We start from the raw sequence: 57,671 nt of genomic DNA on the forward strand, positions 1-57,671 counted from the left end.
GGCGTGGCTCACCAGCCGGAGTTCCTCGAGCAGTTCGAGGGTGCGGTAGATCGTCGACATGTTGACGCCGCGCGCCTTCTGGCGGACGGCGTTTAGCACTTCTTCGGGTGTGGCATGCCCGAGGCCCTCGACGGCATCGAGGACCAGCTGACGTTGAGGGGTCAGCCGGTAACCGCGAGCGCGCAGCTCGTCATGCAGCGCGTCGCCGGACGCATCGTCGTTACGCGAATCACCCATCACGCAAAGTCTAGGGCCCGCCGCCCCCGGTACGGCTACTGACGAACGGGGATCCGCGCCGCGAGGCGCCGCGCTCAGCTCGGGAGGTCGGCGCGCTCGAGTTTGGCCCACAGGTGCGACTGCAGGCTGTGGCCCATCGCGGCCATGTCGAAGGTCCACATCAGCGATCCCTCGACCAGGCCGTAGAGGCGCTGACCGCCGGTGTATTCCTTCGCCGTCGTGGTGCGGGCCACCAGGTCCGTCACGATCTCGATCCGGGCGCCCTCGATCTTGCCGTACCACACCTCGGCCACGCCGGTCGGATGCGCGAGGACGACCTCGAGGCCACCGTCGGGCTGGGGACGCCAGAAGCCCGTCTCCATCGCGAGGGGCCGCACCGCGGTGCCTTCCTCGTCGAGCAGCCAGGTGCGACTCGTGTAATAGAGGAAGGCCTTGCCGTCGTGGCTGAAGACCACCTCCTGGCCGAAGGTGAACGGCTCGATGCCCGGGTAGTCACCGTGACCCTTGCCCTCCCAGCGGCCGAGGAGGAACGCCAACTTGACGCAGTCAGGGTGCAGATCGCTCGGGATCTGGTACGGCGCCGGCGCCGGCACGTCGATCAACTCCTGCTCTGAGGTCGGTGGCACCGCGCAGGAGCCGGCGGAGCAGCCTGATACCACCCACACCGACGGCGGTCACGGCGCCGATGAGCACGGCCGCGAACACCCTCTCCCACACGCCGCCGAGTTTATGAGGCCCCTCACCCCACCCGATCGCGGGCCGTCAGCGGGAAGCCGCGGCCGCCGAAGGGCCACACACCGCGTGCTCGGGGCCTGCCCCGAGGTAGGCGTCGGGCAGCCCTGGAACCCCGGATGTACACGCCAGCGGTTAGCGGACAAAATGGACGAGTGCACCAAGCCGTGACGCTCCTCCCGTCTGATCGATCACGGGCGAAGCGCTGCTACGGTCCGCGTACGATATTGCTCGGCAAAGTTAGGTGAGGTTCACCCAGCAAACCGGGTAATGCGCTCCAAAAGACAACCGGCGTGGCCTGTCGCGCGTCATTGGCTACTGAACGACGTCCATGGGACGGGGCTACTCGCCCGCCGCTCACGGGGTACGAGGACACGGGAACGCTATGAGTGATTACCGCACCGACGAGGGGCTGCGCTCCATTCACCTGCGCGACGAGGATGACGAGCCCCCACGCGACCGAACGCCGTCCGGTCATCGCCGAAAGCGGAGGAGTCGGACAAAGACGACTCTGCTGATCCTCTTGTCGCTCGTCCTCATTCTGGGCGGCGGCGTGGTCCTGACCGGATACATGCTGTCGGAGAAGTTCGGCAACCAGGTCTCCCGCGTCCCGGCGTTCTCCCAGCTGCCGGAGGCGGAGCGGCCCAAGAAGCCCGTGGGCAAGGGCGCCGACGCGATCAACATCCTGCTCGCCGGTAGCGACGCTCGTACCGACGACGCCGGGGGCGGCACCACCGGTGCCGGCAAGGGCGACAACTGGGAGGACGGCGGCCAGCGCAGCGACACGATCATGGTCCTGCACATCACCTCCGACCGTAAGTCCGCCTACCTCATCTCCATCCCGCGTGACTCGTGGGTCGCGATTCCCGACCACGGCACCAACAAGATCAACGCGGCCTACTCCTACGGCGGACCGCCGCTCTACATCCAGACCGTGGAGAAGCTCACCGGACTCCGCATCGACCACCTGGCGGTGATCGACTGGACCGGGTTCAAGGCACTCACCGACGCGCTCGGCGGTGTCCAGCTCGACTTCCACCAGTCGACCCGGTTCGCGAGCGGGAAGTACTACGAGGCCGGCCCGCACACGCTGACCGGTGAGGAGGCGCTCGACTACGTGCGCGAGCGCAAGCACCTGCAGAACGGCGACTTCGACCGCATCAACCGTCAGCAGAACTTCCTGCGCGGACTGATGCGCCAGACGCTCTCCGAAGGCACCCTGAGCAACCCGCTGAAGCTCGGGCGGGCACTCGACGCGATCACCCAGAACCTCTCCGTCGACGAGGAGTTCACCACCCGACAGATGCAGACCCTCGCGCTGCAGATGAAGGATCTCCGCGGCAGCAACGTCACCTTCATGACCGCCCCTACCAAGGGAACCGGCATGGAGGGCAGCCAGTCCGTCGTCTACCTCGACAAGGACAAGTGCGACACGCTGTGGGCGGCGATCCGCGGGGACAAGGTGGGCGAGTGGCTCACCGACAACGGCAAGGACAACGTGCTCGGGGAACAGGTTCGCTGAGCGCCTGACTCGACGTACGCGTCCGCCGGTCGACGACCAGGACGCGGAGGAAGGGCCCGGTACCCGTCGTGGGTGCCGGGCCCTTCGTCATAGAGCGGCACCCGGACCCTTCGTCGTGGGTGCCGCGCCACCGTCGTGGGTGCCGCGCCATCGTCGTGGGTGCCGCGCCATCGTCGTGGGTGCCTCCCGTGCTCGCGAGGTGCCGCCGCATCGTCGCGGGGTTCCGCCCCTTGCTCGTGGGGTGCCGCCCCGTCGGCGTGGAGAACCAGGGAAGACGGGGAGACCGCCGGTCGACCGGAGCCGCACACCGCGGGGCCGCGGGGATCCACACCCGCGGCGGACCGGGAATCCGTCCGCCGCGGCGGGGGCCAGAAATGCCACAGCCGGTCCCGCCCCGGTCACGAGGTCCGGGCGGGACCGGCTGGACGGACGTCAGTAGGCGCCGTTGCGTCCGAGGACGGCGCCGACGGTCTTGGCGAGGATCACCAGGTCGGTCGACAGGGACCAGTTCTCCACGTAGTAGAGGTCCAGGCGTACGGAGTCGTCCCAGGAGAGATTGGAGCGACCGGAGACCTGCCAGAGGCCGGTGATGCCGGGCCGGACCAGCAGCCGGCGGCGGACGTCCTCGGCGTAGCGTTCGACCTCGCTCGGCAGCGGCGGCCGCGGGCCGACCAGGCTCATCTCACCGCGTAGGACGTTGAACAGTTGGGGCACCTCGTCCAGGGACAGCTTGCGGATGACCTTGCCCACCCGCGTGATCCGGGGGTCGTTGCGGATCTTGAAGAGAACGCCGTCGTGCTCGTTCGCGGCCTGGAGTTCGGCGAGGCGCTGCTCCGCGTCGACGACCATGGACCTGAACTTGAAGCACGTGAACTCCGTGCCGTGCACCCCGACCCGGGTCTGGCGGAGCAGGACCGGGCCGCCGTCGTCGAGCTTGATGGCCAGCGCGATCACGATCATCAACGGCGTCGCCAGGACGGTGATGACGGCCGCGCCGAGCCGGTCGAAGATGCTCTTGACGATCCGGCGTACGCCCGTGAACTCCGGCTCCTCCACGTGCAGCAGCGGCAGCCCGGCGACCGGACGGTGGTGGATCCGCGGACCGGCCACGTCGGTGAGGCTGGGTACGACGACCAGGTCGACGCCGAGGCCCTCGAGGGACCAGGACAGCCGACGCAGCAGCCGGGACGAGCGTCCGGGCAGCGCGCTCACGACCACGGTGTCGGCACCGGAGCGCTCGACGGCGGAGCGTACGTCGTCGAGGTAGCCGAGGATCGGTAGCTCGTGGTCGGCCACCTCGTCGCCGGGGTCCTTGGACAGGCGGGGCAGGCACGCACCGACCACGGCGAAGCCGTTCTTGGGCTCGCGCCGCATCACCTCGAGGAGTTCGGCGACACCGGCCGGCATGCCGACCAACAGGACACGATGGACCAGGTGCTCGCGCCTGCGCAGCCAGTGCAGCGTCTTGCGGGCACTGAACCTCCCGACCAGCAGGAAGACGGCGCCCACCGGGAACGCGACAGCGAGGAAGCCGCGCGACAACTCGATCTTGCCGAGGTAGCAGAAGATCGAGACGAGGCCGGCGGCCACGACGGTGCTGCTGACGACGAGCTTGAACTCCTCGGCGCCGGAGCCGAACGTGCGGGGCGAGTAGCCACCCCGTACGGCGATGGTGGCGATCCAGACGACGGTCACCACGATGGCGACCGTGGTGTAGGTGACACCGCCGAGGTTGCTCCCGCGCCAGGCGCCGGCGATGTGGGAGCCAACCCCACCGAATCGGTAGATGGCCGCGCCAAGGGTCGCAGCCATGATGAGGAGCGCATCAAGGGCCAGCACCGCGGTGGCGAACAGCGTCATGGCGCGCGCGGGCGCCCCACGGTCCAAGAGCGCCGGTGGCGGCGCTGCCTCCCGCGGCGGTTGCCCGCGACGCGTGTCGTGTTCCTTCAACGTCACCATGTGTGATCTTTTCCGTCGCCCTGAACGCTTTTAGGCGTATTACGTACCACGGGGCCATTGCGTTGCCCCCGATGCCGCACAACTTTGGGAACCACATGGACCAGGGTGGGAGGCTGCCGAAGAGTAGCCATCGCACACCGTAGACCCTATGGTCGTAGCATTCGACGGCAGACCCGGAAAAAAATGCACGAAAGGTGCAAAACGATGAAGCGTAGGGCAGTCGTCACGGGAGGTGCCGGCTTCCTCGGAAGCCACCTCTGCGAGCGCCTACTCGAGGAGGGTTACGAGGTCGTCTGCCTCGACAACTTCCTCACCGGCCGGCCCGAGAACGTCGCGCACCTGATCGAGCACGGCGGCTTCCGGCTGGTCCGGTGCGACGTGAGCGACTACGTGCACGTCGGCGGCCAGGTCGACATGGTTCTGCACTTCGCCTCGCCGGCGTCTCCCATCGACTATCTCCAGCTGCCGATCGACACCCTCAAGGTGGGCTCCATCGGCACGCTGCACGCGCTCGGCCTGGCTCGGGAGAAGTCCGCCCGGTTCGTGCTGGCGTCCACCTCGGAGGTGTACGGCGACCCGCTGGTGCATCCGCAGCCGGAAGAGTATTGGGGCAACGTGAACCCCATCGGTCCGCGCGGCGTCTACGACGAGGCGAAGAGGTTCGCCGAAGCGCTGACCATGGCCTACCGGTCGGCGCACGGACTCGACACCGCGATCGTCCGGATCTTCAACACCTTCGGTCCCCGGCTGCGCCCCAACGACGGACGGGCCATCCCGACCTTCGTCCGCCAGGCGTTGCGGGGCGAGCCGATCACCATCGCCGGCGACGGCAGCCAGACCCGCTCCATCTGTTACGTCGACGACACGGTCGAGGGCATCCTGCGGATGGCGCACGCCGAGCACCCCGGCCCGATGAACCTCGGCAACCCCCACGAGCTGTCCGTCCTCGACCTCGCGCAGTGGATCCGCGATCTGACGGGCTCGACGTCGGAGCTCGTGTTCGTGCCCCGCCCGCAGGACGACCCCCGCGTCCGGCAGCCCGACATCACCCGGGCGCGCGACGTGCTCGGCTGGGAGCCGAAGGTGGCAGTCGAGGAGGGGCTGCGGCGTACGATCGCGTGGTTCCAGGCTCACCCCGAGCTCGTCTGAGCCTCGCCACGTCCTCGCCCGCCACGTCCTCGCTCGTCGGCTCGCGGTGAAGGCGGTCCCTACGACCCCTCGCTGAACTGGTAGTCCGAGGTCAACCCTGCGCCGCGGGCGATGATCCGCTGGACGACGACCAGCTTGTCCTTCGGCTCGGCGCCGACGGTCGGGACGACCGACTCGGGAACCCCGAAGTCGACCCGGCCGCCGACGCCCTCGAAGGCCATGGCGCCGGTCGTACGCCGGAGCGTCTCGAACAACGTGTCGCGGGTGAGCGGCCGCCCGGCCAGTTGGACCCGTTCGACGCCGTCGATGACCAGGCGGAGTGCGTCGTAGGCGAGCATGATGTGGCCGTTCGGTGCGGTACGGAACACCTTCCCGCTCGCCTCGGGGTCGCGCTGGCGCTGTGCGTACTCGGTGAAGAAGGCACGTACGGAGGGGTCGACCGTCCCGCCGCCGATCCGCCGCCAGCCGTCCAACGTCGGCGCGAACGTGGTGAAGAAGACGCGGCCGGCGACGTAACTCTCCCGGCCGGCGAGGTCGGCGAACTCCGCCGTCTCGAGCTGCGACAGGTCGTCGCCACCGAGGATCACCGCCTGGTCCCCACAGTCGCTGCGGCTCAGGGCGTCGAGCAGGGTCGGCATCTCGTTGCTGCGCCCCGCGTAGACGATCAGCGGGCGTTTCGACCGCGCGCACACCTGGCTGACCCGCTGCTGCAGGGCCTGCGCGATCTCGCTGGGCTCGTCGGCCGCGTAGTTCATCAGGACCGGCTTGCCGGACCGGGGGCGCGTCCCGGCCGGGGCGACCTCGAACGCCTTGGCGAACTTGTCGGTCAGGTCCTCGCTGTAGCGGTCGCCGCTCGCGTAGATGATGAACGGATCCCGGTCGCTCAGCCGGGGGTCGCTCGCGGCGAAGTCGACACCGACCTGCGCCTGCCGTTCGTTGGAGGGCGAGACGCGCAGGAAGAAGGGCTTGCCGACGAAGTTGGTGCCGGACGCCACCGAACCCACCATCGGGATCCGCGCCATCCCGAGCTGCTCGGCCGCCGCCACGGTGGTGTCCCGCGTCTGGCCCATGCCGGTGACGGCGACGACCGTCGGGTCCCGGTCCACGAGCTCACGGATCTGGTTGCCGACCTCCTCGGCCCGGGCGGAGTTGCCTCCGAAGTTCGCCAGCACCAGGCGGACCAGGACGCTCGGCATGTGGACGGGCGTGTCGAAGTGGTTCCACTCCCGCTGGGCGAGATAGGCGCCCCGGAGCTCGTTGACACCCGCGGACAGGTCCCGCTTCGGTCCCTCCTCCGCGGAGCTGAGCATGGTGGCCACCACGACCGTGGCGTAGGTCCGTTTGGCGTCGCCGGCCCCGGTCTCCTCGATCACCCGCTCGTTCTGCTGGCTGATCAGCCGGTTGAGTTCCGCGACCTCGGTCTCGTCAGGGGTGAGGTGGTCCTGGCCGTAGCTGAAGCCGCCCCGCCGGTCGGACACGCCGATGCACTCCTCGCGCGGGCGCTTGGTCAGCGACCGGCTCGGATCCATCAGCTCCTGCACGACCGGGCGCACCTGCCAGATCGGGAACGGGTTGCAGCGCAGAGCGGTGTGGCGGGCGTAGATCCCGGCGTACCCGGCCAGCAGGACCAGGACCATGACAGTCGAGAGCCGGCGCAGGGTGTGTCGAGGCGGCCGCACCTTGGGGTAGCGGCGGACGACGTTGGGCCGGCAGTAGTCGGGCAGGTCCGGCGCGCGCGCCGCCGGCCGGGACTCCTCGGCCGCGCGGCGAAGCCGGCGGTAGCGCGCGAGGCGTTCCTCCAGTGCCGCCTCGACGTGCTCGCTGAGCAGGAGATGGGCGTCCAGCGCCTTGCCGAGTTGCTCGGGGGTCCGGCGTACGGTGCTCGTGCAGGAGTGGAGCTGCCAGGTCGCCATCACCAGCGTCTCGAGCCGCAGCCGCAGGTCGGAGCGGAACAGCTTGCCGATCGCGTCGCCGGTAGGCCCGCCGATGAGCTGGATGCGATCCCGCAGCTTCTGTGCCATGCCGACCCGGCTGCTCGCCGACATCGGCGCCTCGGCCACGAGGTCGAGCTCGTCGAGCCAGTGCGGGTCGCCGTGCTTGATCCGCCCGTCCAGTCGGGACGCGACCAGCTGGAAGTCGCCCAGGGCGAGCGCGTGGTAGAGGTAGTCGGCGTGCTGGCCGAGTTCCTTGTAGTGGTCCCGGAGCCGTTCGTGGACCTCGGCGTAGGACGGCCGGCCCTCCGCCTCGACCTGCCCGGTCAGGTCGGCGACCAGCAGGTCACGCAACAGTGGATGCAGCACGAGCGCCTCGCCGCACCTCGTGGTGAAGCTGAGGACGGCGAGGCGATCCCACAGGTCACCCGCCGGCCGTCCCGGCACCAGCTGTTCGATGGTGGCGATGTCGAGTTGCCGTGGCGCGGCCAACCGGGCCAGCAGCCATCTGGTCTGGCTCCGTTCGGGCGCGTCCTCACCGCCGCGGAAGCGCTGCAGGAAGCGCAGCAGGAGGTACTCGCTCACGGTGTCGTTCGGCGCCGCGGTCGGTTCGCCGGTTGGGACGTACTCGTTGAACGTCGCCCGGACGGAGGGAACGACGCGGGTGCGGCGGTAGGACCGGTCCACGACCTGGGTGGCGAGCCGCACCGCGAGCGGGTGCCCGCGCGTCACCTCGTGCAGCTCTTCGACCAGGACCTCCGACTCGACCGTGCTGGACAGCTGGCGGTTCCACAGCGCGAGGAACTGCCGGGTCTGCTCGAGGGTGAACGAGTTCAGCTGGACCGGGAGGTAGGCGGCGTCGAGCGCCCTCCGGTCGCTGCTCTGCGCGCCCTCGAAGGTCCGCCGCCACTGGGCGTACATCGCTCGCGCCGAGCGGGCCGCACGGTCCTCGGGGCGGTCCGCGCCCACCGGGCCGAGCAGGTCGGAGCGGTGCGCGTCGTCCGGGCTCGCCTGCTGCTTGGTCGCCACCACCAGCAGCGGAAGGTCCGGCGTCTCGAACCGCGCCTCGGCGAGCAGCTCCAGCAGGTCGCTCGCCGGCGGGGTCGGCTCGTCGCTGCCGCGCGGGTAGAGCGTGTAGCCGACCTCGCCCATGAGGTCGGCGCCGTCCAGCAGCAGCAGACAGTTGACCTTGCGGTGCCTGCGGCGACGGTAGGCGGCACGCAGGTCGGCGACCAGGGCACGGACGAGCAGCCGGTCCAGCCGCTGCGCCTCGCGCCGGTCGTCCAGAGACGCCGTACGCCAGATCGCGACGACGACGGCGTCCGCACTACTGCCGTGTAACCCGAAGATCGGCTCGGCCGCCTCACGCTCGTACCAGCGGGTCACCGCACCGAACGTCGGGCTGAACAACCACCGGGCGAACCAGGGTGCCATCACCGCGAAGCTGGCGAGCCAGCGCAGCAGCGGCTGGATCAGCCGGCCGAGCCCGCGGGTGGCGGGGGCCGCGTCGGCGGCAGAGGAGACCGCGTCCGCGACCAGGGGAAGGCCGGTGAGCCGGTTGACCAGGAAGTGGCGGGCACGGCGATAGGGATCGTCGTCGTCCCGCGTCGAGCCCGTGTCGGGGCCCGCGGTCGTGTCGTTCGTGGTGCCGGCGTTCGTGGAACCTGTGTGCGCGGCGGAGCCGGCGTTCGCGGTGCTGGTGTGCGCCGCGGCGGTCAGGGCCGCCCGGGCCAGGGAGTAGCGCGGGAGTTTCAGCCGGCCGAACTGCGGATGGCGGTAGGCACGTAGGTCGGTGGCGATGACGTCCAGCACCTCACGGCACGACCTCGATCCGGCGTCGTCGAGGTTGACCCGCGCGACCGGTCCTTCGCCGTGCCGGCGCCGAAGTTGGTCCAGCAGGGCGGTCTTGCCGCTGCCGCCGGGGCCGTAGGCGACCACGATGGGCAGCGGCTGCCGGGGCCGGCGTTCGACCAGCAACTCGATGACGGCGAGCGTGTCCGTACGGCCCACCAGACCAATCTCCGGATCCAAGCCTTCGCCCCCGCCCGCTCGTCCACCGCCGGACCCGCTCGTCCCGGCCGACCCACTCGGCTCAGACGACCCGCCCGGTCACCTGGTCCACTTGATCATCTCCCATCATGACCTGCCCCTGATCACGTCGGTGATCATGATCGGGGTCGTGCGGACGGATGCGCATCCGGCGCCCGGGGAGTCTTCACGATCATGACGGGTGCTCCGCGGCCGTCGTGCCGGGCTTCCGCCATGCGGTCGGCCTGAATGGGTCGGGCGCGCGCCGCCTCCGACCGGCCTGGACGAACCGCCGGAGACATGACGACGGGGCGCCCCTCCCCTGCGGGAGTGGGCGCCCCGTCGGACGAGATGGGTCAGCTGGTGGTCAGCGCCAGCTCGACCTCGGCGATCTTGCCGAGCTCGGCCTCCACCGAACCCTCGGCGGTGGCGCTGCGCGGCGCGAGCGCCCGCACCGTCCACGTGCCGGGCGCGGCGAAGAACCGGAACACGCCGTCCTCCCCCGTCGGCACCTCCGCCGTGAACTCACCCGAGCCGTCCAGCAGACGCACGTAGGCGCCCGCGACCGGGGTGGAGTCCTGGCGGACGACGCCCTGAATCACTGCTTCCTTGGCGAGGTCGACCCCGGCCAGAGCGGCACCGCCCACCGGCGCGCCGCAGCTGTCGTTTGCACTCATGAGGCATCTCCAGGCTTGTCACCGAGCACGACCGGCACGCCCACGAGCGAGCCGTACTCGGTCCAGCTTCCGTCGTAGTTCTTCACGTTGGGCTGACCCAGCAGTTCGTGCAGCACGAACCAGGTGTGCGAGCTGCGCTCGCCGATCCGGCAGTAGGCGATGGTGTCCTTGTCGAAGTCGACCCCGGCACCGCCGTAGATGTCGCGGAGTTCACCATCGGACTTGAAGGTGCCGTCCTCGTTGGCCGCCTTGCTCCAGGGGACGTTCACCGCGGTCGGGACGTGCCCGGCCCGCTGAGCGACCTCCTGCGGGAGGTGCGCCGGCGCGAGGAGCTTGCCGGAGTACTCGTCGGGCGAGCGGACGTCGACCAGGTTGAGCTGACCGATGGCGTCGACCACCTCATCGCGGAAGGCGCGGATGCTCAGGTCCGGGTCCTGCGCGGTGTACTGCGTGGGTGCGTAGGACGGGACGTCCTCGACCAGCCCGCGGCTGTCCAGTTCCCACTTCTTCCGGCCGCCGTCGAGCAGCTTGACGTCCTGGTGGCCGTACAGCTTGAAGTACCAGTAGGCGTAGGCCGCGAACCAGTTGTTGTTGCCGCCGTAGAGCACGACCGTCTGGTCGTTGCTGACACCACGCGCGGACAGCAACTGCTCGAAGGCGTGCTTGCCCACGAAGTCGCGACGGACCTTGTCCTGGAGGTCCTCGCGCCAGTCGAGCTTGATCGCGCCCTTGATGTGGCCCTTGTCGTAGGCGTTGGTGTCTTCGTCGACCTCGACCACGACGATGGTCGGGTCGTCGAGGTGCTGCTCCACCCATTCGGCGGAGACGAGGACGGTGTCACGGCTCATGCGGGACCTCCTTGGTCGCGGATTCCTGAGAAGTTGCCGACAGGGCGCGGCGGGCGAGCAGGTGTGCCTCGCAGCCGAGACAGAGCCTGAGGGCCGCGTTGTGGGACGCGGCACCGAAGGCGGGTCCGGTGACGACGGCGCCCAAGGTCGTCGTACCGGAGGCATGGGCCAACGGGCCGGGTGGCGAGCGCCCGGCCGGTGGATGGCGTGAACGTAGGTGGCTGAACCTGCAAGGACATGGCCGCATGCTCCTGACGAAGAGACGAGCCGATCGGTCCGGACGGAGCCTTCACTGGGCTCCGGTTCGGGACGGCAGACCCCGCGGGCACGAAGCTCGACTTCGCGAGCGGCGGGAGAAAAGGTGCCGTCGATCAGAAGCTAGGACACAAACAGGTCGACGTGCGGCAGTTGTCCACCGCACGGCGTTTGGTCAGCAGGGTCCTACACAGCACGTGGCTCAGGGTACGGACCAGCCTCGGCACCTGTCACGGTCGTCTCGCATACTGAGCTTTTCGGTCAGGCAATGAGACGGCGAGACCGGAACGGACCGCGCCGCTCGCCGCGTGACTGCCGCTCCGCCGAACCCGCCCGGCGGAGCGCCCGCCCATAGATCGCGGCCATCCGCTGGGCGTAGTCGGACGGGGAGTTCTGCTTGGCCCGAGCACGGGCCTCCTCACCCACCTGGGCGCGTTTGACCGGGTTCGTGAGGAGTTCCTCGAGCGCCTCGGCGAAACGCATGGGGTCGGTTCCGGCCAGGACGCCGGTGCCGGCGAGCGGACCGGTGCCGTGGAGCGCCTCGTCGGCCAGCACCGCGGGCAGGCCCGCGAGCGCCGCCTCCTGGATGACCAGGCCCTGGGTGTCGGTCAGGGAGGGGAAGCCGAAGACGTCGCAGCCGGCGTAGGCCTGTGCCACCTGGTCGGGTGGGAGCTGGCCGGTCAGCACGGTCCGGTCGCTGATACCGGCCTGCTCCAGCAGCCGCTGCACCCAGCGGGCGTCGTAGACCGCTCCCACCAGCACCAGGCGGGCGGACGGAACGACGTCACGCAGGCGCCCGAAGGCCTCGGTGAGCAGCGGGATGCCCTTCTCCCGGTTGACCCTGCCGACGAACAGGACGACGGGCTCGTCCGGCTGGATGCCGTGGCGGCGGCGGAAGGCCTTGCCCGCGCCGGGCGGCACACTCGGCAGCGAGACGCCGGTGGGGGCGACGTAGATCCGTTCGTCGTCGATCGGGAGGTGGCGGCGGGCCAGGATGGCCGGGGTCGGGACGAGTACGGCGTCGGCGTCGGCGAGCAGCAGCCCCGTGCCGGCGTCGACCGTGGCGTCCCGGCGTTCGGTGCGGGAGACCCCACGCGGGATCTCCAGCTTGGGGCTCCCGAGCCGTCTGGCGTAGCAGCGTAGGAGGCTCTCGATGACCGGGGACGGCAGCCGGTAAGCGTCGACGTAGGCCCGCAGGTCGGTGTGGTAGGTCTGCACCAGCGGCAACCCCAGCCGGCGGGCCGCGAAGATCCCGAGCAGGCCGACCGGACCGGGCGTGTGGACGTGCACGACGTTGGGGAGCCAGTGCGCCACCCGCTCCACGTGCCGGCTGCGCGGCCAGGCGGCCAGCCGGAACTGCGCGACCCCGCACGGCACGGCCGGCAGGCGCAGCAGCTGCTCGTCCTCGGGCAGGTCGCGGTGGCGCGGCACCACCAGCAGGCTGGAATGACCGAGTTCCGACATCGCCGCGGTGAGGGTCTGGACGGAGGTCACGACACCGTCGCGGCGCGGAAGGTAGGTGTCGGTGAAGTGGGCGATCCGCAGCGTCGGCCGCTTGGTGCGCGCGGCGGAGGCGGGATCGAGCGCGATCACCGAGGCGAGGTCGTCATCGACCGGACGGCGGCGGATGCGGCGCGCCCCGAGAAGTGGGCGGAGGTCCATGGACCGGCTCCTTGTGTCGGCCAGCGGATTCGTACTCAGCGCGCGCCCCTCAGCACGGCCGCCGAGAATAGGGCACTCCCAGCTCGTTCACACACCGGAGCCGGCTCGACTCCGGCGGTAAGCGTGACACGGCGACCCTGCCCATACTGGCCTGGGTACGCCCTGTGCCGGAATCGGGGATCACCCGGATCTCGTCACCTCGCGCGTTCCACAGCTACTGCTTACCCGGCAGGAGTCCTTGTAGGCGGGCCTTTCGACTCCAAACCGGGCCGAACCGGTGCAGACCCTAGCGGACTTTCGGGGGATTCATCCGCTCGAGCATGACTGATTCATCCGCCCGAACACGACTGTTTCATCCGCTTCATCCGCTCCAGTGCGGCGGTGACCTGCGCCCGGCGGGGTTGGCCGGCCGCACGGATGACGATACGGCCGTGCGGGTCCAGGACGAAGACCGTCGGAGTGCTCACCACGTCGAGACGGCGTACGAGATCGAGGTGGGACTCCGCGTCGATGTCGACGTAGGCGACGCCGACCTCCGTGGCCGCGATGCCGCTCAGCACCAGCCTGGTCGCCCGACACGGTGCGCAGAAGGCGGAGGAGAACTGCACCAGGGTCGCCTGGTGTCCGAGCTCCGTCCCGAGGTCTGCGGCGATAAGGCGGTCGGGGCCTGGCTCACGGTCGGGTCCGACGGTCGTCGCGGAGTCCACCCCATGAGAGTACGAGCCAGCCCGGGGCCGGGAGGCCCTCAGTGGCCCGGGAGTGAGGTCATCGCGTCGAGCACCGGGACGAGTTCTCAGCTGTCCATGGTGAGGAGCGGACGCTCACCGGGGGCGAAGATCTGGATCCGCTCGACCTCGCCGGCCGGTACGGCGATCCCGCCGCTCCACCGCACGCCCTGCGCGTAGGCCACCCGCCAGCTTCCGCCGTCCCAGCGGCGCCCGGACCGGTCCCAGACCACGAGCGAGCAGACCTCACCCTTCTTCACCCCGTGCAGCACGATGTCGACCTTCGTGCCCCACGGAACGCCATTCATCGTGGCCGTCGCGTCGACGGTCTCGTCGGCGCTGGTGGCCGACCAGTGCACCGGCGCCGCGGTCAGCCGGGGCGTCGGTGCCGGCGTGGTCGGCGTCGGCGCCGGCGTGGGTGTCGTGGGTGTCGGTGACTGCTGGGCGACCACCGGAGCGGTCTCGCCCTGCCAGTGGGCAACGGCCCACCCGCCACCACCGGCGACGATCACGACGAGAGCGGCCGCGACCAGGGCGGCACGCAGGCGGCGCCGGCGATCTCTGCCCCGTTCCGCCCGAACCCGGCCCAGGAGCCGCTGCAGCCCGAGCTCGTCCGGCTCCACGACGCCCTGCTCGACCTCCTCCAGCCGGAGCAGGCCCAACAGGTCGGGAATGCCGGCGAGTTCGGCCTGCGCGGCCTGGCACTCCGGGCAGCCCGCCAGGTGATCACGAACCGCGGCCGCCTCGGCCGGCTCCAGCGCGCCCAGGGCGTAGGCGCCCAGGGAGTCACGGACCTCCCCACAGGTCACAACGCCACCTCCGGGGTCATTCCGCGCTCCTCCAGCAGCAGTTTGAGCTGTCGGAGGGCGTAGTAGGTACGGCTTTTCACCGTGCCTACGGGTATGCCGAGCCTGTCCGCGGCCTCGGCGACCGAGTGGCCGCGGTAGTAGACCTCCACCAGAACCTGCCGGTGGTGCGGCGCCAACTCCGCCAGCACCTCCATGACCTCCCACGCCAACATCGCCCGGTCGAGGTCGTCCTCGCCGGTAGGCACCACCCCGAGCGCTTCCTCGCCTACCTCGGGTGGCCGCGCACGTCGGGCTCGCTCACCGTCGACCACGATGTTGCGGGCGACGGTCGCGAGCCACACGCGCTGCGGCCCACGGGCGGGGTCGAGTGACTCCGGGTGTCGCCAGGCACGCAGCAGTGTCTCCTGAACGACGTCCTCAGCCCGCTGACGGTCGCCACGTACCAGTCGCAGTACGTAACCGAGCAACGCTCTCGCGTGCTCGGCGTACAGCTGACGTATGAGCTCCTCGTCAGCGGTCGCCCCCTTAGGCGCAGCCGACCCCACACCGCTTACACGGCGGGCGGGGGTGGGGGGTTCAACCGACACGCGACGATATTGGCACGGAAATCTCGCCGGGTCGCCCTCTCATCCACCGGCGTACGGCGGAAGTACCTCAATTCGGGCGCCGTCGCCGAGCCGGATCGTGGCCGGGTCGCGGCTGCCAACCGGGTCGCCGTCGATCAGCAGCGAGCTCAACCCGAGAACGTGGGAGAAGCGGGGCTGGTCGGCGTGCCGGGCACGGGCGTGGGTCAGCGCGTCGGCCAGGGTGGTGGCGCTGACCTGCTCCTCCGCGAGCCCGGCCGCCTCCTTGGCCGCCGCCCAGTAGCGAACCGTCACACTCGTCGCATCGCTCACGTGAGATATCCTGCCTCTTTACCGACGACCTGGGCGACAACGTCGTCATGATTTCCAGGTCCACGACCATGGGAGACGTCCGGTGAGCACACTCGTCCTGCTCACGAACGCCCTTCAGCCGTCGGCGGAGATCGTTCCAGCTCTTGGCCTGCTCGCGCACCACGTGCGCGTGGCTCCGGCCGAGGCGAGCGCCCTTCTCGACGTGGGTCCTGCTGATGCGGTGCTCGTCGACGCCCGTACCGACCTTGTCCAGGCACGCAGCCTCACCAGAGTGATCCGCACCACCGGGATCGACGTCCCCCTTCTGGTGCTCGTCACCGAGGGCGGCCTGGCCGCCGTCAACGCCGACTGGGGATTCGACGACGTGGTGCTCCACACGGCCGGGCCGGCCGAGGTGGACGCCCGACTGCGGGTCGCGATCGGCCGGCTGACGCTGAAGTCGGCCGAGGACGAACGCCCCCACGTCATCCGGCGGGGCGAGCTGCTCATCGACGAGGACACCTACACCTCGCGCCTCGGTGGCCGCACGCTCGACCTGACGTTCAAGGAGTTCGAGCTGCTGAAGTTCCTCGCCCAGCACCCTGGGAGGGTGTTCACCCGCCAACAGCTGCTGCAGGAAGTCTGGGGCTACGACTACTTCGGTGGCACCCGCACCGTCGACGTGCACGTACGTCGACTGCGCGCCAAGCTCGGCCCGGAGTACGAATCCCTGATCGGGACCGTCCGCAACGTCGGCTACCGGTTCGTCGCGCAGCCGGTCACGCCGGTGCCCGAGGACTCCGACGAGAGCACCAGGGTGCCCGACGACGCGCGCTCGCTCACCGGCGAGACACCGGGTCGCTGAGCAGACATCCCACCGTGGGCCGGGCGGAGCTTCCGCCCGGCCCACGGGTCGTTTCTGCGCCTGTCCCCCGTCCTCAGCTGACGGGCGTGATGCGGCCCTCGCCGCCGACCGGATAGTCGACGGCGGTCACCTTCCCCGACAGCGCCTCGGTGAGGTAGTCCTGCAGTGCACCCTGGTAGGTCGTGCCGACGGGTGTGAAGTCCAGCCCCTTCAGCGGATAGGCGTCACCACCGCGGGCGGAGAAGTCGTTCGTGGCGAGCGAGACCGCCGGCCCGTCGACGACCTGCCCGTCCTGGACCAGGACGGTCCCGTCGGACAGGACGACGCTGCGCACCCGGTCGCCGGGGGTGAGGATCTCCCCGGTCGACTCGTCGACGACCTGCCCCTGCCGGCCGACGTCGTAGGTGAAGGACAGCCCGGCGACCTGCATGAACGCACCGGCCGCCTCGGGTGATGCCGCCACACCGCGTTCGAGGAGCTGGCGCAGCGTGTCCCGGGGCACCTCGGGCACGACCGCGACGAAGTTCGCGAACGGTGCCACGTCGTAACTGTCGAGCGCGGTCACCGGACCGGCCGGGATCACGGCGTCGTTGCGGATGCCGCCGCCGTTCTGGATGCCGACCACCGGCGGTGTGACGCCGTACTCCGCCGCACGCTGGGCGCCCGCCCACACCAGTGCGTCCGCGAGCAGGTCGCCCAGGTTGGTCTCGCGGCTGCGGACGTTGTCGCGGACGCCGTCCAGCGCGACCTCGCTCTGGGCGAGGACGGTCTCCTGGAGGGACGCGACGTGGTCGGCGACGGGCTCCTCGACGTGGGTGCGCGTCCAGAGGTCCTTGGCCACCGCGTCCGTGCCGGCACCCGAGACCCGAACCGGCCGGCTCCGATCGTCGTCGGCACCGAGCAGCCGCCCCGCCCGGTCGAAGCGCAGCACCAGCTGGCCGACGTACTTGTAGTTGCCCGTCGTGGTGGCGACGGGGACGCTGCGGCCGTCGGCGTCGCTCGCCCACAGCGGGTATCCCCGCTCGGCGGTGTCTCCCGGGACCAGCGGTACGCCCGGGTTGGCGAGGATCTCGCCGCCACCGGCGCCGAGCACGGCGTCGACACCACGAAGCTGCGGGACGAGCGCGAGCTCGTTGTCGATGTCCTGCAGGTGGCTGACCAGGACGATCTTGTCGACGCCCTGCCTTGTGAGGGCGGCCGCCTCGGCGTTGGCGATCTCGGCCAGCTCGGCGCTCACCTTGACGTCGCGGGGGCTGGAGATCGTGGGCAACTCCGGCGTGGTCAGGCCGATCACGCCGATCTTCTCGCCCCGTTCCCGCACGACCGTGGAGGACCGGATGATGCCGCGGTCGGCGTACGTCGCGAGCGAGGGCTCCGCGCTGACGTCCAGGTTGGCCGAGACGAAGGGCACCGTGCCCGCGGGGCCGGCCATACTGGCGATGAAGTCGGCGTAGACCTCGGGGCCGAAGTCGAACTCGTGGTTGCCGATCCCGGAGGCGTCCAGGCCGAGGCGGCGCAGCGCGAGCGCGTCGTAGAACGGGACGCCGTGCTCGGTGCTGGCCGAGAACTCCGGCCCGGCGAGGTAGTTGTCTCCGCCGGAGATCGCGAGGACGCCGCGCTTGCCGCCGGCCGGTGGACGTCCGCGCTCCGCCTGGTCGCGGAGCTGGTTCCAGAGCGTGGCGTAGCGGGCCGCGCCGCCGTAGGCCCTGGTCTCGTCCGGCTCGATGGTGCCGTCGCCGTCGGTGTCGCCGTCCACGCCGAGCAGTTGGGACTCGTCGTCGTTGGTGTGCAGGATGGTCAGGGTGAAGTCGGTACGGCGGTCCGTGGCCGAGGCGGCGTGGTCGGCGGTGCCGGCGGACGCCGAGCCGAGCCCGACCAGCCCGAACCCGACGGCCGTGGCAGCGCCCAGCGCGAGTCCCCGTCGTATGGGTCCCCGTCGTAAGGATCGCCGCTCTGTCGTTCCCCTCCGCGACATGCATGCTCCTTCGTCTTGTCCGTCTCGCCTCGGCCGACCTCGCGGGGTCGCCCCGGCTCCCCGTCGGCACGAAGAGTTCGCCGGTCGTTTCCCTGTTGGGGTCTGGTGTGAACGCGAGGATCGGTGGTGGTGAAGTGACCCGTACCGTACTGCCGTGAGCATTCCGCCGGGTTCCGTGCAGACCACGACACAGCTGTCCGACTCCGAACGCGCCGATGTCGAGGCGTTGGTGAAGGCGGCCGCGGAGGTCGACGGCGTACGCGCCCTCGACGAACGCGCCACGCTGCTCCTCGCCACACCGGGGGCGACCAGTCACCTGCTGGTGTCCGACGCCGGGACGGTCGTCGGCTACGCCCACCTCGACCCACCCGAGGAGGGTGCGGGGCCGGACGGCGCGCCGGTGGCCTCCGCCGACCTCGTCGTCCACCCCACCCACCGCGGCCAGGGCATCGGCCGGGCCCTGCTGGACCGGGTGCTCGCCGAGGCCGGACCGGTGGCCGTTCACCTGTGGGCGCACGGCCCCCATCCGGCCGCCGCCCGGCTCGCGGCCGCGACCGGCTGCACGGCGATCCGCTCGCTGTGGTGGATGCACCGCCCACTCACCGGCCCGGACGCCGCACCACTGCCCGACGCCGCACCCCCGAGCGGCACCACGATCCGCACGTTCGTACCCGGACGCGACGACGAGCGCTGGCTCGCGGTCAACGCGGCCGCGTTCGCCGCCCATCCCGAGCAGGGCCGCTGGACCCACGCCGACCTCGACGCGCGGCTCGGCGCGGGCTGGTTCGACGCCGACGGGTTCTTCGTCGCCGAGCGGGCGGGTGAGCTGGTGGGGTTCCACTGGACGAAGATCCACACCGGCGACGTCCGCGGCGGCGAGCCCGGCCCGATGGGTGAGATCTACGTCCTGGGCGTCGCTCCGGGTGCCCAGGGCGGGGGCCTGGCCACAGCACTGGCTGTGACCGGGCTGGCCTATCTGCGCGACCGCAGGTTACGTAGCGTGACGTTGTACGTCGAAGGGGACAACCCCGCCGCGGTCGGGTTGTACCGCAAGCTGGGCTTCACACGCGCGGCGGTCGATGTCATGTACGGCCATTACGGCCACTCCTGACTTCCGCGCTACCGCGCGTTCACGCGGGGATGCCACGATGGACGGGTGAGTATCCAGCTGGGACGGCCCGAGATCACCGAGTACGACGTGGAGCCTCCGTACGACGTCACTAAGGGTGATCTACCCAGTGATCGCTTCCTCGACCGGGAACTGTCCTGGCTCAGCTTCAACACCCGCGTTCTGGAACTCGCCGAGGACCCACTGGTCCCCCTGCTCGAACGCGTGCGATTCCTCGCGATCTTCGCCAACAACCTGGACGAGTTCTTCATGGTGCGGGTCGCCGGCCTGAAGCGCCGGATGGCCGCCGGTGTCGCCGTCCGCGCGGCGTCCGGCCTGCTCCCCCGCGAGGTGCTGGAGGCCATCTGGTCCCGCACCCGGCAGCTCATGATCCGGCACGCCGACGCGTTCCACGACCAGGTGCTGCCCCAACTCGCGGACGAGGGCATCGAGATCCTGCGGTGGGACGCCCTCGACGACTCCGCCAAGAAGCAGATGCACGAGCTGTTCAGCACCCGCGTCTTCCCCGTCCTCACCCCGCTCGCGGTCGACCCGGCCCACCCGTTCCCCTACATCTCCGGCCTCTCCCTCAACCTGGCCGTGGTGGTACGAAACCCGCAGACCCGCGGAGAGCACTTCGCCCGGGTGAAGGTGCCACAGATCCTGCCGAGGTTCGTCCCGGTCGCGAAGCAGCGCTACGTCCCGTTGGAGGACGTCATCGCCGCCCACCTGGACCAGCTCTTCCCGGGGATGGACATCCTCCAGCACCACACCTTCCGGGTCACCCGCAACGAGGACCTCGAGGTGGAGGAGGACGACGCCGAGAACCTCCTGCAGGCGCTGGAGCGGGAGCTCATGCGGCGCCGCTTCGGGCCGCCGGTGCGGCTGGAGGTGGAGGCCTCCATCGATCCGCACGTGCTGGACCTCCTGATCTCCGAGCTCGGCGTGAGCGAGGAGGAGGTGTGCCGCCTCACCGGACCGTTGGACCTGTCCGGACTGTCCGCGATCGCCGACCTGGACCGGGCCGAGCTGAAGTACCCCGCGTTCATCCCGGCCATCCACCCCGAACTCGCCGAGGTGGAGAGCGCGCACCCGCCGGACGTGTTCTCCGCCGTCCGCCAGCGTGAGGTGCTGCTCCACCACCCCTACGACGCGTTCTCGACGAGCGTGCAGCGCTTCATCGAGCAGGCCGCCGCCGACCCCCAGGTCCTCGCGATCAAGCAGACCCTCTACCGCACCAACGACGAGTCGCCGATCGTGGACGCGCTCATCGACGCGGCCGAGGCGGGCAAGCAGGTGCTGGTGGTCGTCGAGATCAAGGCGCGGTTCGACGAGGAGGCCAACATCCGCTGGGCGCGGCAGCTGGAGCAGTCCGGATGCCACGTCGTCTACGGCCTGATCGGGCTGAAGACCCACTGCAAGCTGGCGCTCGTGGTCCGCGACGAGCCGGACGGACTGCGCCGCTACGCCCACATCGGCACCGGCAACTACAACCCGAAGACGGCCCGGCTGTATGAGGACCTCGGGGTACTCAGCGCCGACCCCGTACTGTCGGCCGACCTGAGCGCGCTGTTCAACACGCTGTCGGGCTACGCGCGGACGACGGAGTACAACCGGCTGCTGGTGGCACCACGCTCGGTGCGCAGCGGGCTGATCGAGCGCATCGACCGCGAGATCGAGCACCACCGCGCCGGCCGGCCGGCACTGATCAGGTTCAAGGCCAACGCCGTGGTGGACGAGGCCGTGGTCGACGCGCTGTACGAGGCGTCGCGGGCTGGCGTCCCCGTCGACTTGTGGGTACGCGGGATCTGCGCGCTCAAGCCCGGCGTTCCGGGCCTGTCGGAGACCATCCGGGTCCGCAGCATCCTCGGCCGGTTCCTGGAGCACTCGCGGATCTTCTGGTTCGCCAACGACGGCGAGCCCGACGTGTGGATCGGTTCGGCCGACCTGATGCACCGTAACCTCGACCGCCGGGTCGAGGCGCTCGCCCAGCTCACCCAGTCCGATCATGTGGAAGAGCTCACCGGACTGCTGACGCTCGCCTTCGACGACCAGACCGCCGCGTGGTACCTGGACGCCGACGGCGCCTGGACCCGTCACCACCTCGACGCCGACGGCGTACCCCTGCGTGACCTGCAGCAGCACCTGATCGCGACGAAGCTCCGCCGGCGGGAGCGGGCCACCCCGGGCCGCTGATCGGGTGGCCGCGCCTGGCGCGCCACGGGTTGTGCGCCACCCGTGGGTCCACGGCCGCGGCCACGAGTCGGCTGGCCCGGCCACGTGGTCGCCAGAGGCGGGGCGCGGGGGCGACACTGGGGGCATGGTCCACGCGGAACGTGAAAGGGAGCGCAAGTTCTCCGTGGACGAGGCGTACGAACCACCTGATCTGAGTGACCTGGTGCGCGTCCGGGCAGACGGCACCGACGTGCTCGTTACCACCTACTTCGACACCCCGGACCTGCGGTTGTGGCGGCAGGGCGCGGTGCTTCGCCGCCGGACCGGAGGTCCGGACGCGGGGTGGCACCTGAAGCTGGCGGTGCTTCCGGCCGAGGAGGGACCGGCGGGTATGCGGGTACGCGACGAGATCAGGTTCCCGCCCTCGGCCGACGAAACCGCCGACACCCCTCCGGCCGCCCTGCTGGACCTGATCCGCGTGCTGCTGGCCGACCAGGAGGTCGGTCCGCACGGCTGCCTTCGCACCGAGCGGACGCGGAGCACGCTCCTGCGGCCGGACGGAACCGAGCTCGCCGAGCTGGCCGACGACCGGGTCACGGTCGAGCCCCGCCCAGGTCCCGGCACCGGTCCCACAGGTCCCGGCACAGGTCCGGGCACCACCAGCGCCATGGTCACCCACTTCCGTGAGCTCGAGGTCGAGGACCGTGCCGGTGCCCGCGGGGCGGCCGAGGTGCTCGACGCGGTGGCGGAGCGGCTGCACTCGGCGGGCGCCGGCAGCGCGGTGGGCTCGAAGGCGACCCGGCTCCTCGGCGATCCACAGGCGCTCGGGCCGCTCGTCCCACCGGTACCCGAGCTCACCCCCGACTCCCCCGCCCGCTCGGCGGTCCAGGCGTACCTCACCACCTACTTCGGCGCCCTGCGCCGGGAGGACCTGCGGGTCCGGCTCGACGCCGAGGACTCCGTCCACCAGTTCCGCGTCGCGACCCGCCGGCTCCGCGCCGGGCTCCGCGCGTTCCGGCCGCTGATCGAGCCGGGTTGGGGCGACGAGCTGAACGCCGAACTGCGCTGGCTCGCGCACACCTTCGCGCCGCTGCGCGACACCGAGGTGCAGCGCGAACGGCTGCTCGCCCGCGCCGACCGGCTGCCCGACCCCGATCTGGCCGGGCGGGTTCGGGAGTTCCTGGGCCGCCGCCTCGACCGCGAGCTGGCCGATGCGTGGGACGCCGCGAACCGGGTGCTGGCGAGCGAGCGCTACCTCGTCCTGCACGAGCGGCTGCGCGCCGCCGCCTGGGCGCCGCGGACGCGCCCAGGACCGCGGGACCGGTGCGGGGACGTGCTGCCGCCCCTGGCCAACGACGCCTGGCGGCGGCTGGACAAGGCCGCGCGATCCCTGGGCACCAAGCAGCCGGACGCCGTCTGGCATCGCGCCCGGATCCGCGCCAAGCGGGCGCGCTACACCGCCGAGGCGTGCGCGCCCGCCCTCGGCAAACCGGCGGCGCGGCTCGCCAAGCGGCTGTCCCAGCTCACCGACCTGCTCGGCGAACACCAGGACGCCGTGGTCGCGGCCGAGACGCTCACCCGGCTGGCGACCACCGGTAGGGTGCCCGTGCTCACGGCGTACTGGCTCGGTGTGATGCACGAGCAGGAGCGGGCCGAGGCCGGGCGTGCGCGGGCAGCGTTTCCCGCCGTCTGGGCCGACGTCCGCCGCCCGAAGTTTCGGAACTGGCTCACGGAAGGACTCTGACGCGTGGCCCGCGGACAGGCACGGCACACCCGATCCGTCGTCGAAGCCGCCGGGGCCGTCGTGTGGAGACCGTCCGCGCACGACCGGGCAGAGGTCCTGCTCGTGCACCGACCGAAGTACGACGACTGGTCCTTTCCCAAGGGCAAACTGCTGCCCGGCGAGCGGGCCCCGGTGGCGGCGATCCGCGAGGTGGCCGAGGAGACCGGCATTCGGATCAGGCTCGGCCCTCCCCTTCCCACCATCCGGTATCCCCTGACCAGCGGCGCGTCCAAGGTGGTGCGGTACTGGTCGGCGGTCCCGGCGGGCGGCGCCTTGGAGGAGGCGGACTTCGTACCCAACCACGAGGTGGACCAGCGGGCGTGGTTCCGGCTCACCGAGGCGGCCCGGCAGCTCACCCACGCCCGGGACCGGTCGCTGCTCCCGACTCTGGTGCCGACGCCGACCCGGGCGCTGGTCCTGCTCCGGCACGCGGGAGCGATCGCGCGGGCGGAGTGGCCGGGAGACGACCTCGACCGTCCCCTGACCGAGGACGGCACCGCGCAGGCCCGGCGGCTGGTCGAGCTCCTGGCGGCGTACGGCATCGGTCGGGTCGTCTCCTCCCCGGCCCGCCGGTGCGTGGACACCGTGTTGCCGTACGCGACGGCGCACGGCCTGGAGATCGAGCTCGAACCCGCCTTCGCCGAGGGCGTCGACCCCGGCCTGGTGCGCGAGCACGGGCTGCGGCTGCTGGACTCACCGGAGCCGGTACTACTGTGTGGCCACCGCCCGACGTTGCCCGAGGTGTTCGGAGCCGTTGGGGTGACGTCCATGCCGCTGCAACCGGCCGAAGTCGCCGTCCTGCACCTGAGTGACCGAAGGTCAGTGGCGATCGAACGTCACCCATCCGGTACGACTGGCAATGAGTGAGTCGCCGTCACGGTGGGTATTCATAACAGGGGTTCAATCCCTGACTAAATGACACAGAGCGCACGTGTTCACGTGACGTCCGCCACGTCGTCGCACATCCTTAGCAGTCTCGCCTATCGACGTTCACCCCTCGTTCACGCGAGCCCCCGCGCTGCGTCACCTGGCCTACCTACGGTCCGTGGTGACAAGTCATTCATTGGACTCGAAGGGCAAGGAAAACGTGAACCACACACGGTTCGCCGCACTCGCGGCTGCGGCTTTGGGTGGTGCGCTGCTGCTCGCAAACTGTGGCAGCGACCCCGCGCCGGCTACCGAAGACACTGCGGGCGGCAGCGGCGCGCAGCCGACGCCCAGCGAGTCGTGCCCCTCGGGCACGGTCAACGCCGAAGGCTCTTCCGCTCAGAAGAACGCGATCGAAGAGGCCATCGCCGCCTACCAGGCGGAGTGCCCGGACGTGACCATCAACTACAACCCCACCGGTTCCGGCGCTGGCATCAAGCAGTTCAACGCCGCCCAAGTGGACTTCGCCGGATCTGACTCCGCGCTCAAGACCGAGGCGGACAGCGGCAAGAGCGAGGCCGAGGCCGCCAAGGAGCGCTGCGGCGGCAACGAGGCGTGGGACATCCCGATGGTCGTCGGCCCGATCGCCGTCGCCTACAACGTGGCCGGTGTCGACGGACTCGTGCTCGACGGCCCCACCACCGCCAAGATCTTCAACGGCACCATCAAGACCTGGAACGACCAGGCGATCGCCAAGCTCAACCCCGGCGTGACGCTGCCGTCCGACAAGATCGCCGTGTTCTACCGGTCGGACGAGTCCGGTACGACCGAGAACTTCATGAAGTACCTCCAGGCCGCCTCCGCCGGCGCCTGGAAGACCGAGCCTTCCAAGACCTGGGAAGGTGCCGGCTCCGGCAAGACCAAGTCCGACGGTGTGGCCGAGGGTGTCAAGTCGACCCCCAACTCCATCACCTACGTCGAGTGGTCCTACGCGCGTGACAACAAGCTCGCGATGGCCAAGGTCGACACCGGCAGCGGCACCCCGGTCGAGCTGACCGGTGAGTCCGCTGGCCAGGCGGTCGCCGCCGCCAAGCCGGACGGCACGGGCAACGACCTGCGTCTCAGCCTCGACTACGCGACGAAGGCCGACGGGGCCTACCCGATCGTCCTCGTCACCTACGAGGTCGTCTGCTCCAAGGGTCTCGACGCCTCGAAGACCGAACTGGTGAAGGGCTTCCTGACCAGCTTCGCGAGCCAGAAGACGCAGGACTCGCTCCAGGAGATCGGCTACGCGCCCCTGCCTGCCGAGGTGCGCACGAAGGTCGATGCCGCGATCAAGGCGATCAGCTGACCACCTGATGGCCCAAACCAGTTCTCGTCAAGAACTCCTTGACCGTCGACCCCAGGAACTCGACCTGGGGTCGACGGGCAAAGGCGGCGACCGCATCTTCGGCGGGCTCGCCAAGGGCTCAGGCCTGCTCGTCATCGCCCTCGTCGTCTTCGTGGGCGCCTTCCTGCTCTGGCTGGCGGTGCCGGCCCTGCAGAGCAACCAGGCCAACTTCCTCCTGTCCCGGGACTGGCTGCCCGGGCTGAACCCGCCGCGGTTCGGTATCGCCGCCCTGCTGTGGACGACAGTCCTCGCCTCGGCGTTCGCGTTGCTGCTGGCCGTTCCGGTCGCCATCGGGGTCGCGCTCTTCCTCACGCACTACGCCCCGCCCCGGCTGACGCGGCCGATCACCTACATCGTCGACCTGCTGGCCGCCGTTCCCTCGATCATCTTCGGCATCTGGGGCATCAAGGAGCTCGCACCCAAGCTCGGCCCCGTGGGGCGGTGGCTGTCCGAGCACAACCTCGGGATCCCGCTGCTCAAGCCGGGCCTGGTGGACAACGGCACGATCTTCGTCGCCGGCGTCGTCCTCGCGATCATGATCATGCCGATCATCGCGGCGTTCACCCGCGAGGTGTTCGCCCAGACGCCGCGTGAGCACCAGGAAGCCGCGCTCGCCCTCGGCGCCACGAAGTGGGAAGTGATCCGGCTGACGGTGCTGCCGTACGGCCGTTCCGGCATGGTCAGCGCGGCGATGCTCGGCCTCGGTCGGGCGCTCGGCGAGACCATCGCCATCATGATCATCCTGTCCACGCCGACGCCGGGCGCACCCTTCTCGGCCAGCCTGTTCGCGGGCGGTGAGACGTTCGCCAGCAAGATCGCCAACAACGCGGCGGAGTTCGACTCGCCGACCAAGACCGGTGCCTACATCGCCGCCGGAATGGTGCTCTTCGTCCTGACGTTCGCCGTCAACGCGCTGGCCCGGCTCATCCTCCACCAGACCGGAAGGAAGCAACGGTGAGCACGCTCACCCGGCCACAGTCAGGTCCCGGCCTTCCGGTCGACCTCACCGGTGGCCGGTCCACCGGCCGCGGCGCCCGCAACATCCTCGCCACGGTGATCATCGTCTGCTGCTTCCTGCTGGCGCTGGTCCCCCTGGTGTGGATCCTGTGGACCGTCGTCTCCAAGGGCTACTCGCAGTTGATCGACGCGAGTTGGTGGAACGAGTCCCAGCGCGGAATCACCACGCGGAACGCCGGCGGTGGCGCCTACCACGCGATCGTCGGCTCCCTCATCACGGCGCTGTGCTGTGCGGTGATCTCGGTGCCGATCGGCGTGATGGGCGCGGTCTATCTGGTGGAGTACGGCGGTCGCGGCCCGATCGCCCGCGCGGTCAGCTTCATGGTCGACATCCTCACCGGTGTCCCCTCCATCGTCGCCGCGTTGTTCGTCTACGCGCTGTGGGTGACGCTCCTCGGCTTCGAACGCGTCGGCTTCGCGGTGGCGCTGTCGCTGGTGCTGTTGATGGTGCCGACCGTGCTGCGTCTCACCGAGGAGGTCCTCCGGCTGGTCCCGAACGAACTACGCGAGGCGTCGTTCGCGCTCGGCATCCCCCGCTGGAAGACGATCCTTCGCATCGTGGTGCCCACGGCCTTCAGCGGCATCGTGACCGGCGTGATGCTCGGCCTCGCCCGGATCATGGGTGAGACCGCGCCGTTGCTCATCCTCGGCCCCTACACGAAGGGGATCAACCTCAACCCCTTCTCGGGCAACATGGCCGCACTGCCGACCATGATCAACCAGGACCGTACGGAGTCGTTGCAGCCGGCAGTCGACCGCACCTGGGCCGCTGCGCTCACCCTGGTGCTGCTGGTCCTTCTGCTCAACCTCATCGCGCGGGCCATCGCCCGTTTCAGCGCCGTACGCAAGTAGGAACGGAACAGAGGAAGACACCATGGCCAAAAGGATCGAGGTCTCCGATCTCGACATCTACTACGGCGCGTTCAAGGCGGTCGAAGGCGTCAACATGACCGTGGAGCCGCGCAACGTGACGGCGTTCATCGGTCCGTCCGGGTGTGGCAAGTCGACGATGCTCCGCACGCTGAACCGGATGCACGAGGTGATCCCGGGCGCTCGCGTCGACGGCAAGGTGATGCTCGACGACCAGGACCTCTACAGCTCCGACGTCGACCCGGTGGCCGTCCGCCGCGTCGTCGGCATGGTCTTCCAGCGGCCGAACCCGTTCCCCACGATGTCGATCTACGACAACGTGGCGTCCGGACTGAAGCTGAACGGCGTCCGCCAGCGAGGCGTGCTGGACACGGCCGTCGAGCGTTCCCTGCAGGGCGCGAACCTCTGGAACGAGGTCAAGGACAGGCTGAACAAGCCGGGCGGCTCGCTGTCTGGTGGTCAGCAGCAGCGCCTGTGCATCGCCCGGGCGATCGCGGTCGAGCCGCAGGTGCTCCTGATGGACGAGCCCTGCTCGGCCCTCGACCCGATCTCCACCCTCGCGATCGAGGACCTCATCTCGGAGTTGAAGGAGCAGTTCACGATCGTCATCGTGACGCACAACATGCAGCAGGCGGCGCGGGTCTCCGACGCCACCGCCTTCTTCAACCTGGCCGGCCAGGGCAAGCCCGGCAAGCTGATCGAGATGGACAGCACCCAGAAGATCTTCTCCAACCCTACGGAGAAGGCGACCGAGGCCTACATCACCGGCCGCTTCGGCTAGGTCGACACGGCCTGGGTCCATCCTGGTCCTTCGGACCCGGCGTCAGACGAGCGGCGTCCCGCGGCACATGCGGGGGCGCCGCTCGTCTGCGTTCACCGACGTTCACGGCCAGGTGCGACGACAACGCCGCCAGCGTGGACGCGGGGCGCCGCACCGAAGCGGCGCATCCGCGCCGCGATGGCAAGGCGGAGGAGAAGCCAAGAGCGGCGTCCTCTTGGCGACGACGACAACGCCGCCAGCGTGGATGCGGGGCGTCGCGCCTGCCCTTAGGGGAGGAAGAGGCGGGCGAATGTGTAGACGAGCCCCGCGACGATGGCCGCCGCCGGGATGGTGAGCACCCAGGCCACCAGGATGTTGCCGGCGACACCCCAGCGCACCGCGGACATCCGCCGGGTCGCGCCGACCCCCATGATGGCGGCGCTGACGGTGTGGGTGGTGGACACCGGAGCGTGGAACCCGATGGCCATGACGTAGAGCACGGCGGAGGCGGTGGTGTCGGCGGCGATACCGCGAGCGGGGTCGAGCTTGATCACTCGGCGGCCGAGGGTCCGCATGATCCGCCAGCCACCGGAGTAGGTGCCGAGGGCGATGGCGCCGGCCGCGGCCACCTTGACCCACAGCGGCACATCGCTCCCGGTGTGCAGGCCGGCGGTGACGAGCGCCAGCACGATGACACCCATCGTCTTCTGCGCGTCCTGCAGGCCGTGGCCGAACGCCATCGCCGCGGCGGAGACCGACTGGCCGGCCCGGAACCCGCGATTGGCTCGTCCAGGGTGGGCTTTCCGGAAGATCCAGAGCAAACCGATCATGACGGCGTAGGCGAGACCGAACCCGATCAGCGGCGAGAGGATCATCGGGATGACGACCTTCTCGAGGATCGTCGCCCAGTGCACCGACATGGACGCGGCGAGACCGGCACCGATCAGCCCGCCGATCAGGGCATGGGACGACGAGGACGGTAGGCCGAGCCACCAGGTCAGGAGGTTCCAGCTGATCGCGCCGACCAGTCCGGACAGGACGACGGTCATGCCGTGCACGTTCGCCGTCGGTGTGATGATCCCGCTACCGATGGTGCTCGCGACGCCCTCGGAGATGAGCGCGCCGGCGAGGTTCATGACTGCGGCGAGCAGCAACGCGGTCCGCGGGGTCAGGGCGCGCGTGGAGACCGACGTCGCGATCGCGTTGGCCGCGTCGTGGAAGCCGTTGGTGTAGTCGAAGGCGAGGGCGATCAGGACGACCGCCGCGACGAGTGCGAGCTCCATCTATCCTCCAGATCCCTGGCGGGAGCCCGCGCGGACCGACGTACTCACGACTCCTTGACCGCGATCTGTTCGACCGTGTTGGCGACCTTCTCGAAGGCGTCGATGGCGAGCTCGAGTTGCTCGATGACGTCCTTCAGCTTGAGCACGGTGAGGGCGTCGTAGGCGCCGCTGAAAAGTTTGGCGAGCATCTGCCGGTGGGTCTGGTCGCCGAGGTTCTCGAGCCGGTTGATCTCGATCCAGTACTCGTCCAGGTCACGCATGGAGCGCAGCCTGGGCATCGCCTCCGCGGTGAGCTGGGCGGCGCGTTGGAGGACCTCGACCTGCTGTTCGGTCCCCTCGGGGAGGACGTCGAGACCGTAGAGGCTGATCATGTCGACCGCCGCCTCCATGTAGTCCATGACGTCGTCGAGGCCGGCGGCCAGTCGGTAGATGTCCTCGCGGTCGAACGGCGTGACGAACGTGGAGTTGACGCGCCGGATGATCTCGTGGGTGGCCTCGTCGGCCCTGTGCTCGGCGTCCTTCATCAGGCGCGCGGTAGCCGTCTTGTCACTGTCGATGACGAGGAGGTCCGCGAGCAGGTTCGCGCCCTCCACCAGCACGCTGGCGGATTTGGCGAAGAGATCGTAGAACGTCGTGTCTGCCGGAGTGAGACGGAAGCGCACGGCGAAAACTCCTGTCGAACGTTACCTGTCTGCGAGCAGGCCAGGGCAATGCTAAGGCGTGGACATGACGCCGGCTCCCGGCGTCACTCCACCGTCGCCTGGAGTCAACGGTGGGTCACTACCGCCAGCAGGTCGAGCAATCCGACTGCCACGACCAGCGCGACGGCACCGACAGTGAACCCTTTGCGGGGGAAGAGGGCACCAGCGGGTCCTCCCTGCACACGTCGGTATGCACGATTCGTGACGACCCAGATCGGGACCGTGACGAAAAGTACGGTGAATCCGGCTACTTCCGCCCATAGACCAGTCTGTTCCGCCATGCGGACAAGCAGTGCGCCGTTGACGGCCAGGACGAGGACGGTGCGGTTCCATGCCAGCGCGGTGCGTTCGAGTTGTGCCTCGGCGGAGAACAACCGGCCGGGGTGGCGGCGTCGGCTGGGTCTGACCATTCCACACCACCTAGCCGAATGTGATCAAATACACGCCGAGAACGAGGACGACGAGGACTGCCAGGGCCAGTCCAAGCGGCAACAGGGTCCTGGGGAGCGGCGCCCCCCGGCGCATCGCGATGAGCGTCCGTCGCCACCGGTAGTAGGCGCCGACCGAGGTGGCGACTCCGGCCACGGCGAGGACGACGGCGATCACGCGTTTGAGCCAGCCCGGCTCCACGTCGGTCAGGAACTGCGCGGCGGCTATCCCGGCGGCCCCCAGGGCCAGGCCGGTGCGGAGATAGGCGAGGAAAGTGCGTTCGTTGGCGAGACTGAAGCGGTAGTCTGGCTCGCTCTCGTCCTCGGCGTCGGCGCCGCCGTCGCGGGCGCCGGCCTCGCCGTCCGACATGATCACACTCCGCCTGATCTACCGACAACGCGTCAGCACGAGTCTAGAGTCATGGCTGAAACTCGCAGCGGGCAGCGCAGCCGATCAAACGACCCACCAGCCCAGGGGGTTCCTGTCCCATGGACGCATCGCTCACCTCCGATGACCTCGAGCTTCTTCGGAAGAGTTTCAGCCGTAACCCCGCCTACCGCCTGGTCCAGAACGCCGTGACGCAGACGTCCGTCGACGACCTGGCGCTCGACCGGGAGATCGTCGTACGGACCGACCACTCGGTCTCCCACCTGCTCGACGACTGGGCGGCGACCAACCAGAAGAGCAGTGGGCGTTGCTGGCTGTTCGCGGGCCTCAACCTGCTCCGCGTCGACGCGATGCGGAAGATGAACCTCAAGTCCTTCGAGTTCTCCCAGAACCACGTGATGTTCTGGGACAAGCTGGAGCGGGCCAACTACTTCCTCGAGGCGGTCATCGACACCGCCGACCGGGACGTCGACGACCGTACGGTCGCGTTCCTGCTGAAGGACGTCGCCAACGACGGTGGCCAGTGGAACATGTTCGCCGCCCTGGTCAAGAAGCACGGGCTGGTGCCCAAGTCCGTGATGCCGGAGACCCAGAGCTCCTCCTCGACCGGCCGGATGAACTCCGTCCTGCGCCGGCTCCTCCGCCAGGGCGCACGCGACCTGCGTGCGTTGCCGGCCGGTGATCTCGACGCCGCGAGGGAGCACAAGCAGCAGATCCTGGACGTCGTCCACCGGGTGCTGTGCCTGCATCTCGGCACGCCACCTGAGACCTTCGCCTGGCAGTGGACCGACAAGGACCGCGTGTTCCACCGCGACGGCACGCTGACCCCGCTCGAGTTCGCCGAGCGCTACGTCACGCTCCCCGTCGAGGACTACGTCTGCCTCGTCCACGACCCGCGCACCACGAGCCCACAGGGGCGGACCTTCACCGTCGACCGGCTCGGCAACGTCGTCGGCGGTGGCGCGGTCACCTACCTCAACGTCGACGGCGCGCTGATGAAGCGCCTCGCCAAGCAGACCATCATGGCCGGCGAACCGGTGTGGTTCGGCTGCGACGTGGGCAAGATGATGCGCCGCGACATCGGTATCTGGGACGCCGACCTCTACGACCTCGGCGCGATCTACGACACCTCCTTCGACCTCGACAAGGCCGACCGGCTGCTCTACCAGGAGACAGCCATGACCCACGCGATGCTGTTCACCGGCGTCGACGTCGACGAGGACACCACCCGACGCTGGCGGGTGGAGAACAGCTGGGGTGACAAGGACGCCGACCACGGCTTCTACACGATGAACGACTCGTGGTTCGACGAGTACGTCTTCGAGATCGCCGTCCGTCGTGACCAGCTCCCCGAGGAACTCCGAACGGCCCTCGACGAGGATCCGATCGTCCTGCCGGCCTGGGACCCGATGGGAGCACTCGCCCTCGCCCACTGAACCCACTGGGCTCACCGACATCACCGGGCTCACTGACATCACTGGGCTCACCCACCGTGCCCGCCACGATGCGCCGGTCGCGATCGACGCATCGTCGCGGGGGTGGCGACAGGAGCCGCACCCGCGGACTAGTGTCGAAAAGACAAGCGAGTGCAGACGCCGCCCAGGCTTTCTCCGCGGCGTCCGAGAAGAGTGCGCGGCGTCAGACACGCCCGCCCCGCCGGTGATCGGCCGACCTGGCAGGCAGAGCCTGCTCGTCGCGGTGGGAGGCAGTCGATGCCAAATAACAAAGGGGTTGTGTACATCGGTCCGGGAAAGGTCGAAGTACAGGAAATCGCCTATCCGACCCTTGAACTCCGGTCTGGGCCGGGCGTCCCGCCGATGAACGCCGGACGGCAGTGTCCGCACGGGGTGATCCTGAAGGTCGTCGCCAGCAACATCTGCGGCTCTGACCAGCACATGGTGCGCGGACGCACCACAGCTCCACAGGGGCTCGGCCTGGGTCACGAAATCACCGGCGAAATCATCGAAAAGGGACGAGACGTCGAATTCTTCAATGTCGGTGACCTGGTCTCGGTTCCGTTCAACGTCGCCTGCGGGCGTTGCCGCATGTGCAAGGAGGGCAACACCCACGTCTGCCTGAACGTCAACTCCCAACCAGGCGGCGCGTACGGCTACGTCGACATGGGTGGATGGCCAGGTGGCCAGGCGGACTACGTCATGACGCCCTACGCCGACTGGAACCTGTTGAAGTTCCCTGACAAGGACCAGGCGATGGAGAAGATCCTCGACCTGGCGATGCTGGCGGACATCTTCCCGACCGGCTACCACGGCGCGGTGACCGCCGGTGTGGGCGCGGGGTCGACCGTCTACGTCGCCGGGGCGGGACCCGTCGGACTCGCCGCCGCAGCCGCGGCCTACTTCCTCGGCGCCGCGGTCGTCATCGTCGGCGACTTCAACCAACAACGGCTCGCACAGGCCCGCAGCTTCGGCTGCGAGACCGTCGACCTCAACCAGGACGCCACCCTGAGCGCACAGATCGAGCAGATCCTCGGCATTCCCGAGGTGGACGCCGCGATCGACGCCGTGGGCTTCGAGGCCAAGGGGCAGGGCGGCAGCGCGCAGCCGGCCATCGTGCTGAACTCGATGATGGAGATCACCAGGGCCGCCGGCAAGCTCGGCATCCCGGGTCTCTACGTCACCGGTGACCCCGGCGCCGAGGACGAGGACGCACGCGTCGGCAGCCTGAAGGTCCGGATGGGCCTCGGCTGGGCGAAGGGGCACGGGTTCACCACTGGGCAGTGCCCGGTGATGAAGTACCACCGCGGCCTGATGGAGGCGATCCTGCGCGACCGGGTGCAGATCGCGAAGGCGGTGAACGCGACCGTCCTGCCGTTGGACGAAGCGCCCGAGGGGTACGCCGACTTCGACCGTGGTGAGGCGAAGAAGTTCGTCCTCGACCCGCACGGCATGCTCACGCGCTGACCTACGCGCTGACCTGATCGCCGGCCCACGCCGACCCGGTGGTGCGGCGCCCTGATCCCGGGGCGCCACCACCGGGTCGCCTGTGTGCGCGGGGCTCGGGTGAGGCGTTTCGCGCGGGCGCGACTCGGATCGCCCGAGTACATGCCGCACACTTCCGGTAGCCCCGGACCCTACTTTCGTCGGGCGGCCCAACCCACCTTGGCGGCTATCGGCGGCCGCCGCGATCCGGTGGAATCACGGACGACCACCTGTCCGACTCCAGATCCGGAGCGACCGCCATGAAGTCCCGTAGACGCTGGACCCTCTGGCTTCCAGCCGCGTTGACCAGTCTTGCCGCCGGTGGCCTGATGCTGCCAGGCGCCGCCGCCGCGGCGTCCCCGCCGTCCCCGACATCGGCTCCGACCATGTCCCTGACATCCCCCGTCTCCACGGCCGTCTCAGCCGCCGTCCCGGCAGATCGCAACGTCGACTTGTCAGTCAGCAAGGCCGAATTGACAGGACGGCCGGTCGTACGCACCGACCGCGGCCTCGTGGAGGGTACGGCGACCAAGGAGTACGAGTACTTCCAGGGCATCCCCTACGCCGCGCCGCCGGTGGGTCCGCTGCGCTGGAAGGCACCCCAGCCCGCGCCGGCCTGGCGTGGTGTCCGCTCCGCGACGACGCCCGGAGGCCCCTGCGCGCAGGGGCCCGGCGAGATCCCCGGCGGGACCACGAACGAGGACTGCCTCTACCTCAACGTCACCAGCTCGACCGGGGCCGCGTCCACGAACACGTCCACGAGCGCGGCGAAGAGCGGCACCAAGGCCAAGGCCAAGGCGCGTCCCCGCCCGGTCATCGTCTGGGTCCACGGTGGCGGCTTCACCTCGGGTGCCGGCAGCAACTACGACCCCCGCAAGCTCGCGGTCAGGGGCGACGCCGTGGTCGTCACCCTCAACTACCGGCTCGGGGTCTTCGGCTTCTTCGCCCACCCGGGCCTGCCCGGCTCGGGAACGTTCGGGCTGCAGGACCAGATCGCCGCCCTTGGCTGGGTGCACCGCAACATCGCGGCCTTCGGCGGCGACCCGCACAACGTCACCATGGCGGGTGAGTCCGCGGGCGGCATGAGCACCTGCGCGTTCCTGACCAGCCCCGCGGCGAAGGGGCTCTTCGACAAGGCCATCATGCAGAGCGGATCGTGCATGCTGAACTGGCCGACCAACACGTGGTACCCGGGCCTGGAGCGATTCGGGCCGTACGCACCGCTCTCGGAGGTCGAGGACTTCGGCAACGAGACCGCGAACGAGCTGGGATGCACCGACCCGAAGACCGCGGTCACCTGCCTGCGCCGGCTCCCGGCCGCGACCGTGCTCGGCACCCAGATGCCCTACAACCGGCCGGCCTACGACACTCCCCTGCTGCCGACCGACCCGGCGGACGCACTGCGAGCCGGACACTTCACCCGGATCCCCGTGATCTCCGGCGGAAACCGTGACGAGGGGGCCGGCAACGCGGCCGCCCTCGAGACGAACGGGCACCTCACCGAGCAGGCCTACCTCGATCTCCTCACCGACACCTTCGGCGCGGACAACGGCGCGCGGGTCGCGCAGCGGTACCCCGCCTCCGCCTACGCCTCACCGGCGCAGGCCTGGGCCGCCGTCATCACCGACCAACCCTGGTCGTGCCCGACCCTGACCGGCGACGGGCTGCTCGCCGCCAGGACCACCACCTACGCCTACGAGTTCGCCGACCGTACGGCACCCAACCTCGGCGCGCCGCCGCCCGCGGGCTTCCAGCTCGGCGCCGCGCACGCCTTCGACCTGCCCTACGTCTTCGACTTCAGCAGCCTTTTCGACCTGCGGCCGGACCAGCAGCGCCTGTCCGACCAGATGATCGAGTACTGGACGCGGTTCGCGACGACGGGGAACCCGAACGGTCCCGGCCTGCCGACCTGGCGGCCGTTCCGCGCCGGCGCCTCGGCGCCGAGCGTGCTCTCCTTCGCGACCGAAGCAGACGGCGGTGTGCGGCCGGTCGACCTGGCCGCGCGGCACCGGTGCGACCTGTGGTCGAGCCTCACCGACTGACGGTGCGGCCCACATCGGGTTGATCGGCCGGCGGGCCGGGAGCGTGCGGGAAGAGTTCCGCGACGCTCCCGAGCTCGCCGGTCACCGCATGGGCGCCGAGTGCGGAGACCTCGGCCGCCCCGTCCGCGCTGAGATAGGCCGCCGGGGACTTGCCGTGGACGCGGGCCAACAGCAGCGCGCCGGTGTGGCGTACGACGGCGGCCTCGTCCACAGCCAGGCCACCGGCAGCGGCGTACTCCGCCCGGAACGCGTCCGCGCAGGCCAGCAGCTCCGCGGCACACCGGGCGCCTGCCGACCCGGTGGTGGACAGGTGGACCGCCTTCATCACCAGGTGGTGCAGCAGGAACGCCACGTCGAAGACCGGATTGCCCGCGTGCGCCACCTCGAAGTCGAGCACCCACAGGTCGGCGGCGGGAGTACCGGAGGCGTCGGCAGCGCCGACGGCCGCACCGACCAGGACGTTCTTGGGCGAGAAGTCGCCGTGCACCAGGCACGACTGCCGGGTCAGGAGTTCGTCCAGACAGGCGAGCACCGGCTCGGCGAGGTCGGGCCGGCGGGCGGCGACGGTCCGGTGGTAGGGATCACCGCGTAGTTCCAGGAACATCGTCAGGTCGCCGTAGGTCGCGAGGCGCTCGGGGGCACCCGCGGAGGAGGCGTGCCAGGTGCCGAGGACCCGCCCGAGGGTGGCGCCCGCCGCGACGTCGACGCGGCCACCGAGCAGCACGGACCGCCACTCCGCCCAGCCAGGCGGGGCCGCGGTCATGGTGAGGACGAACTCGCTCGGGTCGTAGTCGAGGAGCCGGGGCAGGTGACCGGGTGTGAGGTCGGCGAGCCAGCCCAGCGCGGCCGCCTCGACCCCAGCGCGTTCCTGCCGGGCGGGCCACTCGTCGGCCACCGCCAGGAAAGGCAGCGGCTGCTTGACGACGTACCGCACCCCACCGGCATACACCAGGAACGTCGCCCCGCTGACCCCGCCGGCGAGAACCGTGGCTGTCGTGGGCGTGTCCGGGGTAATGACACCCCGACCGTGCAGAAAGGACGTCACGGTGTCGACGCTGAGTCGCACGGGACCGCCTCCTCGCGCTGGTGGGCGACCGGTAGGGCAAACCCCACCAGGGAACCAGGAGTCCACCGGATGGAGGAAGCCCCCGTCCCGCACGTACTGTCCCTGACATGACCAGCACCCCTGCAGCCGACCAGCGCGCCGCACGAGGTTACTTCCACCAACTCGGCGTACGTTCCCTCTACGTCCTCGTTGGATTTCCGCTCGCCATCGTCCGTTTCGTGGTGTTGATGACGATGCTGGCCGTCGGGATCGCCACCAGCGTCGTATTCGTCGGGCTGCCGGTACTGGCCGGCACGATGCAGGTGGCCCGCGGCTTCGCCTTCGTCGACCGGGCCCGGCTGTCGCAGGTCCAGGGCTGGCCGGCCCGGCGCCCGGCCTACCACGGAGTCCAGAGCCGGACGTGGTTCGGCCGGCTGCTGGCCCCCGTGCGGCAGGGGCAGTCCTGGGCGGACTGGGGCCACGGCGTCCTGGGGCTCTTCCCGGCGGTGTTCGGCTTCGCCTTCACGCTGGCCTGGTGGGCGGCCTCGCTGGCCGGTGTCACGGCCTTCGCCTACATCTGGATCCTGGAACGAACCGTCGGCTACGAGGGACTCGGCACGCTGCTCGGCCTGGGTGACGCCTGGCAGATCGACGCCGGCATCAGCACCGGCCTTGGCTTCATCTTCCTGTTGACCCTGCCGGCCGTGGTCAAGGGATCTTCGGCGATGAACGCCGCCCTGGCCCGGGCCATGCTGACCAGCGACCGGGTGGCTGACCTGCACGGTCAGGTCTCCCACCTGACCGAGAGCCGCGACGCCGCGGTCTCGGCCGAGGCGTCGGCGTTGCGGAGGCTGGAGCGGGACATCCACGACGGCCCGCAGCAGCGGCTGGTCCGCCTCGCGATGGACCTGTCGGCGGCACAGCGACGGCTGGCGAAGGACCCTTCCACCGTGCAGCCGATGCTGGCCGAGGCGATCACCGCGACCAGGGAGACGCTGGACGAGTTGCGTGCCCTGTCCCGCGGCATCGCCCCGCCGATCCTCGCCGACCGGGGACTGCGGGCCGCGCTCGCCGCCGTCGCCGGACGCTCGATCGTTCCGGTCCACCTGGACGTCGACCTGCCGGACGGGGTCCGCCTGCCGCTGATGGTCGAGAACGCCGCGTACTTCCTGGTCGCCGAGGCGCTCACCAACGTCGCCAAGCACAGCAGTGCCACCAGCTGTTCGGTGCAGGTGACCCGGGAAGGGCCCGTCGTGCGGGTCATCGTGAGCGACAACGGCATCGGCGGGGCGCACACCGCGAAGGGGCACGGTCTCGCCGGGCTCACCGACCGGGTGCGGGCCGTGGGAGGGTTGCTCACAGTCGTCAGCCCGGTCGGCGGGCCGACCATCCTCACCGCAGAGTTGCCCTGGGAGGCCTCGTGAACGCCAGTCGGTTCGGTACCACCGGTCGGACGGAGACGCCGTGCGAGTCGTGATCGCCGAGGACTCGGTCCTCCTGCGCGAGGGGTTGGTCCGGTTGCTGGAGGAGGCCGACCACACCGTGGTGGCGACCGTGGGAGACGGGCCGTCCCTGGTGGAGGCCGTCCTCGCCCACAAGCCTGACGTCTCGGTGGTCGACGTCCGGATGCCACCCACCCACACCGACGAGGGGCTGCGGGCAGCGATCGAGGTACGCCGCCAGCTCCCCGGCGCCCCCGTGCTCGTCCTCTCCCAGTACGTCGAGGAGTCCTACGCCACCGACCTGGTGGCGGACCGGGTCGGGGCGGTCGGCTACCTGCTCAAGGACCGGGTGGTCGATGTCGACGAGTTCCTCGACGGTCTCGCCAGGGTGGCGGCCGGTGGCACCGTGCTCGACTCCGATGTCGTCTCCCAGCTCCTGGTCGCCCGCCGCGACCCGCTCTCCACCCTCACCCCGCGGGAGCGTGAGGTGCTCGCCCTGATGGCCGAGGGGCGCACCAACACCGCGATCTGCCAGCGTCTGGTGGTGAGCGAGGGCGCGGTGGAGAAGCACATCGGCAACATCTTCGCCAAGCTCGGCCTGGCCCAGTCGGAGTCCGACCACCGCCGGGTGATGGCGGTGCTCACCTACCTCCGCCCCTGACCGGAGTCGACCTACCGTCCCGGTGCCGCACCGCCTGGCATGACGATCACCTTCAGGTGCGCGGGAGGTTCGGCGAGCAGGGCCTCGAAGCCGTGGCTGACCACCTGGTCCAGGCCGATCCGGTCGGTGATGAGCGGGCGTACGTCGACCTTGCCGGACTCCAGCAGCGAGATCGCCTCGGGGAAGTCGACGTCGTAGGTGTGGGACAGCGAGGCGACGAGCTCCTTCTCACTCAGCAGGAACGACGTCAGCGGAAGCTCCAGAGAGCCGCCGCTGACACCGAGCAGCACGGTCCGGCCGCCCTTGCGGGTCCACTCCACGGCGCTGCGGACCGCCTCGGGGTTGCCGCCCGCCTCGAACACCACGTCGGCGCCGACTCCGCCGGTGAGGTCGGCGAGTACGTCGGTCGCATCGTGCGGGGTCGCGGTCACGTCGGCGGCCAGCCGTTCGGCCAGCGCCCTCCGCTCGGCGACCGGCTCCACCACCACGACCCGTTCGGCACCGCGTAGCCGGGCGACCTGCGCGACGAGCAGGCCGATCGTGCCGCCACCCACGACGGCGACCGTCGCGCCGGGTTCGAGCCGGGCCCGCCGGACCGCCCGCACCGCGACCGAGGTCGGTTCGCTGACGGCCGCCTGTTCGGGGAGGAGGTCGTCGGAGTACGGCAGACAGATCCGCGCCGGCGCCAGCATCTCCTCCGCGAGCCCTCCGTCAGCGCCCTGGCCGGTCGAACGCAGCCGCGCGCAGAGGGCGTAGTCGCCGCGGCGACACCAGAAACACTCGCCGCAGAACAGGTGCCCCTCCACCGCGACGCGTTGCCCCACGGCGAGATCCACGTCGGCACCGGTCTCCACGACCACGCCGGCGGACTCGTGACCCATCGTGAGTGGCCCACCGCTCCCCGCCAGGGGCGGCTCCTCCGACGGCTGGGCGTGCAGGTAGACCTCGAGGTCGGTGCCGCAGATGCCGCACGCCTCCACCCGCAACCGCACGCAGCCGGGCGGTGGGCTGCCGAGCGGCGGCAGGTCCTCGACCCGCAGATCCTTCCGACCGTGCATGCGTGCTGCGCGCATACGAGTCCCTCCGTGTCCTCGATGTCCCACTCGTACGGAGATCACCGTGTCAGCCGCGCATCGTATCCAGCAGATTTTGCGTCGTCGCAACACTGACCGACCCCGGCCCGAAACATGCGGGCGGGAAGGTGGCGTGCAGGTGGCGGTGAGGGGAGACGAATTCCATGAGTTCCATGAGTTCCATGACGCGAAGCCAGGCAGGAAGACGGGCACGGGACCGGGTTCGCGACATATCCGGCAGGCTGCCCCTGGTGGGGCTGCGTTCCGAGCCGGGATCGGACTCCGGGCCCGGTCAGGCGGGATCGCGGCGAGCGGCCCACTCCAGGGCGCTGGGCCCCGGGTCGGTGGGCTCCGGGTCGGTGATGTCGGGGCTGGTGGGCTCCGGGTCGGCGGTCCTCAGGGGCCGGCATGCGGTGCTGGTCTGGGCCCGCTCCTCCCTGGGCTAGGACACGACCCAGGTCGTGTCCTAGACGCTTCGCGGTGGCGGGAAGCGGGCGGCGAGAAATCCGAGCATGATCTGGTTGAACGCCTTGGGATTGTCCTGGTTGGCGAACAGTCCCGCCCGGCGGACGACCTGGTATCCGCACAGCGGATCCCGCGCGACCCATCGAGGTGCGCACCTGGCCAGACCGCTGGTCCGGTCGTACTGCCCTCGCACCAGCAACAACGGCTGCTCGATCCGGTAGACCGGCTCCGGATGGGCGGCGCCCGCCATGGCGCGGGCGACCATTGTCAAGGCACGCTTGTTAAAACGCTCGACCGCCTCGTACGCGGCGGTCTGCACGACCGGAGCGATGCCGGCCGCACGGGCGATCAGGTTCCTGGTCCGACCCGCACTCCGGAGTCCGGACCGCACCGGCGCCAACCATGACGCCCACGACTCCCAGGGCATTCGCGGCAGGGTCAGGCAGTCAGCGCCCACCACGATCAGGGCGGCCACGCGTTCGGGACGCTGGAAGACCGCTTCCTGTACGACGTAACCCCCGAACGCGTGGCCCACCAGGCACAGCTGCCGGACACCACTCAGACCGTCCACCAGCGCGAGCAGGTCGGCCGCCGAACCACGCGCCGTCAAGGAGACCTTGCCTGACCCTCCACGATCCCGCGATCGACTCCTGTCCCGGACGTCCCAGCGCAGCGTCTGGTACCCCGCGCTCCACAACACGTCCATCTGGCTGGCGAACATGCGGTGGTCGGAGAAGGCGCCCGGCGTGAGGACGACCATCGGGGCGCGCTGCGGGCCGGCCCGCCAGTAGTGGATGGAGTATCCGGAACGGTCGATGACCCCCACGCCTTCCCGCACAGGACAGCTCCTGCCCATGCCGGAACGGCCTTACGCCGAGGCGGGCATCCGTCCCGTCGCGCCAGACCGGCGAAAAGCGAGCCAGGTAACACGATTCGGCGACACGAGGGCCACGAGCGAGCGATCCGCGACGAGGGAGAGGACGTCGCGGACCGAGCGAAACTCAGTAGTAGAAGGGAAAGGGCGACCAGTCCGGCGCACGCTTCTCCAGGAACGCGTCCCGCCCTTCCGCGGCCTCATCGGTCATATAGGCCAGCCGGGTGGCTTCCCCCGCGAAGAGTTGCTGACCGACCAGACCGTCGTCAATGGCGTTGAAGGCATACTTCAACATCCGTAGCGCGGTCGGGCTCTTCCGGTTGATCTCCTGCGCCCACTCCAGGGCGACCCGCTCCAGCTCGGCATGGGGTACGACGGCGTTCACCATCCCCATCCGGTGCGCCTCCTCCGCGTCGTAGGCGCGCCCCAGGAAGAAGATCTCGCGGGCGAACTTCTGCCCGACCTGGCGGGCGAGATACGCCGACCCGAACCCGCCGTCGAAGCTCGCGACGTCGGCGTCGGTCTGCTTGAAGCGCGCGTGCTCGCGGCTGGCCAGGGTGAGGTCGGCGACGACGTGCAGGCTGTGCCCACCGCCGGCCGCCCAGCCGGGTACGACGCACATCACGATCTTCGGCATGAACCGGATCAGCCGCTGCACCTCGAGGATGTGCAGCCGGCCCAGCTTCGCCGGGTCGACGCTCTGCGCGGTCTCCCCCTCGGCGTACTGGTAGCCCGCCCGACCGCGGATCCGCTGGTCGCCACCCGAACAGAACGCCCACCCGCCGTCCCGGGCGGAGGGACCGTTGCCGGTGAGGATGACGCAGCCGACGTCGGAGGTCGTTCGGGCGTGGTCGAGCGCGCGGTAGAGCTCGTCGACGGTGTGCGGACGGAAGGCGTTGCGAACCTCCGGCCGGTTGAACGCGATCCGGACGGTGCCCTGGTCGACCGCGCGGTGGTAGGTGAGGTCGGTGAAATCGAAGCCGTCGACCGGCTTCCACGCCGCCGGGTCGAACAGCTCCGAAACCTCGTCGCCGTGGGTCTCCATCTGCGCGTCACCTTTCCCGTCCACCGGCCGGGGTTCTCCCGCCGGACCCCGCCGCGCCTCCCTCACCGGCGCCCCTGCGCCACCGCGGCGGCTCCCACGATCGTGCCACCCGCCCGTCCCTGCCCACGCACGAGCCAGCCCGCAACCCCGCCGCCAGCCGCCCGCGATCACGCTGGACCGGCCCCACCGTCCCGACACACGGCTTCCCGTGATCACGAACGGTCACATACGCGGCCGAAAACGGCATGGTCACTGGACGCTGGGCGAGGAGAGAAGCATGCGAACCGGCCGGGGCCGGGGCGGACAGGGCCTAGACTGTCGACCTCGCGCGACGTTCCGTTACGACCACCCGAGCGTTCCGTTCCGCCCGGACGCTTCGAAAGATCGTCCGGGCAGACCGTAGGACCGTTTCCTCGGTCCGTGTCGGTTCGTCGCCCGATCCATGACGTCGCCCTGTCCCCGCCCGCGACTGCCAGCCGGCACCCGAGGCTCTGGTTCCCCGCCAGCGCCAAGCACCGCCGAACGGAGGAGGGACCCGCCGTGGTGAGCTCCCGCGCACTACCCGGCGGGATTCGGCGACCCTCGGCGGCGCTGGTCGGACTGTTCCTGACGGTCCTGGTCTGCGCGGGCTACCCGGGCGGGTCGGTGCCGCTGCTGTCCGGCGCCCACCGCACCGCCGTCCTCACCGGCGCACAGTCAGCCGGTACGACGACCGCGGGTCCGGCCACGCCACGCAAGACCTCCTCCCGCGGGCACGCCTACACCGCCCCGGCGCCCGGACACACGACCGGCCACCGGGGTGACCTCGCCAGGGCGGCAACACCCCAGCACTCCCACCGCAAGCTCGGCACCGGGCCCGCCCCGGCCGCCGGTGCGGTCGGCCCGCACGGATGGGACCCGAACCTCCCCGCCGCCTCGACGCCTCGAAGTCCCGACCGCGCCCACCCGGCCGCGGCGTTCCTCGGCGGCACCGGCGTCCGCGCACCCCCGGCACCGCGGACCGCCTGACCCGCGCCGCCGCGGTCACCTCACCAGGGCATCACTGCCCGGTCGTCACCGTCCCCAGCCAGTCCTCGGCTGGTCCTCAGCTGATCGCCGCTGGTCCTGAGCGGATCACGACCACGGTCACGGTCACCGTTCTCAGCGCCCGTCCCCCGCCGCGCCCGGCCCCCGCCGGTGCCAGCGCGACGGCGGCGTCCGCGGGTTCAGGCGCACGCGCCCATGCCCGTTCCGAACACGCCGGAGCCATCGTGTCCCGAGCACCCCTTGTCCGCGCCATCCTCACGTTCGGCATCCTCGCCACCGCGCTGTACTTCGCGATCAGTACGCCCGCCCGTCTGGGTCTCGACCTGCGCGGTGGCACCCAGATCGTCCTGGAGACCCGGGACAGTCCCACCGCCAAGGCCAACGCCGAGTCCACCGACCGCGCCCTCCAGGTCCTGAACCGCCGGGTCGACGCGCTCGGCGTCTCCGAGCCCATCCTCACCAGGTCCGGCGAACGACGCATCATCGTCGAACTCCCCGGCGTCCAGGACCCCAGAGAAGCCGAGGAGGTGATCGGCAAGACCGCCCAGCTGACCTTCCACCCCGTCACCGGCATCGCCCAGCCGAACGAGAAGCCGAAACAGGGCGAACGCATCGTTCCCGACGAGGGCGGCCAGCCGTTGCGGCTGGGCCCGGCGGCACTGACCGGCGAGGGCGTCAGCGACGCGGCCGGCGGAACCGACCCGCAGCAGGGCCTCGGCTGGTTCGTCACGGTCGACTTCAACGGCTCCGGCGGTGGCGCCTGGAAGGACCTCACCGCCAAGGCCGCGTGCGCGGCTCCCAACGACCCGACCCGCCGGATCGCGATCGTCCTCGACGACCGGGTGATCTCCTCTCCCCAGGTCGACCCGAGCGTCCCCTGCAACGTCGGCATCCCCGGTAACAACACCCAGATCACCGGCAACTTCACCCAGGAGTCGGCTCAGGAACTCGCCGTCCTGGTCAAGGGTGGCGCGCTGCCGGTACCCGTCGAGATCATCGAGCAGCGCACCGTCGGCCCGACGCTCGGAGCGGACGCGATCGACGCCAGTTGGAAGGCCGCGGCGATCGGTCTGGCGCTCACCGGCCTGTTCATCATCGTCGTCTACCGCCTGATGGGCCTGCTCGCGACGGTCGCACTGGCGTTGTACGCCCTCCTGTCGTACGCCCTCCTCGTCGCCCTCGGCGCGACGCTGACGTTGCCGGGACTCGCCGGGTTCGTCCTCGCGATCGGCATGGCCATCGACGCCAACGTGCTCGTCTTCGAACGAGCGCGGGAGGAGTACGCCGCGGCGCCCAAGAAGGGCCTGTCCTCAGCACTGTCGCGCGGCTACTCGGGTGCGTGGTCGGCGATCATCGACTCCAACGTCACGACCCTGCTCGCGGCCGGGTTGTTGTTCTTCCTCGCCTCCGGGCCGGTCCGTGGCTTCGGTGTCACGCTGTCGATCGGTGTGCTCGCCTCCATGGTGACGGCACTGATCGTGGCGCGGTTGTTCACCGAATGGGCCGTCCGCCGGACCTTCGTCCGCAACCGTCCCGGCATCAGTGGGATCGGTTCGATCGGCCGGGTGCGCACCTGGCTGACCGAGCGTAACCCCGACCTGATGAAGCGTGGCCGGCTCTGGCTGGGTATCGCCGGGCTGCTGGTTGTCGTGGCGTTGACCGGCATCTTCACCCGCGGGCTCAACTGGGGTGTGGAGTTCACCGGTGGGCGCCTCATCGAGTACTCCATGAGCCGTGCGGTCGACGTCGACGCCGCTCGGGAGGCCGTCGCCGACGCGGGCTTCCCACGCGCGGTCGTGCAGCGCTCCGGCGAGGACAACATCTCGGTACGAACCAGTGAGCTGACCAACGACGAGGCCTTCGAGGTCGAGCAGGCGCTGGCCAAGGTGGGCGGGGACGTCACCAAGGAACGCGACGAACTGATCGGGCCGAGCCTCGGCAACGAGCTACGCACCAAGGCGCTGATCGCCTTGGGGGTGGCCCTGCTCGCGCAGATGCTCTATCTCGCGATCCGGTTCAGATGGACGTTCGGGGTCGGCGCCGTCCTCGCGATGTTCCACGACATCGTCATCGTCACCGGTCTGTTCGCCTGGCTGGGCAAACCGATCGACGGCGTCTATCTCGCCGCCGCGCTCACCATCATCGGCCTGTCGGTGAACGACACGGTGGTGGTGTTCGACCGGGTGCGGGAGCTGTGGGCGGCCAATCCGAAGACGCCGTTCCGGCAGAGCGCCAACACCGCGGCGCTGCAGACGGTGCCGAGAACGATCAACACCGGGCTCGGCGCGATGTTCATCCTGGCGGCTCTGGCGTTCCTCGGCGGCGACTCGCTGACCGACTTCGCCATCGCGCTCCTCGCCGGGTTGTTCATCGGGACCTACTCCTCGACGTTCACGGCGACGCCGATCGCGATCGAACTCCAGGCGAAGAGCAAGTCCGGGCCGCCGCGCTCGCGGACGAAGGCGCCGCAGTCGGCCGCCCGCAAGCGCGCCCAGCGCGCGGGCTCCGGCGCGGTCGTCTAGGACGTTCCTGGTGCGGGTCGCTGTCGGCTGCCGGCAGCGACCCGCCCGGGAGCGACTGGTCTCTTGTTTGCCCGACGACAACGCCGCCAGCGTGGATGCGGGGCCTGCCGTGGAGCGGCGTATCCGCACCGCGATGGCAAGGCGGAGGAGAAGCCGATAGCGGTGTCCTATTGGCGCCGACGACAACGCCGCCAGCGTGGATGCGGGACGTCGCGAACCGTTAGGGGAGGCCGCCAGTGGCTTGAATGTTGTGCCCGGTGATCCAGCCACCGTCGGGCCCGGCGAGGAACGCCACCACGGCCGCGATGTCGCCGGGCGTTCCGAGTCGGCCGAGCGGTGTCATCTGCGGAATCATCGCCAGCCGCTCGGGCGGGTTGACCGCGCGCAGGAGTTCGGTGTCGGTGGCGCCCGGCGAGACGATGTTGGCGGTGATGCCGCGGCCACCGAGTTCCTTGGCGGCGGTGCGGGTCAGCAGTTCCACCGCTGCCTTGCTGGCCTGGTAGAGCCCGTTGTTCGGTGCGGGGAGGACGGTGTTGAGGGTGGAGACGGTGATGATCCGGCCCCCGTCGCGCAGGCGTCTGGCCGCCTCCTGCAGGGCGATGAAGGTGCCCTTGGCGTTGGCGTTCATCATCGCGTCGTAGTCGTCCTCGGTGACCTCGGCCAGGCTGGTCCGCTCGCTCACGACGTTGGTGGCGGCGTTGTTGACCAGGATGTCCAGCTCGCCGAGCAGCCGCTCGGCCTCCTCGAAGACCTGGCGTACGTCGGCGACGTTGCCGAGGTCCATCCGGACCGCGTGGGCCGTGGCGCCGGACGCCTCGATCTTCGCGGCGAGCTCGGCGGCGGCACTCTCCTCGCGGCGGAACGTAAACACCACGTGCGCGCCGTCCGCCGTCAGGCGTTCCACGATCGCTCGTCCGATCCCCCGCGACCCGCCCGTGACGATCGCGGTCTTCCCTGCGAGCTCCGTCATGCGTCATCCCCCTTCGGCACCACCCACAAGGAGGTGGAGTGGTCGACGGCCTTCAGGGACCAACCTACCCATCCGTGGCCGCCACGCCCGCGTCCAGAAACCGCGTCCGTACGCCGATTCCGCTGCGATTCCATATCGAGTCCACACCGATTCCACGCAGCGGCAGTGTCGTGGCCATGTGGTGTCCAGCCACGCGTCGGCTCCGGAGCCGGATGGTCGGGCCGCGTTTCCCCCGATCGGTGAGGCGAGCATGATCTGCTAGGACAGGCAGGCTTCCACGCAGAAGTTCCAGGCGGACATCCAGGCAGAGAGGACGGACCAGGTGCGCGCAAGCGGCGAACAGCACACCCTCGCGGCAGCGGACTACACGGCGACGGTCACCGAGGTCGGGGCGACCCTGCGCGAGCTGCGCCACTCCGGGCGAGAGCTGGTGGTGGGGTTCGGCGCGGAGGAGATGCGTCCAGCCTTCCGGGGTGCTGTTCTCGCGCCCTGGCCCAACCGGATCGGCGACGGCTCCTATGACTTCGGCGGGCGCTCCCACCAGCTCGCCCTGAGTGAACCCGACCGCCACAACGCACTGCACGGCCTGGTCGCCTGGTCGAGCTGGTCCCTCGTCGAGCGGGACGACAGCCGCGTCGTCCTCGGGTACCGGTTGTTCCCGCAGGTGGGCTACCCCTTCCTGCTGGAGCTGACCGCGTCGTACGAGCTCAGCGCCGACGGCCTGCGCTGCACGATCGCCGCGGTCAACGGCAGCGACACCGACGCGCCCTACGGCTGCGCGCCACACCCCTACCTCGTGGCCGGCTCGGGCCGGGTCGACGACTGGTCGCTAGAGCTCCCGGCGAGCCAGTACCTCCAGGTCACTCCTGACCGGCTGTTGCCGCGCGGGCTCGCCGACGTGGCCGAGACCGAGTTCGACTTCCGTACGGCGCGCCGGATCGACACGACGTTCCTCGACCACGCCTTCACCGGCCTAGCGCCGGAGGCAGACGGAACGGTTCGTGCGCGCGTGCGCACCGCCGAGGGACGTGGTGTCGAGATGCGGTGGGACGCCGGCTGTCCCTGGGTGCAGGTGCACACGGCCGACCGCCCCGAGCCCGCGCACAGCCGGATCGGCCTCGCCGTCGAACCCATGACCTGCCCGCCCGACGCCTTCAACTCCGGCACCGACCTGATCGTGTTGGCTCCGGGTGAGCGGCACGAGGCCAGCTGGGCCTACGCCGCGATCTGACCGCTTGGCTCCGCCGGCGGAGTCGGCATTCTGCCCTCCACATGTCGGTGCGGCGACTTAGGCTTGGCGCCCGCGACATGGAGGGGACCGGATGAGATTCGTCAGCGACACCACCCTGCTGGGCCGGGCGGCCGGCTTCGCCGCCCGGCACGCAGCCGGCAACACCGCCCCGATTCCCGCGCTCAGCGGGCTGCGGATCTCCGCCGCCGACGACGCCGTACGCCTGACCGGCTACGACTACGAGGCCAGCTCCACGGTCCGGCTGGAGGCGGAGGTCGACGAGCCGGGCGAGCTGTTGGTGCCGGGCCGGGTGTTCGCGGAGATCGTGCAGGCACTGCCGACGGGGCCGGTCAGCGTCCACAGCCGGGCGGGAGTCGTGGAGATCTCGGCCGGGACGAGCGAGTTCACGCTGCCCACGTTGCCGCTGGCCGACTACCCCGAGTTGCCGTCGCCGCCGGATCCGATCGGTGTTCTCGACGGCGCGGCGTTCGGCAAGGCGGTCACCCAGATGTCACGGATCGCGATCCGGGGTGACGTCGTACCCGTCCTGTCCGGCACCCTGCTCGAGTTCGGCGAGGAGTCGGTGACGTTGACGTCGTCCGACCGGTTCCGGGTCGCGATCCACCAGCTGCCGTGGAAGGCCACCGGTGCCGGCCTCCCCGTCCGCGCGGTCGTGCCCGCCCGGCTGCTCGCCGACACTGTGAAGGGGCTCGGCGCCGCCCAGCCACTCACCGTCGGCGTGGGCGGCGACTCGCTGCTCAGCCTGGGCAGCGACGAGCGCCTGACCACTCTGCGGCTGCTCGACGACACCTATCCCGCGCTGCGGAGCAAGGTGCCGAAGGCCTTCGTCGGGACGGTCACCTTCGCCGTGGAGGACCTCCGCGCCGCGGTGCGCCGGGTCTGCATCGTCGCCGACCGCTACGCGGCGGTGATGCTGACCATCGAGGCCGACGAGGCGGTCGTGGGTGCGGCCGGAGACGTCGACACCCGTGGCCGGGAACGAGTGCCGTGCCGGCTCGAGGGCGGCGGCGCCACGGTCGCGTTCAACGCCGGCTATCTTCTCGACGGGCTGGACGGGCTCGACACGACGTTCGCCCGGCTGTCGTTCAGCGAGGGCATCCGGGCCGCCCTGCTCACCGGGTGCGAGGAGATCGACGGCGAGCCGCGTCCCGACGTTCTCTACGTCGCGATGCCACGCCGACTGCCGAACTGAGCGAAGGGTCCGCGCGGGCCTGGACGTCGGAGCGCCACCTGAGGAGGCGCCCGGCTCAGGCGCCGTCGAGGTCGATCAGGTCGAGCGCGACGTTCAGGGCCGACTGCTGGGCAGCCTCCGGGGTCAGCGTCTCGTCCTCGTTGAGCAGGGTCGCTCCGCCGACGTGCATGCTGACGATGGCGAGGAGCGTCTTGATCCGGCGTTCGGGGGTGGCGTCCTCCTCGCACAGCACCCCGTGCAGCGACCGCATCCGCTGCTGGAAGCGTTCGCCGAGGCCGGACTTGTGCATGCCGGCGGGGTTCTGCTGGAAGAAGCGCATCGAGGGGAAGCGCCGGGCCACGATGCCGTTGTAGTGCCGGACCACTTCCTGCCTGGTCTCGGCGGTGCGGGGCTGTTGGCTCGCCCAGGCCACCAACTCGTCGATATCGCTGAGGAAGTCGTCCACCGTCGAGGCGACGATCTCCTCCTTGGACTTGAAGTGGTAGTAGAGCGCCGCCTTGGTCACGCCGAGTCGATCGGCGATCTCCCGGAGGGAGGTCGTGTCGTATCCCTGTTCGGCGAACAGGTCGAGGGCCACCTCCTGGATCCGCGCGCGGGTGTCGGAGCGCGCCGCGCGCGGATGACCGCCCGCGTCTGACGAGCCGGCCGACTCACTCGCGAGATCCGCCATACGTGTCCTCCCAGGAGGGCTTGACGAGGAATTTACTTGACGGCCGGTTAGTGCCGTCCTTACTTTACGGTAAGTAGGTTACTAGCCGGCCGGCAAGCAAGCCAGGCCCCGAGCCACGGGAGATCTCCGTGTCCACCACCGTGTCGCCCCCGGCGCGCCGAGAGGTCCTGGTCGTGTTGCCAGGACTCCTTCTCGCGATGCTGCTCGCGATGCTCGACCAGTTGATCGTCGGGACCGCGATGCCCCGCATCGTCGGAGAGCTCGGCGGCCTCGACCATCTCTCCTGGGTGGTGACGGCGTACGTCCTGACGTCGACTGTCTCCACTCCGCTGTACGGCAAACTCGGCGATCTCTACGGCCGCAAGCGGTTGTTCCTCGGCGCCATCGTGCTCTTCCTGGTCGGCTCGGCACTGTCCGGGCTGTCCCAGAGCATGGCCCAGCTGATCGGTTTCCGCGCGCTGCAGGGCCTCGGCGCCGGTGGCCTGATCGTCGGCGTGATGGCGATCATCGGTGACCTCATCCCGCCGCGTGAACGCGGTCGCTACCAGGGCTACATGGCCGCCGTCATGGCCGGCGCGACGATCGCCGGTCCGCTGCTCGGCGGGTTCCTGACCGACCACCTGTCCTGGCGGTGGGCCTTCTACATCAACCTGCCCCTCGGCGTGGTCGCGCTCGCCCTCGTCGCCAGCACGCTGCACCTGCCCCGGCACAAGATCAGCCACAAGATCGACTACCTCGGCGCCGGGCTGTTGACCGTCGCCGCGACGTCCCTCGTCCTGGTCACCACCTGGGGTGGGACGGAGTACGCCTGGGCCTCGGCGCAGATCATCGGGCTGGGCGTGCTCGGCGTGGCGGCGGTGATCGGCTTCGTCCTCGCCGAGCGCCACGCGGTCGAGCCGGTGTTGCCGCTGCGGTTGTTCCGGGACCGCAACTTCGCCGCGTCGACCCTGATGGGCTTCCTGGTGGGGTTCGCGATGTTCGGCGCAGTGACCTTCCTGCCGCTGTTCCAGCAGACGGTCCAGGGCGCCTCCGCCACCAACAGCGGTCTGCTCCTGTTGCCGATGATGGCGGCGTCCCTGGTCATCTCGCTGGTGGTCGGCACCGTGATCACCCGCACCGGTCACTACCGGACCTTCCCGATCATCGGCGGGGCGGTGATGACCGTCGGGATGTTCCTGCTGTCCCTGCTCGACGTGCACACCGGGAAGTTCGCCCTGTCGGTCTACATGGTCGTCCTCGGCGTCGGTATGGGTCTGCTGATGCAGGTCACCCTGCTCATCGCCCAGAACAGCGTCGAGCTCAAGGACATGGGCGTCGCCAGCAGCACCTCGACGTTCTTCCGGTCGATCGGCGGATCCTTCGGCGTCTCGCTGTTCGGCGCCATCTTCGCCAACCGGCTGGCCGACTCCCTGGCCGGCGTGCCAGGTGCGGACAAGCTGGTGAGCGGTGGTAGCGCCCACATCGACCCGGCGACGATGAACGCCATGCCCGACGCGATGAAGGAACCCGTCTTCCAGGCCATCGCGAGCGGCATGCACACGGTGTTCGTCTGGGCCGCGCCGTTCGCCTTCGCCGCGTTCCTGCTCGGCTGGCTGATCAAGGCGGTCCCGCTGCGGGGCGGCATGGAGTCGGCCGGACCCGCGGGCCCGGCCGGCCCGGAAGGCGAAGCGCTGCAGCCGGTGGGCCGGAGCTAGTCGCAGGACACGACCTCGTCGTGTCCTACCGCAGTGGAGATGCGGAGGCGCCGCGAACGCTGCGCCTCCGCATCCCCCTCGCAGGATCGGCTCAGGACGGGCTCAGGACGAGGAGAAGCCGAAGAAGACGACCGACGCGTCGTCGTGGACCTTGCCGCGGACCCGTCGGGTCGAAGCGTCGGCCTCGGCGTCCGCGCGCTCGGCCGCCCTGGTCGCCTCGATCCAGGCCCGCGGACCGGAGTCCTGCAGGGCGTCCAGGGCGCCCCGCCAGTCGACGGTGCCGAAGGTGTCGACGAGTCGGGTCGCCCCGTCCGACGCGACCATCAGCCGGCGCAGTCCGGTGGTCTCGACCGCGCCGACGATCGCTTCGTACGCCGAGTCCGGCCGCTCGGCAGCCACCCAGTAACCATCCGGTCGGTTGCGGTGGGAGCGCACCTGCGCGGCGGTGGGCCGGGCGCCGTTGGCGCTGAGCCGGCGACCGACCTGACCGGCGCGATGGTCGATGACCACCTGGACCTCGTCGCCGATGTCCAGGACCACGGCGGAGTCCGCCAGAACCAGGTAGTCGAGCCTGTTCCCGCGCACGCGGGCGGCGGCGACGGTCGCCGCGGGGCTGTCGGGGTGGGCGAGGTCGCAGGTCCCGGCGTGTGCGTCACGCGTCCGGACGATCGCCTCGGCCAGGCAGTCGGCGAGGGAGACGGCGTCCTGACCGGCGAGGCGGACCAGGTCGGCGCCCAGGGTCCGGGCGTACCACGCGACACCGTGGCGACACCCTGTGTCGTCGCGGTTCATCGGCGTCACGCCGTCCAGGACGACCGCGAGGTCAGCGGTGGCCGAGACGAAGTCCTCGTTGTCGATCGTCGAGCTGCCTGGTTCGGTCGCGAACGTCACGCGCACGGTCGGTCCACCCTTCCAGCCCCGCGTCCGGAGCGTTCGGTGTCGGTCATCCGACCCATCGGCCGGTCATCCGCCCTCATCATCCGCCCTCACAATCCGCCCTCACCATCGGCCAACACCCTCCGCCATCAGCGTCCGCCATCGGCCGCGGCGTCCTCGCGGCCAGAACCGGCATTTGGGTCGCGCGAATGCCCACCAACCGCTAGGGGGCTGGCATGCTGGACAGCGCTTGCACATGGCATGGAAGGAACCGCGCATGGCCCAGTCCGCACCGTCCTACCGCCATCTCGTGTCCGTCAAGGGCGTCTGCGTCCAGGGTCATCGCGTCCTGCTCCTGCGCAACGAGCGCGACGAGTGGGAGCTCCCCGGCGGCAAGCTCGAGCGCGGCGAGGACCCGCAAGCCTGCCTTGCGCGTGAGGTCGCCGAAGAGAGCGGATGGGACGTGCGGGTCGGTCCGCTGCTGGACGTCTGGCAATACCACATCTTCGCGGGTGCGGACGTCCTCGTCCTCACCTACGGGTGTGAGGTCATCAGCCTCGACCCCCCGGTACTCAGCGAGGAACACAAGCAGATCGGCCTCTTCGCCATGGACGACGTGTGCTTCCTGCGGACGCCGGACGGCTACCGGCGTTCGATCGACACCTGGTGGGCCGCCCAGACGCGACCCGTCAGGAAGATCGCAAGGACGGCTTGACACATGAAGGCCAACACCCAGCGAGGCGGCCGGTTGAACTTCGACCGGGTGGTCGATGCCTACGACGCGGGACGGCCCGACCTGCCGGTCTCGCTGGTCGAGCGGCTCAGCGCTGACATCGGCCTGTCCGAGGGCGCGAAGGTGCTGGAGATCGGGGCGGCGACCGGACAGCTGACCAGGGCCCTGCGTGCGAGCGGGCTCGAGGTGGTGGCGCTGGAACCCGGCGACTCGCTGAGGGCACGGCTGGTCCGCCACCTCGACGAGGGCAGCGGCTTCGTCGTACGCGGGGAGTTCTTCGAGGAGTACGCCGGCGAGGAGGGCCCGTTCGCCGCCATCTGGTCGGCCAACGCGTTCCACTGGGTCGATCCGGCCGTGTCGTATGAGAAGGCCGCTCGGCTCCTCCAGCCCGGCGGGCATCTGGCGCTCATCTGGACCTATCCGATCCTGCGGGACGACCTGCAACGCGAGCTCAACGCGCGGGTGTTCGTCGAGGAGCCGAGCTTCGCCCACGACCCGGCGACCTTCACCGACTACCTCACCGAGATCACCGAGGCCGGCCGGGACGAACTCCTCGCCTCCGGCGCCTTCGCGGAGCCCCGACGCTCCTGGTCCACCGACACCTACACCCTCGACGTCGACGCCTACGTCGCGTTCCTGTCGTCCTACGGTCAGATGGCCGGCCGGGAGGACGTCGAACGCGAAGCACTCGGTCGCAAGGTGCGCACGGCGCTGGGCGACCTCGACGTCGACCGCGTGGAGATCATCCAGCGGGTCTACTCCTGCCTGGCCCGACGACTCGACCCCGAGGGCGTGTCCTAGGCGCCAAGCCGAGACCATCGACCCTGCTGCCCACGGACGTCCGGCCCTCTCCGACACCGACCTCCCCGACCAGCGTGGAGAGCATTCCGATGGTCGAGGAGGAGTTGGGCGCATGGCCGTGTGTAGGGTTGGTGACTATCTGCTGTCCCGTCTGCGGGAGGTCGGTATCCGCCACGTCCTCGGGGTCCCGGGCGACTACCAACTGGAGTTTCTGGACCAGATCGAGGCGATGGACGGCATCGAGTGGGTCGGCAACTGCAACGAGCTCAACGCCGCTCACGCCGCCGACGGCTACAGCCGGCTGAACGGGATCGCCGCGCTGGTCACCACGTTCAGCGTGGGCGAGTTGAGCGCCCTCAACACCGTCGCGGCCGCCCTCGACACCGCGACCCGTGAGCCCGACCGCCTGGCCTTCGTCGAGGCTTTCACCCAGAGACTGGACGCACCCGAGTCACTCGTCGAACCGGGGAAGGCGTTCACCGCCGAGGACTACCACCATGCGCCCGTGTCCTGAGGAACCCACGACGCCCGGAGCCCGGACGTCGGCGGCGACCGGTCGCGAGCCGGTGGATCAGCGGCGGTGCGTCAGTGCCACTTCCTGCGTCGCTTCGGCGGGTGGACGTCGACGCCGCCGAGGATGGTCAGCCCCTTCAACACGACCACCGGCGCGCCCGGAGGCGGCGTGGTGTCCCCGCCCGACGCGCTGACGCCGCCGAGGATGCTGCCGCACTCGTTGCGGACCACAACACCCTCAGGAACGGTGACGTCGATGCCCCCCAACATCGCGAAGACCTCGATCTCGACCAGCGGCGCGTCGAAGGTCGCCTCGGTCATGTCGAGCTCGGCGCCGCCGAAGATGGTGATGGCCCGGCTCTTCCGGCGTACGCGCCAGCGCCCCTTGCGCTCTACCCCACCGAAGATCGCGACCATCTGGTCGACGTTGCTGTTGGCACCGGTCGGATCGACCACCGGCCCGTTGCCGGCGTGGCTCTGCTGCGGGTGTTGCGGCTGCTGCGGATGCCCCTGCGGTGAGACCGCCAGGTCGTAGGTGATCGGCTCCAGCTCGCCCATCGTCTTCGCGCCGTAGACGGCGTCCAGCCGCTCGGCGTGCTCATCGACGGTCAGCCGTCCGTCCGTCAGTGCCTCCGCGAGCACCTTGACGACGCGCTCACGGTCGGTGTCGGAGGCCCGCAGATGCGACTGAGCCGTCGGCCGAGTCGGCTCGGGCAGGTTCGTCATGGCGGAAACGATATCCCTACATCCGACATCCTTCGCCCAGCCCAATCCATTGCTTTACCAACCGCGGCCACTCCCACAGCGCGGCTCACGCACGCGGCCCGGAGCGGCCAGGGGTCCCTCAGGACGCCGCGTGGAGGCACCCGAGCACGTCGCGCATCTCGTCGTAGGTCTCGGGCAGGTTCCGTGTCCCGCCCAGTCGGTACCGCTCCAGCCGGATGGCGCCGACGTGGCGGGCACGGTAGATCTGTCTGCGCAGCGCCGCCTCGGGCGTGGTGGCGAGTGGACCGTACGTCGTCCAGAACGCGTCTCGCTCGGTGCCCGGACGCCGCCCGGCCATGCGGATCGTCCAGTCGGCCTCGGGGTCTCCCCACGAGGTCCGGTCGCAGTCGAACACGCCGCAGATGGTGGGCTCCGCGGCCCCGGGCTCGACCATCACGTTGACGGTCCACAGGTCGCCGTGCAGCATTCGGGGCTCCTTGACCTCCTCGAGGACCTCGCTGTGTCGTTCGGCGACCGCCGCGACCTGACGTAGGTCCGCCGCGTCCAGGCCGGCCTCCTCCAGGTCGGCGGCCGTGTCGGACAGCGAGGCGAGCACCGCCTCGGTCCAGGTGGCGAACGTCGGGCCCGCCACCCGCCCGAAGCGTTCACCTCCGACGGCGTGGATGTCGCGCGTGATCGCGCCCAGCTGGGCGAAGAACGACGCCCACCGCGGCCGGGGATAGGCGGCCAGGCCCTGCGGCGCGGGTACGCCGCCGAGCATCGTCTGGAACATGTAGTCCCGCCCGAGGATCTCGTGGGTGAAGCCGACCGCGAGGGTGCGCGGCAGCAGGGCCGCGATCGGGGCCAGGAACGGCAGGCTCGCGTGCTCGTTGCGCATGAGCTCCCGCTCGGACCGGTACCGCCGGGCCTGCTCCGGCGCGACGCGCAGGATGACCGGCCGCGTCCCGCCCACCTCGGTCGCGCCGGGGTTGTCGCTGAGGTCGCGCAGGTTGTCGAGGTCGACTCGGAAAGTACTGTTGTAGCTTCCGAGGCCGAGTTCGACGGCACCGCGGACGTGGACGTGCTTCCCGAACGCCCGCCGGCACATGGCGCGGATCTGCTCCGCGGTGACGGGCTGCTGGAACGCTCCGGGCGCGCGCTCGATCGGCCTGTAGTCCACCCGGCTCCCCACGAGTTCTGACGGCGACGCGGCCAGCCGATCCTGCCACAAACCACGGTGGGTATGCCGCACGTCCTCGTCGAGACCCGGAAGACCCACTGGTCGGCTCCGGGGAACGCCCGCGCGTCCTACTCGGCGCGTCGCAGGTAGCGGTGCCGGGCCCGGACCTCGTCGAGGAGTTCGTCAGCGTTCAGGGCGAGGGTGTCGAACCTGGGGTCGACCTCGTGGACGCGGGTGGAGTCGACGAGTTCCGCCTCGGACGGAAGGTCGTCCTTGAACGGGCTGACCGCCTGGGCGAGCACCGAGGACTCGAAGCCGAGCCGCTCGACGTACTTCGACTCGTCGTTCTTCCGCGCGTCACGCAGCGCGCCGGCCTCCCGCAGGACGAGTTCGACCTTCGCCAGCGTTTCGCGCGCGTCGGCCAGGACGGCGTACATTCCTTCCATCTTGGCCTGTACTTCCTGGCGCTCGATGATGGCGTGGTTCATTTCGGTTTTCGCGTCCCGGATGCGGCCCTGGTTGAGGGAGAATCCGAGCACCGCGCCGAGCATTCCTCCGACCACCGCGACAACCCCGGCATAGAGGCTCACGTACTGGTCCCAGGACGCCGCCTGCGTCGACAGGAACCAGATGAACCCGCCGAACATCAAGATGACCAGGAGGCCGATCAACGCGCGCGGGTCTCCCCACGTGAAGCCGTTGGCGCGCTCACGATTTGTGTTGTCACTCATGGTTCCCCCGCGGAGTCCGACGCGTGTGAAGGTATTTCGTCGAGACGCTTCCTACCGACTCATCATCCTAGGCGGCGCCAACAAGGGCGGACCGCAAATGCGCCGCTTCCTCATTCCACCTCCACAGTCCGTACGGTCCGACACATTGAATTTCGCCATCAGCAGCGGAGAAATGGCCGGCAAAAGGGCCGCCGCGAAAAC

53 protein-coding genes (1 of these 53 only partly in view) are annotated in these 57,671 nt (G+C 70.0%); 24 read left to right on the forward strand and 29 right to left on the reverse strand.

Annotation, left to right across the window (positions count from 1 at the left end):
* Together HEB94_RS46520 and HEB94_RS46525 are read right to left on the reverse strand one after the other, a co-directional pair.
* On the reverse strand, positions 1-237 hold the 5' end (the start) of the coding sequence (locus tag HEB94_RS46520) for a Fur family transcriptional regulator (RefSeq protein WP_192755759.1). 246 nt of this gene lie to the left of the window's left edge; the window shows 237 of its 483 coding nt (coding positions 1-237); the start codon lies at positions 235-237; its stop codon lies beyond the left edge, outside the window.
* Positions 238-311: 74 nt separating this feature from the next.
* Positions 312-863: a heme-binding beta-barrel domain-containing protein gene (locus HEB94_RS46525; RefSeq protein WP_337918456.1), complete on the reverse strand. Its 552-nt coding sequence runs from the start codon at positions 861-863 to the stop codon at positions 312-314.
* Positions 864-1,354: 491 nt separating this feature from the next.
* On the opposite strand from HEB94_RS46525, the gene HEB94_RS46530 reads away from it, so the two are divergent.
* Positions 1,355-2,491, forward strand: coding sequence for an LCP family protein (locus HEB94_RS46530; RefSeq protein WP_192755760.1), 1,137 nt, complete (start codon positions 1,355-1,357; stop codon positions 2,489-2,491).
* Positions 2,492-2,923: 432 nt separating this feature from the next.
* Here the strand turns inward: HEB94_RS46530 and HEB94_RS46535 are convergent, their stop codons facing one another.
* Complete coding sequence (locus HEB94_RS46535) at positions 2,924-4,450, reverse strand: sugar transferase (RefSeq protein WP_192755761.1); 1,527 nt, start codon at positions 4,448-4,450, stop codon at positions 2,924-2,926.
* Positions 4,451-4,654: 204 nt separating this feature from the next.
* Here HEB94_RS46535 and HEB94_RS46540 point away from each other — a divergent pair, with 204 nt between their 5' ends.
* A complete protein-coding gene (locus tag HEB94_RS46540; RefSeq protein ID WP_192755762.1) occupies positions 4,655-5,599 on the forward strand; it encodes a UDP-glucuronic acid decarboxylase family protein in 945 nt (314 codons plus the stop codon).
* Between the two features lie 59 nt (positions 5,600-5,658).
* Here HEB94_RS46540 and HEB94_RS54045 read toward each other — a convergent pair whose 3' ends face one another.
* From HEB94_RS54045 to HEB94_RS46585, 10 genes are all read right to left on the reverse strand, one after another.
* Positions 5,659-9,540: an ABC transporter substrate-binding protein gene (locus HEB94_RS54045; protein WP_192755763.1), complete on the reverse strand. Its 3,882-nt coding sequence runs from the start codon at positions 9,538-9,540 to the stop codon at positions 5,659-5,661.
* Between the two features lie 374 nt (positions 9,541-9,914).
* Entirely contained in the window at positions 9,915-10,235 is a 321-nt protein-coding gene (locus tag HEB94_RS46550) for a DUF1416 domain-containing protein (RefSeq protein ID WP_192755764.1), read from the reverse strand.
* Positions 10,232-11,083 carry a sulfurtransferase gene (locus HEB94_RS46555; RefSeq protein WP_192755765.1) on the reverse strand — a complete coding sequence of 284 codons (852 nt, stop codon included), beginning with the start codon at positions 11,081-11,083 and terminating at the stop codon, positions 10,232-10,234. The genes HEB94_RS46550 and HEB94_RS46555 overlap by 4 nt, the downstream gene beginning before the upstream one ends.
* Complete coding sequence (locus HEB94_RS46560) at positions 11,073-11,330, reverse strand: DUF4395 family protein (protein WP_192755766.1); 258 nt, start codon at positions 11,328-11,330, stop codon at positions 11,073-11,075. Before HEB94_RS46560 ends, HEB94_RS46555 begins: the two co-directional genes overlap by 11 nt.
* A gap of 124 nt (positions 11,331-11,454) precedes the next feature.
* Positions 11,455-11,565 (reverse strand): putative leader peptide, encoded by a 111-nt coding sequence (locus HEB94_RS55005; protein ID WP_420481564.1) that lies wholly within the window; start codon positions 11,563-11,565, stop codon positions 11,455-11,457.
* A gap of 34 nt (positions 11,566-11,599) precedes the next feature.
* Positions 11,600-13,000, reverse strand: coding sequence for a glycosyltransferase (locus HEB94_RS46565; RefSeq protein ID WP_192755767.1), 1,401 nt, complete (start codon positions 12,998-13,000; stop codon positions 11,600-11,602).
* A 329-nt stretch (positions 13,001-13,329) separates the two neighbouring features.
* A complete protein-coding gene (locus HEB94_RS51940) occupies positions 13,330-13,707 on the reverse strand; it encodes a TlpA family protein disulfide reductase (RefSeq protein WP_337918458.1) in 378 nt (125 codons plus the stop codon).
* Between the two features lie 86 nt (positions 13,708-13,793).
* The gene (locus HEB94_RS46575; protein ID WP_192755768.1) at positions 13,794-14,534 is read right to left on the reverse strand and encodes a zf-HC2 domain-containing protein; all 741 of its coding nucleotides are present in this window, start codon (positions 14,532-14,534) and stop codon (positions 13,794-13,796) included.
* Complete coding sequence (locus tag HEB94_RS46580) at positions 14,531-15,121, reverse strand: sigma-70 family RNA polymerase sigma factor (protein WP_425550400.1); 591 nt, start codon at positions 15,119-15,121, stop codon at positions 14,531-14,533. The genes HEB94_RS46575 and HEB94_RS46580 overlap by 4 nt, the downstream gene beginning before the upstream one ends.
* Before the next feature lie 39 nt (positions 15,122-15,160).
* Positions 15,161-15,430, reverse strand: coding sequence for a MoaD/ThiS family protein (locus HEB94_RS46585; RefSeq protein ID WP_192755769.1), 270 nt, complete (start codon positions 15,428-15,430; stop codon positions 15,161-15,163).
* 82 nt (positions 15,431-15,512) lie between these two features.
* Between HEB94_RS46585 and HEB94_RS46590 the strand changes: the two genes are divergently transcribed.
* On the forward strand, positions 15,513-16,274 hold the full coding sequence (locus tag HEB94_RS46590) for a winged helix-turn-helix domain-containing protein (RefSeq protein WP_192755770.1): 762 nt from the start codon (positions 15,513-15,515) through the stop codon (positions 16,272-16,274).
* A 73-nt stretch (positions 16,275-16,347) separates the two neighbouring features.
* Here the strand turns inward: HEB94_RS46590 and HEB94_RS46595 are convergent, their stop codons facing one another.
* A complete protein-coding gene (locus HEB94_RS46595) occupies positions 16,348-18,249 on the reverse strand; it encodes a bifunctional metallophosphatase/5'-nucleotidase (RefSeq protein WP_192755771.1) in 1,902 nt (633 codons plus the stop codon).
* A gap of 154 nt (positions 18,250-18,403) precedes the next feature.
* Here HEB94_RS46595 and mshD point away from each other — a divergent pair, with 154 nt between their 5' ends.
* The 8 genes from mshD (at position 18,404) to pstB (ending at position 28,240) form a co-directional block, all read left to right on the forward strand.
* Entirely contained in the window at positions 18,404-19,360 is a 957-nt protein-coding gene (gene mshD, locus HEB94_RS46600; protein WP_337918459.1) for a mycothiol synthase, read from the forward strand.
* Positions 19,361-19,447: 87 nt separating this feature from the next.
* On the forward strand, positions 19,448-21,553 hold the full coding sequence (locus tag HEB94_RS46605) for an RNA degradosome polyphosphate kinase (RefSeq protein ID WP_337918590.1): 2,106 nt from the start codon (positions 19,448-19,450) through the stop codon (positions 21,551-21,553).
* 124 nt (positions 21,554-21,677) lie between these two features.
* Positions 21,678-23,276, forward strand: a complete 1,599-nt coding sequence (locus HEB94_RS46610; RefSeq protein WP_192755772.1) for a CYTH and CHAD domain-containing protein — start codon at positions 21,678-21,680, stop codon at positions 23,274-23,276.
* Between the two features lie 3 nt (positions 23,277-23,279).
* Complete coding sequence (locus HEB94_RS54050) at positions 23,280-24,182, forward strand: NUDIX domain-containing protein (protein ID WP_192755773.1); 903 nt, start codon at positions 23,280-23,282, stop codon at positions 24,180-24,182.
* Positions 24,183-24,402: 220 nt separating this feature from the next.
* Entirely contained in the window at positions 24,403-25,533 is a 1,131-nt protein-coding gene (pstS, locus tag HEB94_RS46620; RefSeq protein WP_192755774.1) for a phosphate ABC transporter substrate-binding protein PstS, read from the forward strand.
* A 7-nt stretch (positions 25,534-25,540) separates the two neighbouring features.
* Complete coding sequence (pstC, locus tag HEB94_RS46625; RefSeq protein ID WP_192755775.1) at positions 25,541-26,530, forward strand: phosphate ABC transporter permease subunit PstC; 990 nt, start codon at positions 25,541-25,543, stop codon at positions 26,528-26,530.
* Positions 26,527-27,441 carry a phosphate ABC transporter permease PstA gene (gene pstA / locus HEB94_RS46630; RefSeq protein WP_192755776.1) on the forward strand — a complete coding sequence of 305 codons (915 nt, stop codon included), beginning with the start codon at positions 26,527-26,529 and terminating at the stop codon, positions 27,439-27,441. The genes pstC and pstA overlap by 4 nt, the downstream gene beginning before the upstream one ends.
* 22 nt (positions 27,442-27,463) lie before the next feature.
* The gene (gene pstB, locus HEB94_RS46635; RefSeq protein WP_192755777.1) at positions 27,464-28,240 is read left to right on the forward strand and encodes a phosphate ABC transporter ATP-binding protein PstB; all 777 of its coding nucleotides are present in this window, start codon (positions 27,464-27,466) and stop codon (positions 28,238-28,240) included.
* A gap of 266 nt (positions 28,241-28,506) precedes the next feature.
* Here the strand turns inward: pstB and HEB94_RS46640 are convergent, their stop codons facing one another.
* The 4 genes from HEB94_RS46640 to HEB94_RS46655 all read right to left on the reverse strand — a co-directional run bounded on the left by HEB94_RS46640 (position 28,507) and on the right by HEB94_RS46655 (position 31,001).
* Complete coding sequence (locus HEB94_RS46640; protein WP_192755778.1) at positions 28,507-29,502, reverse strand: inorganic phosphate transporter; 996 nt, start codon at positions 29,500-29,502, stop codon at positions 28,507-28,509.
* Positions 29,503-29,546: 44 nt separating this feature from the next.
* Positions 29,547-30,164 (reverse strand): DUF47 family protein, encoded by a 618-nt coding sequence (locus HEB94_RS46645; RefSeq protein WP_192755779.1) that lies wholly within the window; start codon positions 30,162-30,164, stop codon positions 29,547-29,549.
* A gap of 104 nt (positions 30,165-30,268) precedes the next feature.
* Positions 30,269-30,613, reverse strand: a complete 345-nt coding sequence (locus tag HEB94_RS46650; protein ID WP_192755780.1) for a DUF202 domain-containing protein — start codon at positions 30,611-30,613, stop codon at positions 30,269-30,271.
* 10 nt (positions 30,614-30,623) lie between these two features.
* Positions 30,624-31,001, reverse strand: coding sequence for a YidH family protein (locus tag HEB94_RS46655; protein ID WP_192755781.1), 378 nt, complete (start codon positions 30,999-31,001; stop codon positions 30,624-30,626).
* Between the two features lie 119 nt (positions 31,002-31,120).
* Between HEB94_RS46655 and HEB94_RS46660 the strand changes: the two genes are divergently transcribed.
* The 3 genes from HEB94_RS46660 (at position 31,121) to HEB94_RS46670 (ending at position 36,000) form a co-directional block, all read left to right on the forward strand.
* Positions 31,121-32,455 (forward strand): C1 family peptidase, encoded by a 1,335-nt coding sequence (locus HEB94_RS46660; protein WP_192755782.1) that lies wholly within the window; start codon positions 31,121-31,123, stop codon positions 32,453-32,455.
* Between the two features lie 276 nt (positions 32,456-32,731).
* The gene (fdhA, locus tag HEB94_RS46665; RefSeq protein ID WP_192755783.1) at positions 32,732-33,940 is read left to right on the forward strand and encodes a formaldehyde dehydrogenase, glutathione-independent; all 1,209 of its coding nucleotides are present in this window, start codon (positions 32,732-32,734) and stop codon (positions 33,938-33,940) included.
* A 404-nt stretch (positions 33,941-34,344) separates the two neighbouring features.
* The gene (locus HEB94_RS46670; protein ID WP_192755784.1) at positions 34,345-36,000 is read left to right on the forward strand and encodes a carboxylesterase/lipase family protein; all 1,656 of its coding nucleotides are present in this window, start codon (positions 34,345-34,347) and stop codon (positions 35,998-36,000) included.
* Here the strand turns inward: HEB94_RS46670 and HEB94_RS46675 are convergent.
* The gene (locus HEB94_RS46675; protein ID WP_192755785.1) at positions 35,990-37,066 is read right to left on the reverse strand and encodes a phosphotransferase; all 1,077 of its coding nucleotides are present in this window, start codon (positions 37,064-37,066) and stop codon (positions 35,990-35,992) included. The genes HEB94_RS46670 and HEB94_RS46675 overlap by 11 nt on opposite strands.
* Positions 37,067-37,173: 107 nt before the next feature.
* On the opposite strand from HEB94_RS46675, the gene HEB94_RS46680 reads away from it, so the two are divergent.
* Together HEB94_RS46680 and HEB94_RS46685 are read left to right on the forward strand one after the other, a co-directional pair.
* A complete protein-coding gene (locus HEB94_RS46680; protein ID WP_192755786.1) occupies positions 37,174-38,469 on the forward strand; it encodes a sensor histidine kinase in 1,296 nt (431 codons plus the stop codon).
* Between the two features lie 40 nt (positions 38,470-38,509).
* On the forward strand, positions 38,510-39,148 hold the full coding sequence (locus HEB94_RS46685; RefSeq protein WP_192755787.1) for a response regulator: 639 nt from the start codon (positions 38,510-38,512) through the stop codon (positions 39,146-39,148).
* 11 nt (positions 39,149-39,159) lie between these two features.
* Here the strand turns inward: HEB94_RS46685 and HEB94_RS46690 are convergent, their stop codons facing one another.
* The 4 genes from HEB94_RS46690 to HEB94_RS46700 form a co-directional block, all read right to left on the reverse strand.
* Positions 39,160-40,221, reverse strand: a complete 1,062-nt coding sequence (locus tag HEB94_RS46690; protein ID WP_192755788.1) for a zinc-binding dehydrogenase — start codon at positions 40,219-40,221, stop codon at positions 39,160-39,162.
* A gap of 49 nt (positions 40,222-40,270) precedes the next feature.
* Positions 40,271-40,405, reverse strand: a complete 135-nt coding sequence (locus tag HEB94_RS53110; protein WP_273377455.1) for a hypothetical protein — start codon at positions 40,403-40,405, stop codon at positions 40,271-40,273.
* A 282-nt stretch (positions 40,406-40,687) separates the two neighbouring features.
* Entirely contained in the window at positions 40,688-41,524 is an 837-nt protein-coding gene (locus tag HEB94_RS46695) for an alpha/beta fold hydrolase (RefSeq protein ID WP_192755789.1), read from the reverse strand.
* Positions 41,525-41,687: 163 nt separating this feature from the next.
* Positions 41,688-42,605, reverse strand: a complete 918-nt coding sequence (locus HEB94_RS46700; RefSeq protein ID WP_192755790.1) for a 1,4-dihydroxy-2-naphthoyl-CoA synthase — start codon at positions 42,603-42,605, stop codon at positions 41,688-41,690.
* A gap of 543 nt (positions 42,606-43,148) precedes the next feature.
* Between HEB94_RS46700 and HEB94_RS46705 the strand changes: the two genes are divergently transcribed.
* Positions 43,149-43,613: a hypothetical protein gene (locus HEB94_RS46705; protein ID WP_192755791.1), complete on the forward strand. Its 465-nt coding sequence runs from the start codon at positions 43,149-43,151 to the stop codon at positions 43,611-43,613.
* 242 nt (positions 43,614-43,855) lie between these two features.
* A complete protein-coding gene (gene secD, locus HEB94_RS46710; RefSeq protein ID WP_192755792.1) occupies positions 43,856-46,153 on the forward strand; it encodes a protein translocase subunit SecD in 2,298 nt (765 codons plus the stop codon).
* 220 nt (positions 46,154-46,373) lie between these two features.
* Here the strand turns inward: secD and HEB94_RS46715 are convergent, their stop codons facing one another.
* Positions 46,374-47,123: an SDR family oxidoreductase gene (locus HEB94_RS46715; protein ID WP_192755793.1), complete on the reverse strand. Its 750-nt coding sequence runs from the start codon at positions 47,121-47,123 to the stop codon at positions 46,374-46,376.
* Positions 47,124-47,445: 322 nt separating this feature from the next.
* On the opposite strand from HEB94_RS46715, the gene HEB94_RS46720 reads away from it, so the two are divergent.
* Both HEB94_RS46720 and dnaN read left to right on the forward strand, forming a co-directional pair.
* Positions 47,446-48,354, forward strand: coding sequence for an aldose 1-epimerase family protein (locus tag HEB94_RS46720; RefSeq protein ID WP_192755794.1), 909 nt, complete (start codon positions 47,446-47,448; stop codon positions 48,352-48,354).
* A 91-nt stretch (positions 48,355-48,445) separates the two neighbouring features.
* Positions 48,446-49,567: a DNA polymerase III subunit beta gene (gene dnaN, locus HEB94_RS46725; RefSeq protein ID WP_192755795.1), complete on the forward strand. Its 1,122-nt coding sequence runs from the start codon at positions 48,446-48,448 to the stop codon at positions 49,565-49,567.
* 55 nt (positions 49,568-49,622) lie between these two features.
* Here the strand turns inward: dnaN and HEB94_RS46730 are convergent, their stop codons facing one another.
* A complete protein-coding gene (locus tag HEB94_RS46730) occupies positions 49,623-50,237 on the reverse strand; it encodes a TetR/AcrR family transcriptional regulator (protein WP_192755796.1) in 615 nt (204 codons plus the stop codon).
* Between the two features lie 128 nt (positions 50,238-50,365).
* Between HEB94_RS46730 and HEB94_RS46735 the strand changes: the two genes are divergently transcribed.
* Entirely contained in the window at positions 50,366-51,931 is a 1,566-nt protein-coding gene (locus tag HEB94_RS46735; RefSeq protein WP_192755797.1) for a DHA2 family efflux MFS transporter permease subunit, read from the forward strand.
* Positions 51,932-52,033: 102 nt separating this feature from the next.
* Here the strand turns inward: HEB94_RS46735 and HEB94_RS46740 are convergent, their stop codons facing one another.
* The gene (locus HEB94_RS46740; protein ID WP_192755798.1) at positions 52,034-52,828 is read right to left on the reverse strand and encodes a protein phosphatase 2C domain-containing protein; all 795 of its coding nucleotides are present in this window, start codon (positions 52,826-52,828) and stop codon (positions 52,034-52,036) included.
* 256 nt (positions 52,829-53,084) lie between these two features.
* On the opposite strand from HEB94_RS46740, the gene HEB94_RS46745 reads away from it, so the two are divergent.
* The 3 genes from HEB94_RS46745 (at position 53,085) to HEB94_RS53120 (ending at position 54,855) form a co-directional block, all read left to right on the forward strand.
* Positions 53,085-53,522 carry an NUDIX hydrolase gene (locus tag HEB94_RS46745; protein ID WP_202896909.1) on the forward strand — a complete coding sequence of 146 codons (438 nt, stop codon included), beginning with the start codon at positions 53,085-53,087 and terminating at the stop codon, positions 53,520-53,522.
* Positions 53,523-53,525: 3 nt separating this feature from the next.
* The gene (locus tag HEB94_RS53115) at positions 53,526-54,341 is read left to right on the forward strand and encodes a class I SAM-dependent methyltransferase (RefSeq protein WP_192755800.1); all 816 of its coding nucleotides are present in this window, start codon (positions 53,526-53,528) and stop codon (positions 54,339-54,341) included.
* A 112-nt stretch (positions 54,342-54,453) separates the two neighbouring features.
* Positions 54,454-54,855, forward strand: a complete 402-nt coding sequence (locus tag HEB94_RS53120; protein WP_192755801.1) for a thiamine pyrophosphate-binding protein — start codon at positions 54,454-54,456, stop codon at positions 54,853-54,855.
* A 71-nt stretch (positions 54,856-54,926) separates the two neighbouring features.
* Here HEB94_RS53120 and HEB94_RS46760 read toward each other — a convergent pair whose 3' ends face one another.
* The 3 genes from HEB94_RS46760 to HEB94_RS46770 form a co-directional block, all read right to left on the reverse strand.
* Positions 54,927-55,580, reverse strand: coding sequence for a DUF1707 SHOCT-like domain-containing protein (locus tag HEB94_RS46760; RefSeq protein ID WP_192755802.1), 654 nt, complete (start codon positions 55,578-55,580; stop codon positions 54,927-54,929).
* A gap of 118 nt (positions 55,581-55,698) precedes the next feature.
* Entirely contained in the window at positions 55,699-56,739 is a 1,041-nt protein-coding gene (locus HEB94_RS46765; protein ID WP_192755803.1) for a phosphotransferase, read from the reverse strand.
* A gap of 128 nt (positions 56,740-56,867) precedes the next feature.
* Positions 56,868-57,470, reverse strand: coding sequence for a YrzE family protein (locus tag HEB94_RS46770; protein WP_192755804.1), 603 nt, complete (start codon positions 57,468-57,470; stop codon positions 56,868-56,870).
* Positions 57,471-57,671: the final 201 nt, after the last annotated feature.

The sequence above is a fragment of the Actinopolymorpha pittospori genome, assembly GCF_014873875.1.
GTDB lineage: Bacteria > Actinomycetota > Actinomycetes > Propionibacteriales > Actinopolymorphaceae > Actinopolymorpha > Actinopolymorpha pittospori.

Bases quoted from the DNA above. Each gene is read 5' to 3' on its own strand.
- HEB94_RS46530 (WP_192755760.1), top strand. From the start codon at position 1,355: ATGAGTGATTACCGCACCGACGAGGGGCTGCGCTCCATTCACCTGCGC.
- HEB94_RS46535 (WP_192755761.1), bottom strand. From the start codon at position 4,450: ATGGTGACGTTGAAGGAACACGACACGCGTCGCGGGCAACCGCCGCGG.
- HEB94_RS46540 (WP_192755762.1), top strand. From the start codon at position 4,655: ATGAAGCGTAGGGCAGTCGTCACGGGAGGTGCCGGCTTCCTCGGAAGC.
- HEB94_RS46550 (WP_192755764.1), bottom strand. From the start codon at position 10,235: ATGAGTGCAAACGACAGCTGCGGCGCGCCGGTGGGCGGTGCCGCTCTG.
- HEB94_RS46555 (WP_192755765.1), bottom strand. From the start codon at position 11,083: ATGAGCCGTGACACCGTCCTCGTCTCCGCCGAATGGGTGGAGCAGCAC.
- HEB94_RS46560 (WP_192755766.1), bottom strand. From the start codon at position 11,330: ATGCGGCCATGTCCTTGCAGGTTCAGCCACCTACGTTCACGCCATCCA.
- HEB94_RS46565 (WP_192755767.1), bottom strand. From the start codon at position 13,000: ATGGACCTCCGCCCACTTCTCGGGGCGCGCCGCATCCGCCGCCGTCCG.
- HEB94_RS46595 (WP_192755771.1), bottom strand. From the start codon at position 18,249: ATGTCGCGGAGGGGAACGACAGAGCGGCGATCCTTACGACGGGGACCC.
- HEB94_RS46610 (WP_192755772.1), top strand. From the start codon at position 21,678: ATGGTCCACGCGGAACGTGAAAGGGAGCGCAAGTTCTCCGTGGACGAG.
- pstC (WP_192755775.1), top strand. From the start codon at position 25,541: ATGGCCCAAACCAGTTCTCGTCAAGAACTCCTTGACCGTCGACCCCAG.
- pstB (WP_192755777.1), top strand. From the start codon at position 27,464: ATGGCCAAAAGGATCGAGGTCTCCGATCTCGACATCTACTACGGCGCG.
- HEB94_RS46640 (WP_192755778.1), bottom strand. From the start codon at position 29,502: ATGGAGCTCGCACTCGTCGCGGCGGTCGTCCTGATCGCCCTCGCCTTC.
- HEB94_RS46650 (WP_192755780.1), bottom strand. From the start codon at position 30,613: ATGGTCAGACCCAGCCGACGCCGCCACCCCGGCCGGTTGTTCTCCGCC.
- HEB94_RS46655 (WP_192755781.1), bottom strand. From the start codon at position 31,001: ATGTCGGACGGCGAGGCCGGCGCCCGCGACGGCGGCGCCGACGCCGAG.
- HEB94_RS46660 (WP_192755782.1), top strand. From the start codon at position 31,121: ATGGACGCATCGCTCACCTCCGATGACCTCGAGCTTCTTCGGAAGAGT.
- fdhA (WP_192755783.1), top strand. From the start codon at position 32,732: ATGCCAAATAACAAAGGGGTTGTGTACATCGGTCCGGGAAAGGTCGAA.
- HEB94_RS46670 (WP_192755784.1), top strand. From the start codon at position 34,345: ATGTCCCTGACATCCCCCGTCTCCACGGCCGTCTCAGCCGCCGTCCCG.
- HEB94_RS46680 (WP_192755786.1), top strand. From the start codon at position 37,174: ATGACCAGCACCCCTGCAGCCGACCAGCGCGCCGCACGAGGTTACTTC.
- HEB94_RS46690 (WP_192755788.1), bottom strand. From the start codon at position 40,221: ATGCGCGCAGCACGCATGCACGGTCGGAAGGATCTGCGGGTCGAGGAC.
- HEB94_RS53110 (WP_273377455.1), bottom strand. From the start codon at position 40,405: ATGGAACTCATGGAACTCATGGAATTCGTCTCCCCTCACCGCCACCTG.
- HEB94_RS46700 (WP_192755790.1), bottom strand. From the start codon at position 42,605: ATGGAGACCCACGGCGACGAGGTTTCGGAGCTGTTCGACCCGGCGGCG.
- HEB94_RS46715 (WP_192755793.1), bottom strand. From the start codon at position 47,123: ATGACGGAGCTCGCAGGGAAGACCGCGATCGTCACGGGCGGGTCGCGG.
- dnaN (WP_192755795.1), top strand. From the start codon at position 48,446: ATGAGATTCGTCAGCGACACCACCCTGCTGGGCCGGGCGGCCGGCTTC.
- HEB94_RS46730 (WP_192755796.1), bottom strand. From the start codon at position 50,237: ATGGCGGATCTCGCGAGTGAGTCGGCCGGCTCGTCAGACGCGGGCGGT.
- HEB94_RS46745 (WP_202896909.1), top strand. From the start codon at position 53,085: ATGGCCCAGTCCGCACCGTCCTACCGCCATCTCGTGTCCGTCAAGGGC.
- HEB94_RS53115 (WP_192755800.1), top strand. From the start codon at position 53,526: ATGAAGGCCAACACCCAGCGAGGCGGCCGGTTGAACTTCGACCGGGTG.
- HEB94_RS53120 (WP_192755801.1), top strand. From the start codon at position 54,454: ATGGCCGTGTGTAGGGTTGGTGACTATCTGCTGTCCCGTCTGCGGGAG.
- HEB94_RS46760 (WP_192755802.1), bottom strand. From the start codon at position 55,580: ATGACGAACCTGCCCGAGCCGACTCGGCCGACGGCTCAGTCGCATCTG.
- HEB94_RS46770 (WP_192755804.1), bottom strand. From the start codon at position 57,470: ATGAGTGACAACACAAATCGTGAGCGCGCCAACGGCTTCACGTGGGGA.